Below are 56,897 nucleotides of genomic sequence, written 5' to 3' on the forward strand. Positions count from 1 at the left end.
CATCGCCGGGCGCGTGGCCTCGGGCACGAAGCTGCGCATCCTCGATAAGGAGGGCCACCCGGTTCCGCGCGGCGAGGTGGGAGAGATCTACCTGACCAACTCCACTGCGATGACCGGCTATACCAACCCGAACCTGCGGCTCAATAAGGTGGACGGGCTCATTTCCATCGGCGATTTGGGCTACATCGATGAGCACGACTTCCTGCACGTGGTCGGCCGCGCCGATGACATGATCATTGTCGGCGGCGAAAACGTCCACCCGCAGTCCATCACCGAGGTCCTCGAGGCCATGCCCGGCATCCACGAGGTCCATGCCGGTGGCGTGGAGGATAGCGAGACCTTCCAGCGCATCGCCGTGTGGGCGGTGCCTACTGCCGACGCCACCGGAAAGGCCCTCACGGCCGACGCCATCCGCGAGTGGGTCCGCACCAAGCTCGCCGATCACTCCGTGCCGCGCGATGTGCACTTCCTATCCCAGCTGCCGCGCAACGCCACCGGCAAGGTGGTCCCGCGCCTACTGCACAACCACGGCGAGGCTTAACGCTCTGCACCCACTGCCGTGCCCACAACGGCGAAAGGCCGCAGGCTAGATAACCTGCGGCCACTGTGGAGCCGCCTGCGAGAATCGAACTCGCGACCTTTTCATTACGAGTGAAATGCTCTACCGACTGAGCTAAGGCGGCACGCTGCTTGGCATATGCCAGTGCAGCAAGAGAAAGTTTAACCTAGGGGCGCCGCGGAATAGAAATCGGCCCCGACTACGCACCCGCTTATAGGCACGCGCGACGCAGTCGGCCCACCAACCCGTCGAAGGCAATCTGCGTGCCGACGTTTTGTGTGAGCTGCTCGCGGCACAACGTGATGGCGGCCTGGCAGTCCAGCAGACCTTCCTCACTCACGCGTTGCGCTAGCTCGCCAGAAAGACCGGCGAAGTCCGGGTGGGTCAGGTCCACCTGCGCGCCAACTTTCTGCATGAGCGCATCGCGGTACACACCGGAGAGATCGATAAGAACTAAGTCCAAGTTGTCGATAACTCGGCGTTTCGCTCGCTTCTTGTGTTGGTCCTGCAGATCCTTAATGGCGGATCGGGCATCGCGCTGCGCTTTAGCCGCGCCTTTGCCCTTCGCACCTACGCCGAGGGTCTGCTCCAGCTTCGCCAGTTCGGCTTCTTCTTGTTCCTTATGCGATTCCTTCGCTTCCGAATCGACCAATTTCAGCAGCGAGGTGACCGCCTGGAAGCCTTGGGAGCCGTGGAAGACCTCTTCTGCCAGGTTGATGGCCACCGCGCGGCGCTTTTGTACCGCCGGGTCGTTGACGAGGCGTCGCGCCCTGCCGACGTGGCGGAGGGAGGTGAGGGCGGCCAAGTGGGCGTCGTGATCCGAGGCGCCCTCGCTGACCAGCTGGGCGGTAATGCTCTCTACGGACGGGGAAGGAATGTAGAGGTGGCGGCAGCGCGAGCGGAGGGTCTGGGAGAAGTCCTCGGGGGCGTCGGAAGGAGCGCACATGATGATCACTGTGCGCGCCGGCGGTTCTTCCACGGTCTTGAGCAGGGCATTCGCACCGTTATTATTGAGGCGGTCGGCATTGTTGAAGATCACTACGCGCCAGGGCGCCACCGTGGGCAGGCTCGCGGCGCGGCCGATGACCTCGCGCACCGTATCCACCGGAATGATGACTTCCTGCGGGTCCACCAGCACCAAGTCAGTATGCTGCTTCGCATCCAGCACCGCCTGGCAGGCCTCGCACCGGCCGCAGCCCGGCTCTTCCGGGTCCGTGCACATGAGTGCGGCAGCAAAATCGAGGGCGGCCAGGGATCGGCCGGAGCCCGGCGGGCCGGTAAATAGCCAGGAATGGCTCATTGCCCGCGGGTCTGCCCCCGGCATCCCCCGAGCTGCCCGAGCGGCATCCAGGATGGTGCGGGCCACGCCTGGGGTATCTGCCAATCTTTGCGCAACGCTTCCGGTATTCACTCGCCCTAGCCTACTGGTCTTACTAAAGTATGAAGACATGAACAGACTATTGCGCGGCGCACGATGGCTCATGGGAACCCAATGGCCGGTCTACGCTGCCTTAGTCCTCGGTGCGAACCTCATCGGCGCCATCGCGATCATGACATTCGTTCTCTATTTCCTTCCCATGCCGGAAATCGAGGACTTTGCCGCCGAGCTGCCGAGCTTGATGGGTGTCGCCGCGGTGTACCTCATCTTCGCCGTGATTATCGGAATTGCCGTTACCCTGCTGCTCTTCCGCCCGGTGCTGGACTGGCAGCGCAACCCAGACGAACACGATCCGAATATGGTGCGCAACCTCGTGCTGCGCATCCCCGTCTACCAATCCGCAGTAGCGGCCGCGGTATGGCTCATCGGCATCATTTTGGCCGTGGTCATTTCCGCGCGGGAGTCCGGCAGATTGGGGCTTGTCGTAGGCGTATCCGCTACCCTGGCTGGCTTGGTGGTTATCATCCTGACCTACCTGCAGGCAGAGCGCCTCGTGCGCCCGGTTGCCGCCCAGGCGGTGGCACGGCGCTTTGAGGATTCCACGCTCGAGCCACCCATCAAATACCGCCTGATATCCACCTGGCTGATGACTTCCGGCGTGCCGCTCATCGGCATCCTCCTGGTATTGATTGCCCAGCTGACCGGGCTTTTCCCGGGATCCGCCGGCGCTCTTGTTCCCGCCATCACCGCCCTGGCGCTTACCGCCCTGGCTACCGGTTTTATCGGCACCAGTTTTGCGGTGATGAGCGTCGTGGACCCGATTGTGGAGCTACAAAACGCTATCAATCGGGTGCGCCGCGGTGAGACCAATGCCGAGGTCGATATCTATGACGGATCCGAGCTAGGCGTGCTGCAGGCCGGTTTTAATGAAATGATGCGTGGCCTGCGGGAGCGCAACCGCGTGCGCGATATTTTCGGCCGCTACGTCGGCAGCGAGGTGGCCCAACGTGCGCTGGAGGAGCGCCCAGAATTAGGCGGAGAGGACCGCAAAGTAGCGGTGCTTTTTATTGACGTCATCGGTTCCACCACGTTTGCCGTTAACCACTCCCCCGAAGAAGTTGTGGAGGAGCTCAATAAGTTCTTCGAGCACGTCGTCAAGGTGGTACACCGCAATAAAGGAATTATTAATAAATTCCAGGGCGATGCAGCCCTCGCAGTTTTTGGCGCTCCCCTCAACGTTTATGATTCCACCTCCATGGCTCTGCAGGCCGCCCGCGATCTGCGCAGTGAATTGCGCGGACTCGAGTTGCAAGCCGGCATCGGCGTGGCCGCGGGGCACGTTGTCGCCGGGCACATCGGCGGCGCCGATCGCTTTGAATATACCGTCATCGGTGATGCCGTCAACGAGGCCGCGCGCCTGACCGAGCTGGCCAAGGACACCCCGGGCCAAGTATTGACCAACGCCGCCACGCTCAAAACCGCTAACGAGGCCGAGCAGGCCCGCTGGACTATGATGAAATCCATTGAGCTGCGCGGCCGTCACCGCATGACCCAGCTGGCTCGCCCTATCCGCGCTACCCTGGCAGAACGTTCCGAGGTATAAAGAGGTTTTTAAGTGAGCTCAGCTCCCCGGCCCCGCATGATCGTGCCCGATGTGGCGCGCGGCATGGCCCTTCTAGGCATCGCCATGGCCAATATGACCACGGCGTGGATCATCACCACCGACCGGCCAGCAAGTTATTTCGGCGGCATCATCGATGGCAGCGTGTGGGATAAGGCGGCCGTCGTCTTCGCCGCCTTCTTTGTTCACAACCGCGGCCTGCCCATGTTTTCTACACTGCTGGGCTTTGGCGTGGGGCTCATCGCGCTGAGCCTGTGGCGGCGCGGGTTTCCGGTGCAGGGGGCGCGCAGGGTCATCGCCAAGCGCTATGCCTTCTTGGCAGTGATGGGAGCGGCGCACATGGTGCTGCTGTTTTGGGGCGACATCATGTTCTTCTATGGCGTGGCCGGAATCGTGATTGCATTCCTGCTGCGCAAGCGGGATTCCTCCCTCATGCGCGTGGCCTATATTCTATTCGCACTATGCGCGCTGGGCGGGATTGTGGCCTTCATTTCCGGCGCGCTGGATCCCCTCGGCGTGGTGGCCACGGAGGGCATCGGCACCATCGAGTCCTACCCCGATTTGCTGCTCAGCCAGCTTGTCACCCTAGGCAGCCAGGCCTTGGCCACGCCGATCATTTTATTGATGTACCTGCCCGTCATGCTGGTGGGCTTTGTGTGGGCGCGCCAAGGCGTGCTTGCCGACGTCCCCTCTCACCGCCCCACCCTCCTGCGCTGGGTGGCCGTCGCGGTGATCATTACCGTGGTTATCGGTACCTTGTGGTCTCTGAGCACGCTTGGGGTCATCGAGCAGCGCTGGGCGAATGCGGCCAATAATGCCAACTCTTTCCTCGGCGTCTTCACTGGCCCCGGTATCCTGGCCGGACTCGCGTTGGTGCTGCAGCCAGTACAGGAGCGACTTTCGGCCGGCGCACCGCTGCCCGCAGTATTATGGCCCTTTGCGGCGCTGGGCAAGCGCTCCATGAGCGGCTATGTGGGGCAGTCCATCCTCTTTTTCTGCCTCGTGCACCCGTTTATGCTGAACTTCGGTCACGAGCTGGGCGCCTTCGGCCAAGCGGCGATGGCCTTCGCGGTGTGGTTGGCCACTCTCATCTTCGCCTGCGTGCTGGAGGCCTGCGGCCGCCGCGGCCCCTTCGAGGCGGTGCACCGCCGCCTTTCCTATGGTCCGACGATGCAGCCGCAGTTACCGGGTGCGGTGAAGGCCGTCAATCAGCAGCAGATGGCCGATAACTAGGGCGCCGGCTTCGGCCGCGCGCACTAGCCGCGCCTTGTGTTTGCGCTGCTTCAGCGCCGCACGCAAGGCCGTTAGCGCTTCGGCTGCGACGAGCAGATTGGCGCCGTGGCCGATGCCCTTACCGGCATCGGTGCGCAGCGCTGGGTCGCCCGCCAGCGCCGAGGTGGCAAGCACGGCCGCGCCGCCCACTGCCACTGCGGCGGCCGTCGGCTGGCTACGGGTAGCGGCAACGCCCGCACCCCATACGGCCGCGCGCAGGCCCCAACCTAAGGCATCGTTGCGCGCGCCGCGGCGATACAGGCTCCAGGCATAGGCGGCGTGGTTCGCCGTTACAGCCGCCACGCCCAGCGCCGAAGGACGGGTCAGGGTGCGGGCCTTTTCCACTTGGGCAATAATCCCGGCTAGGATACCGGCGCCAACGGCGGGGTCTTCGCGGACCGAGGCGAGCAGTCGTGGCTGTGCGCTGATATCGGATACGGCGCGCCGCAGGGCCGCAGCGCCTTCCTGGGTGCGGGCAAGGAAATCGTTCATGCCCGCTACCTTACGCGGTTATTTCTTGCGCGAGCCGGCCTTTACCACGTTCTTCGTGCCGGGCGATGGTTTCTTGGTTGCCTTCTTGCCGGCCTTCTTCGTGGACTTTTTGGTGGCCTTCTTAGTCGCCTTCTTCTTGGTCGTCTTCTTAGAGGACTTCTTGGTGGACTTCTTCTTGGTTTCGCCGGATGCTTCCTTGGCGCGGCGCTCGGAGAGGAGCTCGTTCGCGCGGGCGTCGGTAAGCTGCTCCGGGTCATCACCGCGGCGCAGGGAGGCATTGGTAGTGCCGTCGGTGACATACGGGCCGAAGCGGCCATCCTTGACGGTCATGGGCTTGCCGGAGACGTCATTATCGCCTAGCTGCTTGATCGGCGGCTGAGCCGCGGCGCGGCCGCGACGCTTCGGCTCGGCATAGATGCGGCGGGCCTCGTCCAAGGTGATGGTGAAGATCTGCTCTTCCTTGGCCAAAGAGCGCGAATCGGTCCCCTTCTTCAAGTACGGGCCGTAGCGGCCATTTTGGGCGGTGATCATCACGCCGTCGTCCTCGCCCACCTCGCGTGGCAGGGACAGCAGCTGGAGGGCTTCTTCGAGGGTCACCGTAGAGGGTTCCATCGAGCTAAATAGCGAGGCCGTACCCGGCTTCAGCTTGTTCTCGATGTACTCCTTGACGCGCTTTTCCTTCTGCTTCGCGGCAGTTTTGGTTTCCCAGTTCTTAGCGCGCTTGCCTTCCTCGGCGCGTTGCTTGTCTTCCTCGGCACGCTCCTTGGCGACGACCTCTTCAGCCTCACCCTCGGCCTTTTCCCGCTCATCATCGCGGACCACCTCGGTGACATACGGGCCGAAGCGGCCCTCCTTAGCCACAATCATGCGTCCATTTGCCGGGTTTTCACCCAGTTCGCGGCCGCCCTGTGGGGTGGCAAAGAGTTTTTCCGCCAGCTCCTCGTTCAAGCCGTCCGGAGTGACGGTTTCAGAGAGGTTAGCGCGCTGGTACTCGATGCTGCCGTCGTCATTGGTGCCGACGGCGCGCTCGATATACGGGCCATAGCGGCCCACACGGACGAAGACATCGCGGCCCTCGGTATCGGTGTAAAGGCGCAGGGAGTTGACCTTGCGGGCATCGATGGCTTCTAGGTTGACGTCGATAAGCGATTTCAAGCCACCGTGGCGGGCAATGGAGGCCGCCTTTTGCTCGTTGGCCTCGGCGTTGCCGAAATAAAAGCCATTGAGCCAGGCGGTGCCGTCCTCGATACCGGTAGCAATCTGGTCCAGCTCATCCTCCATAGAAGAGGTGAAGTCATAGTCGACCAGCTCGGTGAAGTTCTCCTCCAACAGTCCCACGACGGCAAAGGCAACCCACGATGGCACCAGCGCATTGCCGCGCGAGACCACATAGCCGCGGTCCTGGATGGTCTTGATAATGGACGCATACGTGGACGGGCGGCCGATACCCAAGTCCTCCATTTTCTTGACCAAGCTGGCCTCGGTATAGCGCGCCGGCGGGTTGGTGGAGTGGCCCTCGGCGGAGACCTCCTTGGCGTTCAGGGCGCGACCCTCTTCCAAATGTGGCAGGTGGGTCTCGCCCTTCTTGTCACCCTTGGCGTCATCTGCGCCATAGGCCTTCAGGAAGCCCGGGAAGGTAATGGTGCGGCCGGTGGCGGAGAATTCCACGTCATAGCTGCCATTATCCGTGGTGGCGGTGCCGGCCACGGTGACCTTCATGGAGGTTCCCTTGACATCGGCCATCTGGGAGGCGACGGTGCGCTTCCAAATCAGGTCATAGAGCTTAAACTCCTCCGCGTCCAATTGACCGGAGAGCTGGCCCGGGGTGGCGAAGGACTCGCCGGCTGGGCGAATCGCCTCGTGAGCCTCCTGGGAGTTTTTCACCTTGCGGTCATAAACACGCGGGGAATCAGAAACGTACTCTGCGCCATAGATGCTGGTGGCGGAGTTGCGCGCAGCTGATAGGCCCTGCTTGGACAGCGAAGTGGAGTCAGTACGCATATAAGTAATGTGGCCGTTTTCGTACAGGCGCTGCGCAATGCGCATGGTGCGCTCGGAGGTAAAGTGCAGGCGGCGGCCGGCCTCCTGCTGCAGCGTAGAGGTCATAAACGGCGCATAAGGCTTGCGCGTATAAGGCTTGTGCTCGACACCAGCGACCTGCATGTCCGCGCCGCTCAGTGCGGTTTCTAGCGCCTTGGCCTGCGGCTCGGTGATGACGATGACGTCTTTGCTCTTCACGTTTCCGTGGTCATCAAAGTCGCGGCCCAGGGCCACGCGCTTGCTATTGACGGCTGTGAGGCGGGCGTCGAACGTAGCGGGATTATCCGCATCCGCAGCGCCGGTATCTAGCGTGGCGGCTAGATCCCAATAATCCGCGGGGATGAACGCCATGCGCTCGCGCTCGCGCTCGACGATGACGCGGGTAGCCACCGACTGCACGCGGCCTGCAGAAAGCCGCGGCATGACCTTCTTCCACAGCACTGGGGAGACCTCGTAGCCGTAGAGGCGGTCCAGGATGCGGCGGGTTTCCTGGGCGTCGATAAGGTTGTAATCCAGATCGCGCGTATTATCCGCAGCTTCCAGGATGGCCGATTTGGTGATCTCGTTGAACACCATGCGGCGCACCGGAACCTTGGGCTTTAAGACCTCAAGCAGGTGCCAGGCGATGGCCTCGCCCTCGCGGTCGGGGTCTGTCGCGAGGTAGAGCTGATCGCACTGCTTCAGCTTGGATTTTAGGTCCGCGACTTTCTTCTTCTTATCGGGGCTCACCACATATAGCGGGGCGAAGTCGTCCTCTGGGTTCACGCCAAGGCGCGCCCAGGATTCCTTCTTATACTTAGCCGGTACGTCCGCAGCGCCGCGGGGAAGATCGCGGATGTGGCCTACGGAGGCCTCCACGATGTACTTATCTCCGAGGTAAGGCTGAATCTTCTTCGCCTTCGTCGCCGACTCGACGATCACCAAGGTCTTTCCCGGCCCGGCTGCTTCTGCCACTTCGACTTCATCCCTTTCGATGATGCGAACAATAAGGTATGCACGCTTTCAGCAATCGCCCCTAGCGTACACAGTTGATCTGTGTTTCCTTTCTCGCACCATATACGCGGTTCTGCCAAAAGGCCGTTTTCAGGGGCACTATGTACCCCCACGGAACGGGTCTATACTGGCCTACTTAGAATGCCCAGTAACTGTGAAAGCATTGTGGGGCACGATAGCACACCTAAGCCGACACCCGGGGAGGATTCATGGTCGACACAATCACTATGTGGATCGAAACCGTCATGTCCACAGAGTGGATCTACCCGCTGGTCGCCGCGCTGATCTTTGGTGACTGCTTCTTCCCCGTCCTGCCGTCAGAAATCCCGCTCAATATGGCCGGCGCCTGGTCCGGCTCGCAGGGCTTCCCCCACCTGCCCACCATGTTTTTCGTGGCGCTCATCGCCGCCATGATGGGCGATAATCTCTGTTTCCTGCTAGGCACGCGGTTCATGCCCTTGCTTAAGCGCGTGCCAAAGGGATCTAAGGCCTACGAAGGGCTGAACTGGGTCAAGCGAAATATGCGCCGCGGCGGAGGGGCCGCCATTATTATCGCCCGCTTCATCCCTTCAGCCCGCTTGTTTATGACCATCCTGCTGGGGTCCATGAGGTTCCCGTGGATCGTCTTTGTTTTCTTCGACACCATCGGCGTCGCCCTCTGGGCTGGCGAGGCGCTGGCCATTGGTTATCTCGGCGGCATGGCCTTTTCTAATTCGCCAGTACTCGCCGTGGTGGTCAGCATCATCGCAGCCATCATCATCGGCGTGGGCCTGCAGAAGCTGCAGAATAAGTTCACCGAGTGGTGGGATACCCGCCGCGGCTACGCGGAGACGCCGTAGCGGGGAGAACAGGCCGCCTAGATGACGGACACGGACTGGGCCTGATCACCCTTCGGGCCGGAGCCAACCTCGAAGGTGACCTGCTGATTTTCCTCTAGGGTGCGGAAGCCGCTGCCCTGAATCTCGGAGTAGTGGACGAAGATATCGCCGGCGCCATCCGCGCGCTCGATAAAGCCGTAGCCCTTTTCAGAGTTAAACCACTTAACGGTTCCTTGTGCCATGGTGTGCAGTCCTTTTCTTGCTTATCGGTGCAGCGATTCCGCACCAAGGGGGTTCGGTAAATGCGTCCTTTAGCAGTACCTTAAAGTGTAAACACCGCACCAAGACATCATTGGCCTTATATCAGTGTGACACGTTCCACGCCAAAGCGATAGACCAAACCCACAAGGGGGTAAAAATTGTCTCACCCGGAAACAGATAATCCCCTGGGAACAGAGCTCCTCGAATTCATCCAGCGCCGCCTCGATGAGTCCACTCTCACCTTTCACACCACCCTGCCCCCTCAGCGCACCCAGTATGCGCAGTGGCCGGAGTGGGTACTGCCGCAGTTGCGGGAGAAGCTGGTAGAAGGGGGCGTCGGCAAGCTGTATCGGCACCAGGCTGAACTCGCACAGGCCGCCTGGAAAGGCGAGGATGCGGTGATTGCTACCGGCACTTCTTCAGGAAAATCCCTGGGCTACCAGCTGCCCATTTTGAGCCGGCTGGCGCAGGAGCCGACCGCTTGCGCGCTGTATCTCACCCCCACTAAGGCACTGGGTTCGGATCAGCTGCAGGCGGTGCTGGAGCTGTGCCGGGGGATTCCGGCGCTCAAGGGTGTGGTGCCCGCGCCCTATGACGGCGATACGCCGCAGGAATCCCGCGCGGGTGTGCGCGATCATTCGCGGTTCATTTTTTCCAACCCGGATATGGTGCATATGTCCCTGCTGGCCGCGCATGCCCGGTGGGCGCGGCTGCTGCGGCACCTGGAATTCATCGTCATCGATGAATGCCATTCCTACCGGGGCGTATTCGGCGCCAATGTGGCGCTCGTGTTGCGGCGGCTGCTGCGCTTGTGCGCGCACTATGGCTCGCGGCCGACGGTTATCTATGCCTCGGCCACCATGAAGGACCCGGGCCGGCATGCACAGCGCCTCACCGGCCGGCCGGCCCGCGCAATTACGGAGGACACCGCCCCCACCGGTGCGCGCACCGTAGCCCTGTGGGAGCCAGGCTTCATCGAGGGCGCCGAGGGTGAGCACGGGGCGCCGGTGCGCCGCGCCGCCACCACCGAAGCGGCCGAGATGATGGCCTCTTTCATCGCCGAGGGTGCGCGCACCATGACCTTCGTGCGTTCGCGCCGCTCGGCCGAGGTGGTGGCCATGCGTGCGGCCGAGGTGCTCTCCGGTAGTTTGGGCCGGCCCGATTTTGCCCAGCGCATCGCCGCCTACCGCGCGGGTTACCTGGCCGAGGACCGCCGTGCATTAGAGCGCGCGCTTGACGACGCCTCCTTGCTCGGCGTCGCCACCACCTCCGCGCTCGAGCTGGGCATCGACGTCGGTGGGCTCGATGCCGTGGTCACGGCCGGCTTCCCGGGGACCGTCGCCAGTTTTTGGCAGCAGGCCGGGCGCGCCGGCCGCCGCGGGCAGGGCTCGCTCGTAGTACTCATCGCCCGCGATGAGCCGATGGATACCTATCTGGTCCACCATCCCGAGGCGCTGCTGGGCAAGCCGGTGGAGGCCAGCGTATTCAACCCGGCCAATCCCTATATCCTCTTCGGCCATGTCTACTGCGCTGCGGTAGAAAAACCACTGGATGATGCCACGATTGCTGCCTGGGGAGCCCAGGACGTGGTCCATCAGCTGGCCGAGTCTGGCCTGCTGCGCCACCGCGAGCGCGGGTGGTTCGCCGTACCCATTCCTGCCCACTCGCCGGAGGAACTCTCCCCGGAGACGGCGCATACCGCCGTTTCCTTGCGCGGCGGGTCAGGCGAGGAAGTGATGATCGTGGATTCTTCCGACGGCCGCCTGCTCGGCACCATCGATGCCGCTCGCGCCACCAGCCAGGTGCACCCCGGCGCGGTGTACCTGCACCAAGGCGAAAGTTTTGTCATCGAGGAACTCATCCTCAGCGATTACCTGGCGCTCGCCCGCCCCGAGGCCCCGGATTATTCGACGACCCCGCGCTCCACCACGGATATCCGCATCCTGCGCGAGGCCGATAACCTGGTCAATTATTCCCCGGGCCTGTGGGTAGCCGACGTGGAGGTAGAGGTCACCGATCTCGTCACCGGTTACCAAGTGCGGCTTGCCGATGGCACCATTGGTGACGACATCCCCCTCGATCTCCCCGAACAGCGCCTGGTTACCCGAGCCGTGGCCTATACCATCGATCCGCTGGCACTTTCCGCCATGGGCGTGACGGCCTCCGATACGCCCGGCACCCTACACGCGGCCGAGCACGCCGCCATCGGCTTACTGCCGCTTATCGCCACCTGCGACCGCTGGGATATCGGCGGCGTATCCACCGCACTGCACCCCGATACCCAGCTGCCCACCGTTTTTGTCTATGACGGCCATCCGGGCGGTGCCGGCTTTGCTGAAGAAGGCTTCCGCCGCTTCCCCGAATGGATAGAGGCCACCTTCGAGGCGGTGCGCTCGTGTCCTTGCGAATCCGGTTGCCCGTCGTGCGTGCAATCACCGAAGTGCGGCAACGGAAATAATCCGCTCAGCAAAGATGGTGCTATCAAGCTACTCGGCGCGCTGGTCACCATGACGCAGGGCTAGCCGCGCTGCCTCCTTCCGCTGGCTCACACCGGCCCGGCCTTGGCCTGGGTAGAGCGGCCGCGCACTGCCGCGGTGACGATGACGTCGCGACCGGATTCGGTGCAGGTTTCTAGGGTGGCGCCATTCAGGGCGGCGGTATCGCCCGCGGCGGTGCAGGCATCCTCGCCAGTAGCAAGTGCCCAGGCGCCAGCGACCGCAGCGAGGTCGGCGGCCACTTGCGCCTCGTGGCGTGCGGCTACGCGCGAGCCCACCGCCGCCACGATAAGCAGCAGGCTCACGATGGCGACAATGATGCCGGCCGCAGCGATGGTGGCATAGCCTTCCTCGCCCCAGCGTTGCGGCTTACTCATTTCCGCCCACCTCGGCGGGAAAGACTGCCTCGGAGCGCATGGTGCCGATGGGGGCTTCCACGCTTACCGACGCCTTCACCAGCCCACCGCTTTCCTCCACGCTGACTTGGGCATCTTCGCGCGCGGGGTGGTATTCGACGCCGATGGCATGCGCACGCGCGGCCGCACCCGCCATGTCCACAGCGGCGATATAGGATGCCAGCGTGGCAATAGCACCCACGATTCCCGCCGCGACCAAGACTAGGGAGCTTAAAGCTAAGGCGGCCTCGATGGTCACGGAGCCATCGTCATCAAATACCTTGTGCATTATTCCTCCTTTCTGCCGGCGGGAATGGTCCCGCCGGCTGGGGTTACGTAGAGCTGCTAGCTGGGGGTATTAGAGAGGGCGTCGGTTATGATGCCTTCGATGGCATCCACCACGCCGCCGCCGTTGATGACCATGTAGAGCACCCCGGCAAGCGCCGCTGCTGCTAGAGAGCCCATGGCATATTCGATGGTGCTCATCCCCTCGTCATTGCGGATGAGCTGGGGATACTTAGTAAGTGCGTGCATGATTAGTGTCCTTTCAAGTGAGGTTTAGAGAAGTTGCGCGCCCAGGCTGATTACTACGGGCGCAAGGCCTAGAACGATGAATGCCGGCAGGAAGCACACCGCCAGCGGGAGGGCAATGAATACTCCTGCGCGCTCCGCCTGTGCTGTGGCGTGGGCGGATGCTTCCGCGCGAAAAGAAGTACAGATTCGATGACATCCGGCCGCAATGGTGGCGCCGGATTGGCCCGACATGATGACAAGCTGTGCTAAGTCCTCCAGCCCCACCTGGCCCTTCATATGGCCCCACGCGGACTGCGTGGAAACTCCAACGCCTAGCAGCGCGGAGACGGTCTCCCACAGGTCCTGCGTCTGAGCGTCCGCGGTGCGAGCGACCGCGGTGGCGGCTCCGTGCACGGACAGCCCTGCGGCCAGGCACGCTGCGAAGAGTTCGACGTCGCCAGCTACTATCAGCGGGTCCAGCGGTGCTGCGGGCTTGAGCTTGCTTATCAGTCCCCCACGCGCTTTCGGGCCATCGCGCGGGGTCTTGGCGGTGGTCTCAGTCGCACTGGTAACTGCCAGCCGGCCAGTGTGCGGTGGGAGGCCAACGAGGGCGGCCAAGGCCACAAAGATGAGCGGGGTCATGCAGCCGCCTTCCGAATAATGACGCGCGACCAAGCGAAGCCGCCGCAGGCCAGCGCCACGCCTACCACGAGAAGGACACCGCCCAGCCCGCCGCCGAAAAGAAAGCCGAGCGAGTTAGCGCCCATGGCCCCGCCCATGGCGATGCCGGCTATTGGCAAGCACGCGAGCACCGTGGCGGTCGCTTGGGGGCCTTGCAGACTAGCGGAGGTGGATTGCTGGTGGCGTCGAGAAGCATCGAGGCGGCTTTGGGCTTGGTCGAGCAAGCTGGCCACCGCAATACCGTGGTAAGTGGAAAGCTCCAGCAGGTGGCCTAAGCGGGAAAGCTCCGGCAGGGCCTTTGTATCCTCCGCATCCGTGAGCGCCATGTGGGGCGGCGCGCCACGCGCAGCGAGGGCGGCCGTTGCTTCCAGTGCGGCGGATACCTCCCGCGGGGTAGTTCCCGGCAGGGCCTCCACCCCGCGGGCAAGTGCCCCAGCCAGGGTCGCCCCTGCCCGCAGGTCCGCGGTGACCACTCCCAAATAGGCGGCCAGCCCTTCGCGGCCGCGCCGCTGCGTACGCGCGGCCACGAGGTCTTTGGTGTACCAGGACACGCACCAGGCGATTATGGCGGCGGCGATAGCGACGCTGATGCGACCCACTGAGTAAAAGACCAGGCTGCCGCAAAATACCGCCCCCAGGATGACCACGGAGCTAGCTCGTGTCTGGCGCGTTGCGGAAGCTAGGCGGCCGGCGATAGAGGGCGCGGGCAGGAGCAGCGCGGCGGCGAGCAGGAGGAAACTAAGCATGGCTGGCCTTCCCGGCGCGCTCGCCCAGAAGTTGTGCGGAAAATTCCGCAAAGCCATCCGCCGGCCCGTCTTCGGCACTCCAGATGATGCGCGGGGTAACCGGGTTTCCCTCGAGCACGCCAATATGGGCAAGGCGGCGGCCCTGCGGGGTGCGTTCCATGGTCAGCACCATGTGTACGGCCGCTGCCAGTTGTGAGTGCAGTGCCACGCGGTCCAGGCCGCCAAGGGCGGCGAGGGCCTCCATGCGGGCGGGGACTTCAAAGAGCGAATTGGCATGGAGCGTACCGGCGCCGCCGTCGTGTCCGGTGTTGAGGGCGGCGAGGAGATCGACCACCTCGCGGCCGCGGATCTCGCCTACCACGATGCGGTCTGGGCGCATGCGCAGCGCTTGTCGGAGCAATTGTGACATCGTGACCTCGCCGCTTCCCTCCGCGTTGGCCCGGCGCGAGACCACGCTAACGCAGTGTGGGTGGTGCGGGGAGAGCTCGGCGGTGTCTTCGATGACGAGGATGCGTTCGCGCTCGGAGACGGTTCCCAAAAGTGCGGATAGCAAGGTGGTTTTGCCGGAGCCGGTTCCACCTATAACCAGGAATGAGACTCGCTTGTCCACCACAGCGCGCAGCAGCGTAGCGATATCTTCTGGCACCGTGCCGTTGTCTACTAGTTGGGGCAGGGTGGTCTGGGCTTGGCGCAGTACGCGCAGGCTCAGGCAGGTTCCGGCCACCGCAGGCGGGCTCAGCAAGGCATGGACGCGCAGGACGACGCCATCAGGGCGGCTAACGCGGCCATCGGCATAAGGTTGAGCATCATCGAGGCGCGTGCCGGAGGCTGCCGCCAGTCGGCTGGCCAGTTGGCGGACTTCGCCATCATCGCGGAAGGTGATGTCAGTGCGTTCGAGACCCTCGCCGCGGTCCATGAATACCGCATGCGGCCCGTTAACAACGACATCGGTAACCCCCTCTCGCCCCAGCAATGCATCAAGCGGGCCCATTCCGGTGGCGTCCTGGCGCAGGCGGCGTAGTAGGTCGAGTACCGCGACGTCACTAATCACGCCGGCTTCTGCGCGGATGCGCCGAGCCAGGGCTGCCGCATCATGCACCAAGTCGGGCTCGGCGGCGATGATACGCTGCATCTTTTCCAGCGTTTCCTGTGCTACTTTCTGCTCACTCACGCGCCTACCTCCTCGAGGACCGCGTGTGCAGCCTTGCGCAAGGGTGCCGGGAGGCGCTGCGGGAGGCCGCCGATTTCCACCGCGCGCGTAAGGCCCCGGGCGGTTGGCAGTTCTGCCAATACCGTGCTGTGGATGATGCTTTCTACTTCCGCCGCGCTTAACGATGCCCACTGGCGTTGCCGCAGCACCACCACACAGCTGCGCCGCGCAGCCCCGAAGCGCGCAATAAGTTGCGCGGCCGATGCAGCCGAGCGCACTTCTGCGGCCACCACTATAACCACGTGGGTACACGCATCCGGAACGGTCTCCGGGGTGCAATCCACCACGCATAGCCCTTCGCCCGCGTGGGCCGCGCCCACTACTCGCGCGAGCAGGTCCTTTTCCAGGCGGAAGGGATCCGCGACGGTACTGCGCGCGGTCGAGAGCACCGCTACCCCATCCGGCGTAGTGGGCAGCGCGCGGTAGAGATCGGCGGCATCGATACTGCCATCGCCCACGGTAAGCTCCGGCCAGCGCGCCCCCGCTTCCGCCTCTACGCCAAGCAGGAGGTCGAGGCCACCGGAGTATGCGTGGGCGTCGATAAGCAGGGCGCGTCCATCCGCAGCGCACTGGGTGCGGGCCAAGGCGGCCGCGAAGGTAGAAGCCCCCACCCCGCCGCTCGCCCCAACCACGGCGATGGTGGCGCTACCCGGTCGCGTGTCCTGCGGGGTGCCCGCGGCCGCAATGCCCGCGAGCAGCTCCTTAACCTGGGCGGGAATGATAAAGGCGCTCTCCGCGTGACAGGCTAATGCCGCTTCATAGTCAATCGGTCCAGGGTCCGCGGCAAGGAATAGTACTGGCACAGGCGCGGTGTAGGGGCGTTGCGCTGCCGCCACCACGCGGGCCATGAGGGAATCAACCAGGACCGCAAAGGCGCCTGGCAGACTGCGCGGGACGTCGCGGGGATCGGTTACGGTAAGCACATCGTGGCTGGTAGCAGCCGCGGCATGGATAGCCTCGGCGCGCAGTGCTTCGTCACCGACGGCAACGACGATGGCAGCGGAATCAGGATGTAATGCGTTCATGCCTCATAGCCTGAAGCATCCGTGCAACCGCAGCGAGGGCTCTCCGGTGGCACTGTGGATAACCCGCGATAAGTCACCGTGTGGTCCTGATTTGGTTGCCACTTCAACTAAAAACCTGTGGATAACCTCGTATCACATGGCGCTAGATATAGGTGACGGCCCGTGCATCGGGGGGTGTGCGCACGGGCCGTCAGTAACCCGGCCTCGGGGGGTGAGCCGGGGCAGGCCGCACAGTATATCGGGGCCTTGCACGCATTATTATGACATGTTCGCCACCCAACCACAACAGCTAACAGCAGTTTTTCAACGGCCATGGCGCTGACCTGCACCGAATGCGTGTTCACTACTTTATCCCCCGCATGGGCTGCCAATCCCACTTTATTGACACGCCAACCACCATTAACTGCAGCCACTTCAACACCACTAAGCGCGAAGGGCGGCTACACTCGGCAGCACACCATGACGAATTCCCGCGAATCCTTTCCTCCCCGCCCCGCTAGCACGAGTCGCGCCGGCGGCGAACACGCACGCACCGCGGCGTTTTTCGATCTCGATAAAACCATCATCGCCACCTCCTCGGCCTATGCCTTTGGCCGCGAGTTTTTGCACAACGGGCTCATCTCCCCGGCCGAAGCACTGCAGCTCTCCCTGGCGAAAGCCAGCTATATGTTTTCCGGCCTCTCCAGCGAAGGCATGGACGCTAGCCGCGATCAGCTCACCACGATGGTCACGGGGTGGTCCGTGGAGGAAGTGCGCTCCATCGCCCGAGACACCATGCACCACGTGGTCACTCCCTCCATCTATGCCGAGGCCCGGGAACTTATCCGTGCCCACCGCGCCGCAGGCGACCACGTGGTCATTGTCTCTGCCTCCGCTGCCGTGCTGGTAGACATCATCGCGGAGGAGCTCGGCGTCGAGCACGTCATCGCCACCGAATTGGCAGAAAAAGACGGACGCTTTACCGGCGAGGTGCTCTTCTATTGCAAGGGCCCGCATAAGGCGGAAGCACTAGAGCGCACTGCCGCTGCAGCAAACATTGATCTTAATGCCAGCTATGCCTATTCGGATTCCGCTACGGATATCCCGATGCTGGAGAAGGTTGGCCACCCCGTCGCGGTCAACCCGGACAAGCAATTAAAGCGCCACGCCATCAGCCATGAGTGGGATATTCGATCCTTTAAGGACCCAGTGCCGCTCCTGCCTGCGCCATCCGCTAAAGAAATCGGAATCGGCGCCTCCGTGCTGGCGGGGACCGTGGCGGCTATCGGCGCCGGGCTGTGGCTTGCCCAGCACCCTGACCGCCCCAGCTTCCCCAAGCGCGGGCCACGGCATACCTCTTAAGCGGCTCGCGCAATCGCGTCGGCCTCTGCACCACCGGTTGCCCAGGCAGCGAGGTGGGTAAGGAGGGCGTCGGCAAGCGCGGTGCGGTAATTATCCACCGCATCGGCATACTCAGCGCGGTGGCGGGTGTAGTAAACCTCGGGCACGGCGAAACCGCGCGGGTCAAAACCCGTATGCACAGCGGCAAGGCGGGAAGCAACGCGAGCGACGAGGCCGCTGCGAGGGCCGAAAAACTGCCCTGCGGCGATCTCGGCATGGACCACGCTCGGTAGAAGGCGATCAAAGGCGGGACCATTACCCTGCGCGATAAGCCGGCCCAGCCCTTGCAGTCGTGCGCTTTCACCGGCTGGGATACCGGTGCCACCGGCCGCGACGTCAATGCGCGCTAAAACCTGCAACGGCGCGCGGGCAAAGGAGCGCACCGTGGTGTCCAAGAGCTCCGGCGCGGCCACAGAGTAGGCGCTTACGGCGCTGGCCAACGGCCCTTCTTCCACATTCTCTGGGCCCGGATGTGGGGGGATGGCGTAACCATCAAGCGCCACGCTAGAACGGGCGCCGCGAATAAGGGACTCGGCGGAAATGACCTCAAACTTTCGCAATCCTGCAGGTCGGCGGTGTGCACGGGCAATGGCAGCGGCGGCTTTTTCTGCACTTTCTTTCACCCCCGGCAGGCGAAACAGCGGGGATAACGCGTCAATTTCTGACATATACATTAGGATAGCCGTGGAAGTCCCTACGTATGCGTGGCACCATGGGAGAAATAGTGATTCCATTATTATTAGGGACATTACAAGGTTTAGATAAACGCGAGGAGAATTAATCGTGAGCAACGATGGACTGTATACCGACGGTACTGATCAATTTGCACCGAAGGTGAACTCGATCCCATTGAGTGACGTGGATACGTCCTCGTCCGAGACCTCGGTAGGCCAGCTGGTCTCCAACGCCACCGAGCAGATGTCCCAGCTCGTACGCTCCGAGGTGGAGCTGGCTAAGACCGAACTGGCAGAGTCCGCAAAGAAGGGTGGAATTGGTGCTGGTCTCTTCGGCGGCGCTGGCACCATCGCGCTGTATAGCTCTTTCTTCTTTTTCTTCTTCTTGGCAGAGCTCCTCGCCATCTGGCTGGACCGTTGGGCAGCGTTCCTGATCGTCTTCTTGATCATGATCGTCCTCGCCGGCATCTTGGCCTTTGTTGGTCTGAAGAACGTCAAGCAGGTGAAGGCGCCGCAAAAGACCATTGACTCCACCAAGGAGCTCAAGAACCTGGTTCCGGGCAAGGCACAAAAGTCTCTGGACCGAAAGACCACCCACGGCCTCTACACCTAAACCGGCAGGCGCCACGCACACGCAGCACGCCACGCAGTCGTGCTCCCCTCTATCCGCCCTAGCTAGCCTGGGGCGGATTTTGTGTACTTTCCCCTATCCTCTACCGTTTCTGCCCCAACTATAGAAAGGCGGCACCATGGCCTTTGCACCCCTGCCTCCCTCAACGGTGGAGCTGGAGGGACCTTATGCGCATGACTTCGTCCATACCCGCGGCATCCGCCTGCACGTGGCCACGGCGGGAGAGAGCACGCAGCCACTAGTGGTACTCATCCACAGCGCCTTTGGTGGGTGGTTCGACTACCAAGACGTCATTGCGCCGCTTGCGCAGCGCGGTTTCCACGTCGCGGCGGTAGATATGCGCGGCTTTGGCATGTCCGATAAGCCACCTATTGATGCGGGGCAAGATATTCGTACCTTGGTGGGCGATATCAGCGGGCTCATCCAAGCCTTGGGCCACGACGATGCCTTTGTGGTCGGTGCCGATACCGGCGGCGCGGTGGCTTGGTGCTTAGCCGCTGAGCGCCCCGAGCGGGTGCGCGGCTTGGCTTCCATCTCCGCCGCCCACCCGGTGGATCTGCGCCGAGCGATTGCCGCCCGGCCGTGGGATTTTGGGTGGATTAACCTGCGCTCGCTGCTGTGCCGCCTACCCCGCGTTACCCGCGCCCAGAACCTGCTACTTAGCCCGCGCGCCTACCGCAAGGAGTTGGAGCTGGATACGGGGCCTTCGCTTAACGGAGCCACCTTTGACCGCATCCTCGATCTACGCCTACGCGCCTCCCGGATCGGCAGCGTTCGGCGCGGAATCTTGTGGAACCACCGTATGCGCACCGCCGTTGTCCCCCTGAACTGGGTGGAACTGACAGTGGAACGACCCGTCCTTTTCATCCACGCCCAACAACGGCTGTGGAACCCCGTGGTCCGTCGCGCCGCCTTGCGCGCCCGCCACGGTTTTACCGCCACGACCGTGCCCGGTGCGAAGAACCTACCGCACGTGGAAGCACCAGCGGAGTTCGTCTCTACGCTGGTGGCGTGGCTCCAAGAAAATAGCTAATGGGCCACGCACTCACCGGTATCGACCGGGTGGGTAAGCTGCGCGACGTCCCCGATCTGACTGTTGACTTCATCAGCGGTGAGCGCATAGCCCGTCTCAGAGTCATCCACCGAGGCGCCAAAGACCACGCCTAGGACCTCGCCAGCCGTATTGACCAGTGGGCCGCCGGAATTTCCTTGCTGGATATTGCCGCGAACGGTGTAGGAATCGCGCTCCACATGCCCGTGGGAGTAAATATCCGGACCGGAAATGGTGATGCGATCGCGCACACGTGCCATCTCGGCGTCGAAAGGCCCGGAATGCGGGAAGCCCATGACCATCGCATCATCGCCCGTCTGGGCCGGGGTCTGGGCCCACGGCAGCGGATCGATGCCGAGGTCGCGCGAATGCAACACCGCCACGTCCACGTCCGGGTTGTAATAGACCACGGTCGCATCCTTAAGCCCCAGCTTGGTATCAAGGCGCACGGTCTGCGTGCCGGCCACCACGTGGGCATTGGTGATCACGTAGTCATCGGCTACCACGAAGCCGGAACCCATGAGGCGGCGGGAGCACTCTTCGGCGTCGCCAAGCACGTGAATGATGGAGGGCCGCATGCGGCGCACCAGCTCCGGATCCTGCACGTCTGGGTCCGGCTCTTTTACTTCCTCATTGCTAATGGAGTTTTGCCAGGGCGAAACCAACGGCGGCAGGCCGGACTCATTAAGCATTGCCGCCACGCCATTGGGCAGCGCCGCTACCCGCGCCGGCGCGGCCGAGTTGAGGTTGCCCAAGATACGCGAATCGCGCAGGCCCTGACCGGCCGCACCACCCAAGTTGGTGGCCACAGGGATAGAAATCAGCCAAATAACCACCAAGGCGGCAAAGGCTTGGAATACCGCACCCACCGCAGAATCGAGGCGCTGTGTCTTGCGCGCCTTCATGCGGTCGCGCACGCTGCCGCCCAGAGAGGAGCCGATGAGCTGCCCGATGCCCACGAATAGCACCAAAATTCCTACCAAGAGCAGCAAGCGCAACGAGGGCTGATCCACCAGGCGCAATGCGGCAGGTGCCACGGCAATGCCCAGCACTACCCCAGCACCCACTCCGATGGAGGCCAAAACTGCCGCGAGGGCACCATTGCGCCACCCACTAAGTAGCGCCAACAGGACGGCGACCACAATCAGGCCGTCAACGATAAGCGCAGGAGTCATGGCTATGGATTCTTTCTATTGGGGGTTAAGACGTACACATACCGCGGCACAAGCGGTTAGGACATCTTCTCATTATTGCGGGAGTTTTTGAGGGAGTCACGCAGGTCCATGACTGAATTATTATCCCAAGGAACGCTCCACCCAGAGTGCTGCAAGAGAGCCGAAAGCACGCCGGCGGTAAACCCCCAGATGACATAGCCATTGGCATGAAATGCTGGTCCTTGCCATTTTCTAAAGCCCACCACGAAGCGATTGCGTGGATCGACCAATTCCCGGATGGGAACGAGAAAGACATCATCGGTTTCATCAGGGCTGGCGGGATAGACCTCCCCCGGCTGGTTCCAATGCGCCAGGATCGGGCTCACGGGATTGCCGGTGGCACGGATATGCAGTTGGCTCCACTGCTCTAATGGGGTCACGGAATTACGCTGCAGGTCCGTTTCTTCCCAGGCTTCCCGCAGCGCAGTATCCACTAGCGAGGTATCACCGGGATCTCGGCGGCCGCCCGGGAAAGCAATTTGTCCGGAGTGAGAACGCATGGACGGCGAGCGGTGTGTGAGCAAAATGCTGCCCTCCTCCGCGCTTTCGCCGCTAAGTAGCATAAGCACAGCCGCCTCCCGTTTGACCGGCACCTGCGCAGTAGTGCCATTGAGGGACGAAGCCTGCCGGTTGCCTATGAGCTCTTGCACCTGGCTCGGATCTACCCCCAACGCTGGCTTGAGCCATTCTGGTGTGCACTCGGGACGAAGTTGGCTCATGCCGCAATCGCCTCTTTCACGGCCCGTTCAATCTCCGCTGCGGAGCTAAAGGGCTGCGCAAATTGCTTGCGCACTTCGCCGTCCTTGAGCACCACTGTCACCGGAACTACGCCTGGCAGGCTCAACTGACCGGCAAATTTATTATCCGCATCCTGGAAGCTCGGCAGATCCACTCCCACGTCATTCAAGAAAGCTGCACCGTTTCCCGCGTTCTTATCCGCGTGCACACCCACGACCTGCCAGTCTGGGTGCGTCTCCGCCACCTTTTGCAGATAGGGAAGCTCCGCGCGGCACGGCTCACACCACCACGCCCACACGTTGACCACGCTCACACCTTCATCGGCACGCTTTCCGGTGGCCTTACCGCCCAAGCAATCCAGCTCTACCCCAGCTACGGTGCCGGCTGGACAGTCTGGACGCTGCGGAACTTCTTGCGGAGCAGCCTCGGTTGGCAACGCCTCCTCGGCTTCGTCCCCACCCCGCAATTGCGAGACCCCCACTACGGCGATAACGGCAATGAGGATCGCGGCAATCACCGTGCCAAGGACGTAGTTCTTCATGCCTTAAGCCTAGCGCCCACTAGCCGCTGGACACATATCCCGCAGCACGCATGCACCGCACTCCGGCGTGCGCGCATGGCATACCTGGCGCCCATGAAAGATGACGCGGTGAGAAAACATTGTCCACTCTTCTTCTGGCAGGAGCTTGGCGATGTCCCGCTCAATCTTTAGCGGCGTCGTCTCCCCTGTGAGCCCGAGCCGCTGCATGAGGCGGCCGAAGTGCGTATCCACCGTCAGCCCCGGAATCCCAAAGGCATTCCCAAGCACCACCAGCGCGGTCTTACGCCCCACGCCGGGCAGGCTGGTGAGCTCTTTAACCGTGCGGGGAACCTCGCCTGCATAATCTGCCACCAGCTTCTCCCCTATGCCTAAAAGGTGTCCCGCCTTAGCTCGTTGAAAACCCAACGGGCGCAGGATGCGCTCCAGTTCCGACCGCTGCGCTGCTGCATAATCTGCGGCCTCGGGGTAGCGGTAAAAGAGTTCAGGGGTCACCGAGTTCACGCGCTCATCCGTGCACTGGGCAGAAAGCACCGTGGCTATCAAAAGCTGCAGCGGGGAGTCATAATCCAAGGCACAACGCGCATCTGGATACTCCTGTGCCAAACGCCTATTTATCTCCGGTGCCCGTAGCTCCGGCGCGCTGGCCGCTGACAATGCTGAAGTCATGGCATAAAGCTTAGTAGACTAGGAAAACATGATTTCACTTGTGATTCTGGTACCGCTTGCGATCGCCCTTTTCGCCCTCCTGATGGAAAAGCTCGAGGCAGTTGTTTTCGCTGACTAAGCCGCAAACTCGCTGGCCGGGGTTGTGCCTCTAGCACGATCAGAGTTTCTATAGTGTGACAAAAATTCACTGAAGTACCAAAAGTGACCAATTACACTGTAAGATGAAACTCGTTACACAGTGACCCCGCTTGTTCCGCATTGTCGAGTGCATGAAAGACCGCACCCAGATGTGGCGCAGGCGCATCTATGGACTTTCGTAGTCGACATCCAAGGAGTAAAACGTGGAAGGCGTACAGGACATCCTCTCCCGCGCCGGAATCTTCCAAGGCGTTGATCCCGTTGCAGTGCAGCACCTCATCGAGCAGATGGAGACCGTGCGCTATCCGCGCGGAACCACCATCTTCGACGAGGGCGAACCTGGTGACCGCTTGTACATCATCACCTCGGGCAAGATTAAGCTCGCTCGCCACGCCCCGGACGGCCGCGAAAACCTCCTGACCGTCATGGGCCCATCCGATATGTTCGGCGAGCTGTCCATCTTCGACCCGGGCCCGCGCACCTCTTCCGCAGTATGCGTGACCGAAGTTCAGGCGGCCACCATGAACTCCGAGCTGCTCAAGAAGTGGGTTGGTGACCACCCCGAAATCGCACAGCAGCTGCTACGCGTCTTGGCACGCCGCCTGCGTCGCACCAACGCCAACTTGGCCGACCTCATCTTCACGGATGTTCCCGGCCGCGTGGCAAAGACTTTGCTGCAGCTGGCCAATCGCTTCGGCGTCCAGGAAGGCAGCGCCCTGCGCGTAAACCACGATCTCACCCAGGAAGAGATTGCCCAACTGGTCGGCGCCTCTCGTGAGACCGTCAACAAGGCGCTCGCCACCTTTGCCCACCGCGGTTGGATCCGCCTCGAGGGCAAGTCCGTACTCATTGTCGATACCGAGCACCTCGCCCGCCGCGCTCGCTAAGTAAGCGCGAGCTCGCCACACCCCCGCTTAAAGCGGGGGTTTCGCTGGTTTTCGCCCCCTTGCCCAGCATTACGTGGAGGCCAGCCCCACTTCCCTGGTGCACCAGCGCAGGGGCTAAAACAATTAAGCCCCTTTTCCTACTAGGAGGAAAAAGGGGCACATATGGAGATACGGCTTATTTAGTCTTGCCGTCCAAATACTTCAGCGCGGTGCGAGTGGACTGCTCCGCAGCGTGGCGCAGTACCGGATCCACATCATCGTACATCTCGTTGACCAGGGTATTCAGATCTACATCCTCACCCAAGCGGGCGCGGATCTCCTTAATCTGATCAAGGCGGTAGTGGCGGCGGTCGATATACTTGCGGGCTACCTGGGACGTGTCATCCAAATCTGGGCCGTGCCCTGGGAACAACGCGATATCCTTACCGCGCTCCTCTAGGGTATCCAAGGTGTGCAGATAGTCGGCCAAGTTTCCGTCCGTCTCCGAAAGCAAAACGGTGTGACGGCCTGCGATGGTGTCACCGGAAATAATGCCTTCGAGGCGGGAGTTTCCTACTTCACCGCTCCACACAAAAAAGCAGGTGGAGTCCGCGGTATGGCCAGGAGTGTGAACAACCTCGAGGCGAGGGGTGATGCCATCGAGGGAGATATGCTCACCATCCTGCAGCGCCTCAGCACCGTTGCAGTAACTCGGATCGAATGCGCGAATGGGGGCGCCGGTCATCTGCCGCAGGCGCTGCGCGCCAGATGCGTGATCATCGTGGCGGTGAGTAATCAAAATCAATGCCACCTCACCTGCGTTGCGGTGCACAACGTTGAGATGGCCTTCATCCTCTGGACCCGGGTCTACGACGATCGCCCGGGAGTCTTCAGCGGCGCGAATAATCCACGTATTCGTACCCTCAAGGGCGGTGTAGCTGGGGTTATCACAAAGGACTACGCCAACGGATTGGCTGACGGGACGCAATTGACTATATGCAGGGTGCTCCATAGTTACTAGCCTATCCGATCAAGCAGCAATTTCTACGATTAGTTCGATCTCTACCGGCGCGTTTTTAGGCAACGCAGCCACACCAACGGCGGAGCGAGCATGCGTTCCGGCATCCCCAAAGACTTCACCAATGAAATCCGAGGCGCCATTGATGACTGCTGGCTGATCTGCATAGCCCGGATCGGAAGCCACGAACCCCACAATCTTTAGCACGCGGGAGATACTATCTAGACCCACCTCAGCATCGATGGCGGCGAGCGCATTGAGCGCCGCGATGCGGGCCTGTTCTTGGGCTTGTTCCGTAGTGATTTCGGCACCAACCTTGCCGGTCAGCGGCAAGGTTCCCTCCACGAGGGGAAGCTGACCGGAGGTCCAGACCTGATTCCCTACGCGTACGGCCGGCACATAGGAAGCTAGCGGCTTGGCGACGCCCGGTAGCTCGTACCCCAGCTCCTGCAAGCGAGCATGAAAGCCCATTTACTCTGCCACCTCGCGCTTGAAGTAGGCCACGACGTTTTCTGGGTTCGGGCCAGGGGTGACGGTAACCAGTTCCCAGCCGTCTTCACCCCAAGAATCGAGGATCTGCTTCGTAGCGTGGGTAAGAACAGGTGCGGTTGCGTATTCCCATTTAGTCATGGGTCCCATTCTAACTATTAAATACGCCCCACGCCGTCAAAATTCTTAAATCCCGACGAGCTCGCCGCCCTCAGCCAAGTAGTGCGCCCAATCCGTGATGTGAGGGTTCTTGCGCAGCAATGCACGGCGCTGACGCTCGGTCAGCCCGCCCCAAACACCAAACTCGACGCGGTTATCCAAAGCATCGGCACGGCATTCGGTCAACACCGGGCAGTGGCGGCAGATGACCGCCGCCTTGCGCTGTTCTGCACCGCGCACAAAGAGGGCATCCGGGTCACCCTTACGGCATTTAGCCTGGGTAACCCACTCGCCACGCTCGGAATTTCGGGCTGTATTAGACATTCCAGCAGTCTTCACACGAACGGTCATGGGTGAGTGTGCTCCTTCCCAGACGGAATACTATGTAACGCGCCTAAGTCTATTCACCCAGGTAGAAGATTGTCTAACACGTCACACTTTAGGGGGTGCGAGTGATCTTCCACCCACCGAGGGCGACCACGTAGTGTATGGGGCGTGACTGTCATCAAATCTTTGGCCAAGATAGCCCTGTCTACGGTCTTGGTAGGCGCGCTGATCGCCCTGGCCCTTGCCCCCTTCGCGGGCATTTCCGGGGTAGCGATTGCCCGTACTAACGAAACCATGCAATCTGACCTGCAAGATCTGACGGCCGGAAATATCCCTGGCGTCACCACCATTAAAGATGCCAAGGGCAAGGACATGGCCTATGTCTTCAGCCAGCGCCGCCACCCAGTGGAGGGCAAGAAGATTTCTAAAGCCATGAAAAACGCCATCGTTTCCATTGAGGACGAGCGCTTTTATGATCACGAAGGCGTAGACTTCCAGGGCAATTTCCGCGCACTGTGGACCAACCTGACCTCGGGTGGTGTCTCCCAGGGTGCTTCTACCATCGATCAGCAGTACGTAAAGAACTACTTGCTGTTGGTTTCTGCTACCACCGATGAAGAGCGTGCCGCGGCCACCGAGCAATCCATAACCCGCAAGCTGCGCGAGATGCGCATGGCTACCAAGATGGATGAGGAGTTAGATAAGGATGACATCCTCACCAACTATCTCAACCTGGTGTCTTTTGGTAACCATGCCTATGGCGTCGAGGCCGCAGCCCGCACCTATTTTGGCACCCACGCCTCTGAGCTCACGGTGCCACAAGCAGCAATGCTGGCGGGCATGGTCCAATCCTCTGAGCGCCTCAACCCCTATACCAACGCCGGCGAAGTAACCGAAAGGCGCAATCTCGTCCTGCAATCCATGGCGGATAACGGCTATATCAAGCAGCAGGAAGCGGATAAGTATAAGGGGGAAAAGCTGGGCGTCGGCAAGAAGCCCCAAACGCTAGCCAATGGCTGCATCGGCGCGGGTGACCGCGGTTTCTACTGTGATTATGTGCTGAAGTACCTGGATAAGAAGGGCATTAGCGAAGAACAGCTGGCGCGCGGTGGCTACACCATCAAAACCACACTGGATCCAACGGTGCAGGATAAGGCCCTTCAGGCCGTGCAAAGCCATACCAACCCGGACGCCCCAGGCGTGGCGGAAGTCATGGACGTCATCAAACCCGGTAAATCGGATCGCAAGGTGCTGGCCATGGTCTCCTCCCGTGACTATGGCTTGGACTTGGACAAGAATGAAACCATCCTGCCGCAGCCCTATTCCCTGGTAGGCAACGGCGCCGGCTCCGTGTTTAAGGTCTTTACCGCCGCGGCCGCGCTTGAGGCAGGCTATGGCATTAAAAACACCGTGGATGTGCCCACCCGCTACGAGGCGGAAGGCCTTGGTCACGGCGGCGCCGCCGGCTGCCCGGCGGACCGCTACTGCGTGGAAAACGCTGGCACCTATAAGGCCACCATGACGCTGCAGGAAGCACTGGCGCACTCGCCCAATACGCCATTTATCAAGCTCACCGAGCAGGTAGGCGTAGCCCCCATCGTTGATATGGCCGTGCGCTTGGGCCTGCGCTCCTACGATGACAAGGGCAGCTTTGATAAGGACACCTCGATTGCCCAGCACACCAAGGAAGCCAATTCGGGTTCCTTTACCCTGGGCCCAGACCAGGTCAACCCGCTGGAGCTAGCCAATGTGGGTGCCACGCTGGCCTCGGATGGCAAATGGTGTGAACCCAACCCCATCGCCCAGATCACCGATAAGGAAGGCAACGAGGTCTACCTTAAAGAAACCCCTTGTGAGCAGGCGGTGGATAAGGACGTGGCCCGCGCCATGAGCAATGCTTTGTCCGAAGATGCCAAGCAGGGCACGGCCAAAGATGCCGCCCAGGCGGCCGGCTATTCCAGCCCTATCGCGGCAAAGACCGGCACCACCGAGTCCAACCAGTCCTCTGCTTTCTTGGGATTCAATGAGGGCATTTCCGCCGCTCCTTATATTTATAACGACGGCACCTCCACCGTCCCGCTGTGTACTGGCCCGGTGCGCCAGTGTGCGGGTTGGGGCAACCTCTACGGCGGCCTGGAGCCGGCGCAGACCTTCTTCAGCATGGCCTCCCAGCTGCCGATAGCAACCAAGGCTGGTCTGCCGAATTACAATAAGAAATACGATAACGGCACCACGGCCGATAAGACCCTAGATGGCCTGCGTGGCAAGTCCGAGGCCGAGGCGCGCCAGGCCTTGGAAGCTAAGGGCTATGTGGTCAAGACTTCCCGCGTCATCGGCGGCGATGTGCCTTATGGCCGCGTAGTTCGCGCCATTACCGGCAAGGACGGAAAGAAGAAGGGGGCAGAAATTACGCTGCAGCTCTCCGACGGCGCCGGGGCCTCCCAATCCCCCTCCTCCGGCGTGGCCGATGCTAACTCCACCGGCACGCAAAATAGCACCGGCGGCGCTAATACCGACGGTGCTACTAGTCCGGGCCGCTCGACTGGCGGCACAGGCGGTGACGGTGGAGGGGGCGGATTCTCGCCGGAAGACTTTGGCATCCGCCAAGAGGACATCGATAACTTTGCCAACGATATCCGCAGCCTGCTTGGCCGCTAGGCTCCGCCGCCCAGTGTGGTCTCGCCCGCTCTAGCTCAGCTGGGCTTTGACCTCAGCGGACAGGCGCTTGCCGTCCGCTTGGCCGGCGGCCTTGGCATTGGCCACCTTCATTACGGCACCCATCTGCTTCATGGTGGGTGCTTCGCCGTTTTCGGCTTCGACCTCGGCGATGGATTCCTTCACCAAGGCCTGCAGCTCGGACTCGTCTAGCTGGCGGGGCTGGTAGGCCTCGAAGAAGGGGACATCAGCAAGCTCGGCTTCAGCCAACTCCGGACGCCCATTTTCCTCATAGACCTCGGCGGACTCGCGGCGCTTTTTGATTTCGCGCGCAATTACCTTAAGGATATCGGCGTCCTCCAGCTCGTGCCGGGAGCCGTTAGTCTCCTCGGCCTGGATGGCGGCCAGCAAGGCACGGATGGCGCTGGTGCGCTGCTTCTCCTTCGCCTTCATTGCGGTTTTCAGATCTGCACGGATGGTTTGTTTTAGCTCGCTCATGCCTATCAATGTACGCCAGGTAGGGTGGTAGCCGTGAAACTTTTACGTATTCTTGGCGGCCTCACCGCTGCGGGCCTGGGCGCCGCAGCATGGGGCTATAGCGAACTGACCAAATTCGAGCTCAAGGAATATACGCTCCCTCTCCTGCCCAAGGGCACTCTGCGTGGCAAGCCGGAATTTCGGTTGCTCCACCTTTCTGATCTGCACATGATCCCGGACCAAGAGACCAAGATTGCCTGGGTCTCCGCCCTCGACGCCCTGGAGCCGGACCTCGTAGTCAACACCGGCGATAATCTCTCCGATCAGCAGGCCGTACCCGATACGCTGCGCGCTCTCGGTCCGCTGCTGGCCCGCCCCGGCCTCTTTGTCTTTGGCACCAATGACTACTGGGCCCCGCGTCCGGTCAATCCCTTCAAGTATCTGCTGGGCAAAAAGCGGGAGCCTTCCTATGTGGATCTGCCCTGGCGCGGTATGCGCGCCGCCTTTATGGAGCACGGATGGCGCGATGCCAACCAGGCTCGGCATGAGTTTAAGGTGGGCAACGTCCGTCTTGCCGCCGCCGGCGTGGACGATCCACACCACGATCTGGATGATTACTCCGAAATCGCGGGTCCTCCCAACGAGGATGCTGATTTGTCCCTGGCCCTCCTCCACGCTCCCGAACCCCGCGTGCTGGAGAAGTTCGCGGCCGACGGCTACCAACTCTCGCTCTCTGGTCACACCCACGGCGGCCAAATTTGCCTGCCGGGATCCCGTGCACTGGTAACCAATTGCGGCATCGACCGCGACCGCGTGCAGGGGCTCCACGATTTCGGCCCGATGAAAATGCATGTCTCCAATGGCTTGGGCACCTCCAAATTTGCCCCCGTACGCATCTTCTGCCGGCCCTCCGCCACGCTGCTAAAAATCACTGAGGTGGACTAAACGCAACCACCTGCCGTTTTGTTGATTGCGCTTAGCTTGCGTTAAAGTATCGAGGTACCGCTTTTCAAGGCGGAACGCCGGGATATGGCGCAGGTTGGTAGCGCGCTTCGTTCGGGACGAAGAGGTCGCAGGTTCAAATCCTGTTATCCCGACCATGAGCCCGGACGGTTTTGCGAATCTAGCTTAAATCATTTGCGAAACTGCTCCGCATAGCTAAACCCACCGCTTGATCGCGGTGGGTTTAGTCGTTTTCGCTGCAATCCAGGCGGTAACCAATAAGGAACACAGCATGGTTCGTCCCCTCTAAAACGACTAATAGCCCGGAACCCTTTATCGGTTTTCCGAGCTAGATACGAGAAATGTATTCAGTTGGTATTAGGCAACATGTTGCGCAGGCGGCGCGTTCGGGCTTGCCTTCTCGCGCGCCGGATCGCGCGGCGGCTGCGGATCTCGCGTGCCAGGTGGCGGAGTCTTTTCATCCCGATCCACCCGGCCAAGAAAACGCCGAATCATAGATACATTGGCCGCAACCACACCAAGAGCTGTATAGAAGAAGGCCGCAGCAAAACCGCGTACAGGTCTTCTCGTATGGTCACCAATAGCAGCACCGCCGCGATTGTTCTTTACATAGTCGTTGCGCGTTTCAATCACGTTGCGCCACGTGCCATACACCTTCTTCCATTCCGGTGTCTTAAAAGCAGGGCCAGTTTGGCGGTAGCGCATTCCTTCCTTATTGGGAATGGTTACCGAGTCCCTATTGGTACAGCACTTTCCTTTTCCGTTGCGCGCAGTAGATAGATTTGGCCCGGAGATGGAGGGTAGTCCTCTGTCTCTCGCGTCCTGGCGCTGACTCTTTTCCACCAAGGGACATGCCAGTGTCTTTCCTTTACCTCGTCCCGGACACATAAACCTCTGACTCTCACCGGAGAGATCCTTGCCTTTTCGCCGCATGGCAAAGGCGCGGCGCTCGTTGATCCGCTGGTTGTAGGTGGCCTCATCAATACGTCCGGCATAGAAGTCTTCGGTGGCTTCCACCAGAGGTTTCGGCATGGCAGGACAATACCAGTGGCCTTCAACCAAGCTCATGGTTTCAAAGCTGCCGCGCTGGCCCAGCTGGTTGGATTTGTAATCGCCAACCAGCGTGTACCCCTTTTTACGTAGTGGCTCGTGGAAGTCTTTGGTCTTGGCCACAGCGAAGTACGCGCGGTCGCCAACCACCACGCCTTTAGGCGTGGTGGGGTCGTCGGTGAGGTGTCGCATGGCTTGCAGCCCGCGGATGGCAGGGTTGTGGCTGGGCCGGTCGAAGGCCATGCCCATAATCAGGTGTGGCTGTTCGTATGGGCCTTGGTCGCGGATGACTCCGGCCACGAGTGTGGCCTCCCAGCCCCAGACGTGTTTGGCGTTCCTTGTGCGCTTGTTTTCTCCGTGTGTTTCCTGTTGCCCATCGCGGGAGTACCAGCCTGCCTCCGGCTCGGAGGACATGAGATCGTCCGGTCGGTTCGTCCATCGGTTGTTGCCGCGGCGCACGCCTGGAATAAGTGTTCCGTCTAGGGTGAGGTCTCCCTGCCAGTTGGCTCGGTATTCTTCGGGCATGTCCTCGGTACTTGCCATAACCAGCTCATTGAACACGTAGGTGGCGCGCTGCCATTTTTCCTCGTGGCGCTCAGGGTCTTGTTCATCCATCAGCCGGTTGAATTCAGCACGGGTAAGCCTGGCGCGATGCGGGATGTTGTCGAATGGGTCAACGACATCAAGGAAGCTGTGCAGCGCGCGCCACAGGCGGTGGTACCAGTTGTTGTGCTGGGTTGCGTAAGAGTCACCTACCCGTCGTGCCCTATCGCGGCTGGGCAGGTTAAGGAGTTCTAAAGCCATGTCTGTCGTATCAGGCGAGGCCAGGAGCGTCGTCATGGTGGTCAAGTGCATGGGTTGACCAGAGCGCGCCAGAATCAGGTAGAGCGCGAGGATGGTGCGGTCGTTAACGGATTTGGGCCTGCCTCCTTTGGTGGGGTCGTAGCCGTCTACGCGCCGCCAGGTGTCAAGATGGTGGCATATGTCGGTGCGGTCGATGATGGTCAATGCCCAAGAGACGCTAGCTCCGTCCAGGCGAAGCAGCGGGGTGGGTGTGGTGTTGAAGTGGGCCACCTAGACTTCGCCTCCTGCTCTCGGTTCGACGACTCGAAGCGGCGGGTAGTCTGGTTCGTCCCTGTTGCCCTTGGCCCACACCCAGTACTCGGCCTCAGTCAGTGCCCCAGCCTCAACGATCATCTGATGGAAGGCGTGGTGGAATGGCTGTATGACGCCGGTGGCATAGACCAGCTGGTTAAAGTCCACATACTCGGCGGCATGGTCGGCAATCCAGGTATAGCGCAGCCTGTTAATGATGGGTGCAATCCCGGTACTCGATGGGTTCTGGCTCGTCTTGTGGATGAAGTCAGGAATCAGGTGTGGGCCGGTGGCATCATCGCGGCGGCGTACTGAGTTAGGTTTCACCAGTGGTTCGTCCCTGCGGTCTGCGCCCACACCGCGCAGGACTTGGCGCATGACATCGCCATAAGGTTCCGTCAGCGGAATGGTACGCGGCTTGAGGCCTCGACCACCACGGGCATGTACTGCCAGCACGGTGCCGTAGTCAGTGAAGTCGCCGTAACAGCAGTGATAGATCTCTTCTGTGGTCATGCCAGCACCAAGCCCTAAGGCCACAAGGATGTAGGCCACGCGCCGCGAGTCGCGGCGAGGTCTAGAGCGCAGCCAATCCGTAATACGGATTAGTTCGCGGGAGTTGTAGGCGCGGCGCGGAGACCTTGCAGCAGGATAGATAACTTCGGGTAGCTCTTCTACCCAGTCCAGCCCACCGTGATGTTCAATGACGTGGCTTGCGCAGCGGTTAAGGAGTCGGCGGGCGGCATTGAGGCTGGACTTAGATAAATCCGCGTTACGGGCTTGCAGGTAGGTGCGGATCGAGCCGCCGTCTTGCAGCAGCGTGATGCAGTTGTCCACGGTGGCATCCACGTGCCAGCGGTCACGCATGTAGCTAAAGTACGCAGCGAGTTGAGTCTTGCGGTTTGTCGCTGCCGCAGGCGTGGTGGCAGGCAGTAATCCGCGTGTCGTCAGTGTGTCGATCACAGCGTAGACCTCACTGTATTTAGACTGAGGTGGTTCGTCTTTTTCATCTGGTTCAAAGGAAGTGGTCTCGTGGCTTCCGACCTTCCCGCCGAAGCTCCGGTCAGGCGTTACGCCAACTGGCCTAATGCCCATATCGAGGCCCACGATCCGGTCATGCGGAAATTGCAGGACTTTGCCCGCAACGTCCAGCAGCTCACCCTGAACGGGAGCTACCCCAGTGCCAAGCACTTGGCTGATGCCTGCGGTATCCCCGCCTCCACCATCACCCGAATCATCCGCGGCGAGATGATCCCGACGGGACGTGTCATTGCCAATATCGAGGTCACTACAGGCAAGGCCTTGTGGCCTTACCATCGCAGCAACCGATACGGCAGTCAGTGACCCGAGTGTTGGAAACTGCATGTTTCCAACACTGGTGAGTCGGGTATTAGTTACAGGCGTGTCGTTCATGGCTAGAGAGGTGAGCACACCTACACCACGAAATAGGTGGCGGTGCCTTCTTACCTCAGGCCACGATTAAACCCGCAGGTCACAATGTGGTTCGTCCCTGGTGCGTTCTGTGCGCCATGAGACGAGTTTTGCGTATCCGCAATTCAACTTTGCAGATATGCAATCGCTAGGGATAGCTCAGGGAGCCTCCGTGAGACGAGCTACAGCACGTATAGGCCTCCACCTGGGGTGCCATGGGTCGAGCCTCCGGCCAAAAGAATCCGGTAGGCATGGCGGCGGTTAGCTCCGGCCTCGACCACGTAGTCCTCGAACTGGTGCAAAGACTTTAGCCCTGCCGCAGCACACAGCACATCAGTGGGAACACCTGCCGCAATGCGGCCAATGATCCAGGTATTGCGCAACCTGCGGGTATCCGGCACCATGTCCGGCGATGTACTAGGTGTTACCCGGCGCAGGTAGGCAGAGAGCTGGCTAACGTTCTCGTTGTCCCGGCCCGGCCTAAACAGGTAGTCCTCCGGGCCGGTAGCCATAATGACCGGCTGTATTAGCTCGGTATGAGACTTCAAAAGTGGCACCTCGCGCGGGCCAGCCCCGCGGTAGCCGTGCGGAAACAGCAGCACCCCATCGCCGTCAACGCGCACGTCTTTGCCGCGCAGCGTGCAGATTTCTCCCGCGCGCAGCCCAGCACCCAGGGTAAGAGCTAATACCGTGGTGAAGTTGCGGCGACGGGCAGCTGTGGGTTGCGACTCGGCCCAGTCCCACAGCCGGTCACAGGCATAACTGTCATAGGGTTCAAGGGTTGGCTCGTAAGCGATCGGGTGCTGGTAGTCAGGGTTCCAGTCGTCGTTGATCGCTTCTGCCACCCGGCACAGCAGCGAGCGCTGGGTTCCAGCGGTGGACGGACTGAGCTTTGCGCCATCTCCGGCAAGGAAGTAGTTGCCGGTGATGTCGGGGTGGAAGACGGTCTCAACAGTCACCACGCCGTAGCTCACCCAGACCCAGGCGGCGAGCTTGGACACGCAGTTGAGCGTGTTGCGCAGTGCGTCGCGGCTGGTGTTATCCGGGGTGATGTTAAGTGCGCGCACGCACTCGCGGGTGAAGTCGGCAACGTGGCTCCACGGCTCAGAGCGCACGGCGTGTGGTGTGTAGTTGGCGATGATCGCCTCATAGTCGGCGGTGGTGTAGTTACTGGACATGGGCCTTTCCTTCGTCGGCACGATCGCAGTGGAATGGGGCGGTGTAGTGGATGCTACGTAGCTAGGCCACGCAGTGCACTCCGCTACACATAGTCTTGTTTGCCGATCTGCAATCTGGCAAGCAGGTGGCCTCACACCGCCAACTTCGCAGGAATTTCTTATATGGCCTGCATGTTTGCGGTTCCGCAAACATCTACCAGACGAACCACCACATCATGTTGTGGAGATCAAAAAGGGACATGCCATATTTAGTACCCCCGCGCGAGCCTCGGACGCGGCCTTAACCCTACCCACCAAGTCCTTCAAGACCCCGCTTTGTGGCCCACAGCTACGTCCACCACAACATGTAGATCCGCTGCCCCCGGTTGTGACTAACCGATGCGTGCGCGACCTGCGCGGAGCCTCAACCACACCCCGCACCGACTAGCGTGACCACCGTCGAGCGCGATTGCGTATCCGCAATTTTGTCTTAACTCACGCGGCTTATTGCCATACCTCGCACATCGGCAACCCACCGCGCGGACAGTTTGCGTATCCGCAAATTTCTACCTGTTACCGTGCCCGACACTTGACATTTCCACTGCTCACACCCTCAAAGGAAAGGGACGAACCATGTCCACACTCGACATGAGCACACCACTGTACTGCCAGTACTTCACCGCTGAGCTTGAGGTAGACGACCTCGCCCAAGTCACCGAAACCCTGAAACAGGGAAAACAGGTGGCCGACACCATCTTGTCCATGTCCACCGCCGCGCTCTACAACCACGTCATTAGCTTCACAGGCCCGCAGGGGCTTATCACCGAGCGCGAAATCAACGTCCTCACCGCGTTTAACTCCATGTCGGTGGCCACGGCCCCGGTGCGCGTCACGTTTGTCACCCTGGCCGACACTTACGGAAACCGTGCGGGACTCACCCGCATCCAAGGCGGTGAGTCCGCCCGCGGCCTAATCCCGCTTACCCGGTCTGTAAACGAGGCCACGGTTGCAGACATGTCTGCCACCACACCAGGACTCACCATCAATCTGCCCAATAGTGTCCACGACGACCTGATCATTCGCTGCACGACTTTTGACCCGGACGGGTGCGTTCCCGAAGCAAAGGACGAGTTTCCCGGCGTGGACTACTGCCCTAGCCTGTACCACCTTTTGCGGGACGAACCATCTCCAGGCATCGACATCACCCACGACATTATCCGCGCACTACTTCCCTACCGCGGGATCCACATGGAGGTAGAGCCGAGGATTCTCGATGGCGATGTAGACATCGAGCGGTTGTAGCTGAGGTTAGGAGAAGGACGCAGGCCCAGCCGCGGTGCAATGCTGCGGCTGGGTTTCTTTGTTTGCCGGGCAGGTGGCGGGGGACGTGATGGGGCACCGGCCACGTCCTGAGTCGGGCTGTGGGCTACCCTTAAACCTATTGATTCATCGACTTAACTGCCTGATTAAAGGACGATTAAATGTCACGCCTTTCCGACCTTTTAGACCAGCTGAAAAGGGAAAACCCGCGGCTCGAAGCCGACCTTAAAGCGGAGCTGTCCAGCCATAATCAACGCACGTTTGGACTCGTTTTTGAGCGTCACCTTCCAGAAAACGTGGAGCTTCCAGGTCGTCCTGTACGACGTGGCGATAGCGTGCATGTCCTCCCGCCACGTGGCTCCAAAGACACCCCGGACACTCGCCTGTGGCGCGTAGATTGGCTACGTAGAGACAATGAACTAGGCCGTGTAGCCCGGCTAGTAGAACTCCAGCCTAAGCAGGACACCGAGCCGGAGATGCGCGATAGTGTGCCTGTTGATGATCTGGTGGTTGTAGCTCAGCACAACGACACTATCTACCCCGGCCTGGTGCAAACCGGCGAGGTTATCGGCAGCGAAGACCCCGACGCGCCATTTCACAGCGTGATTAACGCGGAGAACTACCACGCGCTGAAAATGCTTACCTACACGCACTACCACTCCATCGACTGCATTTACATCGACCCGCCATACAACACTGGCGCGAAGGACTGGAAGTACAACAACGACTACGTGGACAGTGACGACGGCTATCGCCACTCCAAGTGGCTGTCGTTCATGGAACGTCGTCTTTTGATTGCGAAGCAACTGCTCAACCCCGACGACTCCGTACTCATTGTGACCATCGACGAGAAGGAATACCTGCGCCTTGGCCTGCTGCTAGAGCAAACATTCCCGGAAAGCCGCGTCACGATGGTGACGAGTTCTATCAACGCAGCAGGCGTGACCCGAAAAGGTACTTTCGGCAGGTCGTCCGAATATATCTATTTTGTGCAGATTGGTGACTCTAAACCGCGACCTCTTCCGCTTTCAGAAGAATGGAACGATGTAAAAACAAAGAACAAGACTAAGATTCGCTGGAATTTGCTCATTAGGTCAGGAACAAACGCCCGCAGGTCTGATAGTAAGAACCAATTTTATCCAGTGTTCATCAAGAAAACTGTGGACGGTCCAGTTTTCGACTCTGTCGGCGAACCCTTTTACGGGGACGACTACAACACGGTCACGCCCCCTCCCGGAACTAGCGCAGTTTGGCCTATCAGGCGTGATGGAACCGAAGGAAACTGGCAGATCAGCCGGGTAAACTTGGAGAAAGCAATCGAAAAAGGATACGCGAAAATTGGAAGATGGCGCGGGCCCGAAACTACCCTTTACTATCTTAAAAAAGGTGAACAAACCAAGGTAGAGAATGGTACCTTCCCTATTAGCGGCCGAGGTGCGGACGGGTCGGTCATTGTGGACACCGACGGGTATCGCATGTCATTTGTTCCGACCGACATGTGGCGTATCCCATCGCATGACGCAGGCAATTCCGGTTCACGACTTGTTGCCCAATTACTCCCCGAGCAAACATTCCCATTCCCAAAGTCCCTCTATGCAGTGGAAGACACCATCAGGTTCTTCGTCAAGGACAAACCAGACGCGACCATCTTGGACTTTTTCTCCGGCTCCGGCACCACCGCCCATGCCGTTATGCGGTTGAACAAGCAGGACGGTGGGCGTAGGCGGTCCATCTCGGTGACGAACAACGAGGTAAGCGCTGACGAGCAAGTAAACCTGCGCAAGCAGGGGCTACAGCCAGGCGATAAAGAGTGGGAGAAACGGGGTATCTGCGACTACGTGACCAAGCCGCGCGTGGAAGCCGCGATTACGGGACGAACCCCCGAAGGTGACCCGATTATGGGTGAGTACAAGTTCACCGACGAGTTCCCCATGAAGGACGGCTTCGAGGCCAATGCCCGGTTCTTCACGCTGACCTATCAGCCACCAACGCGCGTACGGCACGGCTACGCCTTTTCCGACATATCACCGATGTTGTGGATGCGTGCAGGGCAGACTGGACGAATTATCGAAACTATCCCCGAGCGCGGGTGGGATATTGCCGAATCCTACGCCATCATTGAAAACGTTGCTGCTTCTGCCACCTTCGCCGAGGAATTAAGCAATCACACTGGCGTGAACGTTGTCTACATTGTCACCAACGACGACCTAGTGTTTGAGTCCATGGCTCGCGAGCTGAGCAACCACGATGCTGAGCTGGTACGCCTGTACTCGACGTACCTTAACAACTTCGCATTTCAGCAAAACAGGGAGACCGTCTAATGAAGTACACGCTTAGGCCATATCAGGAAATTGCTGCATATCGCATCATGGAGGGCTTATCTCGCGCCCAAAAATCGACTGATCAGACCATCTTCGCACTCTCCGCTCCTACGGGTGCGGGAAAGACCGTTATCGCAACCAGCGTCTTTGAGCGGCTGCTGTTGCCAAGTGACGACCACACTCCAGACGCTAAGGCTGTCGTTCTGTGGCTGTCCGATAACCCAGATCTTAATCAGCAATCCCGCTTCCGTATTGAGGGAGCCTCCAGCGACTTAGCTTCGCGCACAGTGGAAATCGACAACACGTTCAACCTCCCTACTTTTGAACCGGGGTGTATCTATTTCCTCAACACTCAGAAAATTGGCAAAGGAACAAAGCTCACCGGAGGCACCGCTGATACCGACGCTGCCTTAATGTCGCGCTCCGATACATTACAAGTCACGATCTGGGACACGATCCGCAATACCATCGAATCCGACAACCTCAACCTGTATCTCGTCGTTGATGAAGCCCACCGCGGAGCAAAGAAGCAAAACAAGGATAAAGTCACTATCCTTCGCCGGATGATCGAGGGCCATACACCTGAGGGACATGCCACTCCAGTTCCTCCCATGCCCACGGTCTTGGGCATTTCGGCAACTCCTGGCGCGTTCAAAGACATGATTAACGATATGTCCGGCTCGCGGCTTGTCCTTGAAGATGTGGAAGTCCCTGTTTCCGACGTGCAAGAGTCTGGTCTTATCAAAGACACCATTGAGCTGCGCATTCCCAACGAAGAGGGAGCTAGTTTCGATGGTGTCCTAGTGCGTGAAGCAGCACGAGTCTTAAAGGAAACTACTCTCCGCTGGGAGGACTACCACCAAAACCAGGATTCCGATGGGGAAAAAGTAGTTCCTCTCATGGTGGTTCAGATGCGGGATAAGGCCACTCCGCAGGATTTGTCGCAGGCCATTGACGCTATCTACGAGGGGTGGCCAGAAATTCACCCAGATTCCTTTGCTCAGGTCTTCGGTGAGCACAGCAACATCCAGGCAGGCACCACCATGGTTCCCTATGTGGAACCACAAACAGTCCAAGATCGCACGCACATTCGCGTGTTGTTTGCCAAAACCGCAGTGTCTACTGGGTGGGACTGCCCCCGTGCTGAAGTGATGGTGTCGTATCGTACCGCGAAAGACAAGGCACATATCACTCAGGTCATTGGACGTATGGTGCGCTCCCCGCTGGCTCGTCGAATCGAGGGAAACGCAGAGCTGAACTCCGTGCTGTGTATCCTTCCTAAGTTCGACCGTGACGCAGCTGACGACATTGTAAAAAGTATCAATTCCAGCACCAACGAGGGGAAGGATGATGATGGTGGTGATGATGATCGAGATCCGATAGCTTTCATTGAACCGGAAAAACTGGTTCCTTATACCCCGCCGCAGTCTCGGGTTACGCCCCTGCCGGAGAAGGAGTCCGAACAAAACGACACGTCCCCGCAGACGAAAACTCCCACTGAGACACCACCCCACACCACGGCGAACACAGTACCTGCCTTAGCTGAGGACACCGAGGCTCACAAAGACACCGGCAGCAAGTTAGCACCGCAACCCACTGCCCAACAGATGATACTGAGGGATAGTGACGCTGTATGGAAGGTGTTTACCTCGCTTCCTCGCCTGGTGGCTCCCAAACGGTCTGATAAACCGATTTCGATGCTGCTCAACCTGGGAATTGAACTGGAGCGCGATGGTCTTCGTGCCGGAGGAAAAAAGGAGGCTGAAAAGGAACTGGTCTCCATTGTCAACGGCTACATGGTGAGGTACAAGGAGCAGGTTAGTACGCACCGCAAAGACATTCAGCGAGTGGAGACAGTAAAACTCGTTTACGCCTACTCTGACCGTCAAGTGGTGGATACTGACGACATTGACCTGTATGCCGACCAGCGTGTGATCGAAGAGGCATACCAGAAATCCATTCCGGTCTTTACCCGTGCACTGGCTGACTTGTGGATTACTTCATTTGTTGATGAACATGCTGGTGAGGACGCAGACGAGGACGAACTTATTGATGAGGCGCGTCTTTCCCTCGCATCTTTAAGCAACGTTGACGGTGTGAAGGATGAAATCTGCTATGACGCAAACAAGGTGGCGACCGATTGGCTCGACACATCTCGCGCAAACATCGCGGCGCTTCCTGACGGTCGAAAGGCCGCATATACTGCACTGCGTGAGATGGCCGTGAGTCCGGTAAGTGAGCTACTGACTCGTCCGACGAACCGATTGGTACCTCCTGGACGCAAGACCAAGGGAGGTGAATTTGAAGAGTACCCGCGCTATGCAGGCCATATCCTTGCAGGAAGTGACGGCTGTGCTCCGATGAAGCTCAATGACTGGGAAAAGAAGGTAGTAGAGACCGAGCAGGGACGTGACGACTCGTTCGGTTGGTACCGCAATCCATCACGGGCAAGTGCAGATGCAGTAACCGCGGTCTATCAAGACTCAACCGGCGCATGGAAGAACATGCAACCTGACTTCATTTTCTTCCGTGTTGTGGACGACACGATAAAGCCGTCCATCGTTGACCCGCACGGCGAGCACTTAAGCGATGCCCTAGACAAGCTGCGCGCCTTGGCCGATTACGCAGACAAGTTCGGCGATCAGTTCCTGGAAATCCTATCGCTGTCGGGCAAAGACGCAGATAACCTCAAGTTGCTGGATCTAAAAGACCCAGACACAAGGAAGGCAATTGCGCAAGCGGCTACAGCCACACAGGTGTATGCAGAGAAGGGACGAACGTACAAATAAGTGACGGGGCTGTCCCGGTTACCTGCGAAGACCCCATGAGGTCGGCCCCTCCCGTACTCGCCGGCGGTGCAGGCCTGCCCGCAGTCCGACCGGCCACCCCGGGTGAGCAGCCAGCGTCTCCGCCAGACCCGGCAGAACTTGCACACCGCTGACTGTAAGCATATACTTACACCCGACATCGTTCGATTACGATACGGAGGGATGATGGACGCAGCACGGCTCGCTCAGATGCTCAGTGCTCTCGGAAGTGAGCCTCGGTTGCGAATTATCGCCTCCCTAGAGACGGATTCGACCCATGTCAGTGAGCTGGCCCGCCGACTCGGGATGTCTCGGCCACTGCTCTACCAGCACCTCAACCGCTTGGAAGCTGCTGGACTCATCGAGAGTGGCCTGGAACAGCTCGGAGAGAGCCGAGTGAGGAAGCACTACTGGGTCGCTCCGTTTCAGCTTGAAGTAACTCCAGACCACATTAGGCACCTGATTAATCAAGAACAGAAAAGGGAATCTTCGTGACACTTACCGCTACCGTATTTCTTGTCATCCTCGCCGCCGCACTACCACTCGCGATCTTCGTTGCTCTTACCGTCTGGGTGGTACGCACCGTCACCAGCGCACGACGCGAAACGGCGACGGCGATCGATGGTTCAAACCAACTCATCGTGGAGCACCTACGCAACATCACCGAGCGGTTGGATCGGATTGAGGCCCAACTCAGCGAGATCCCCGAGTAATCAGGCTCTTCCTTAAACAAGGGGCGCGGTGGTTTTGGCTCCGTGCTATGGGCTGTCACAGCGTATGCGCTAAGCGCGTCGCGTAGACCTCCAGCAACATAAACTTGCTTGTGACTTTGGCGGCGGGGTGTGTCTCCGGTCGGGGTGCTGGCCTGCCTCCCTCGCGGATACAGGCTAGGGCTGGGGACGAACCTCCTGATGTGACACCACCCGCTACCTCTTCAGCCCCACTAGCCGACGGAACCGGGAACGGAAACCGACGGAAACCACCACTGTGGTTAGTGCCGTTGCAGGTGGATGGGTAGTTTCGCAAAAGACTCGCCCGCAGCTGTGCTGCGGGCCTTTCCTTTACTAGGCCAACATTCCCATAAACAGCGCCGCGGCCACCAAGATGGCGGAAAATAGCCACGCAATGGGGAAAGCCAGCTTGAGATATTTACCCATCTGGCCTTCCGCTAGCCCCAACGCCAACCATAATGCGGGTGAGAACGGCGAGACGAAGGTGCCCACCACGTTACCAATGATGAGCGCGCAAGCCGCACCCATACCGCTTACCCCAAAGCTTTCCACGGTTCCCTGAACAATAGGAAGAACTGAGAAGTAATAGGCATCCGTCGAGGTCAACAAGTCAAGCGGTACACCAAAGAAGCCCACAATAACGTGGAGATGCGGCGCGACACCCTCCGGCAAGACGTTAACTAGCGTCAGGGCGATTTCTTCAAGCATCTTCGTTTCATTGAGAACGCCCAAGAACATGGCCGCGGCAAGAATGACGCCCGCCATGGCCAATGCATTAGGCGCATGGCGCCGTAGGGCCTCGCCTTGTTCCATGGAACCGCTGAAATTAATGGCTAGCGTGATAGTAGTGGCCACGAGGAAGGCTGGGGCGGGCGGAACTACGCCCGATAGCAGAGCCACTAAGACCGCAAGGGCTACGACAACGTTGACCACGGTAACCCAGCGTCCCGTGCGGAAGTGGTAGCCCAATTTATGTTGTTCACGTACCTGTGCAGCAGCGAATTCATCGGCCAATTCATTCACGTCTACTGCCGTGCCGCCTGCTAATTCGCCGCTTTCGCGCAAACCCGCTATGCGGCGCTTTTCCCGCCACCCCAAAAGCGCAGCCAAAAGGAAGACCAGCACAATCGCTACGCCCTGAATGGGCAAAAGTTGCACCCAGATGGCATTGGGCTCTTGATCGACTACGGCGCCGGCCCGGCCTAGCGGGCCGCCCCAAGGAACCATATTCATTATGGAGGCGGCCATCGCCACAATGGTGATAAGCACGTAGCGCGACATATTCAGCGCACGATAGAGCGGGAGTAGCGCGGGGATGGTGATAAGGAAGGTGGTAGAACCAGATCCATCGAGGTGCGCTACTACGCCGATCGCCGCAGTGCCCAACGTTACGGCCATGATTTTTCCGCGGGTAGCCTTGATGAGCGCGCGGATAACCGGAGTAAATAGGCCAACATCTTGCAATATGCCAAAGAAGATGATGGCAAAGATAAACATCACCACAACGTTGATGACGGAACTTAAGCCTTCACTGAAAAAGTCAGATATTTCGCCTAGACCAAATCCACATACTAGGGCACCAACTACAGGCACCAATGTCATGGGAATGATGGGGTTTACCCGGCCGCGAATTAAAATTCCCACCGTCACGAAAATGACCAAAAGGCCTACGGTCGTAAGGCCGAGCGGGGTCTGCATAGTGCTCCTTTACAAGTTGACGTCCCGCCGTGCCGCACGTGACACAGATAGACGGGGTGTGACTCAGATTAAACCCTGGCCACCGGCAGCACTACCACTACCTCAAAAAAATTCACACCACTTTGAATTGAATTGTCTATAGATAAGTGTCGTCAAAAAGGTATGCAAAGCGTGAAAACTACCCCACCCCGATAAAACGGCGGCCGTTGTGTACGGATTCTTGCGCAGAAAATGCAGATAAATACCCCATATATGGGAAACGACGCGGTGCCCCTACAGCGCCGCGTCGTCCCTATTCCCTATCACTCACAACGGATTGGAGAAACCGTTTGCCTACCCCCTAAGTAGGCTTTGTGAGCAAGACCAACTGTAGCATTCACACAATGCAAACGGTAGCGGACACCAAGATTCCCAGTTTCCACCAATATTTTTTATTCTTAGGTCTGCATTTTCAGACCTAATTGACCGAATCTTTAGTTTTTACTGTGGACAAGGCCCACCATTTTGCACTTAACCCAACGAGAGTGACAGCCAACAATACCGCAATCCCAGCCCAGAGGACGGCTTGTTCGCCTTCGTTGCCCGCCACCGTGACAGCCGCGGTAGTCCAATTCAGCGGCAAAAGATTAGAAATAACTTGCCATACCTTAGAAACCCCGGCAATTGCGGCGGATTTCCACAACCAGCCCACCAGCGCGGTCTGGCCGATGCCAAAGAGTGCCGCAAGAATACTGCCGGCAGTAATACCGCACAGGCCTAGCAGGCCACGCGTAATGGCCGTCATAGACAGCGCGCCCAGGAGAAGCGCCACCCCAGCCCAGGCCGCCGCCACGGGAGTAATACCAGTGGCAAGCACGAAGAGGAGGATTTCCCCGATGGCCACCGCAGCCAGCGTTCCGCCAGCCACCATTAGCCAAGGGCGGAACCCTACGTGCCAGGCCACGCCAGCTGCCGCACCTGCGAGCAAGACCAAGGCGGAGATCAGCAGCGCCACAATAGGACTCAGCAAATGCGTCGGGCCTTGGGATGCAGTATGCACCGGCGGCAGGGCACGCTGAATATCGCCCACGTTCGTCTGATTTTGGGCCGCCATGCCGGAGAGCTTGCCGGCGCCGTCGTCAAGCTTGTCCACGCCTTCCTGCGCCTCACCGACGCGCTTGCTAAGCTCCGCTATACCCTCATTGAGCTCTTGCGCGCCCGATACCGCCTGATTCACGCCATCGTGATAGGCGTAGCCATTGACTGCCAACTGATTGGACAGATCGCGCGAGCCGTCCTTGAGCTTCTTGAGCTGGCCAGTTACCGAATTATCCAGGCGGAAATTATTCACCTGCGCGCGGAGATCACCCAGCTGCGCGCGAATATCCTTCGCTTCTTTGGATTTATTGCCTTCTAGATCGTGCATCGTGCCATCGATGGCCTGCAGGATCTGCCCCTGGACGGCCCCGAGGCCGACCACCTGGTCCACAGCGCCACCTACGCCATTGGCCAGCTCCGTGGCGCCGCCACCGAGCGTATTGGTTCCAGACTGCAGCTGATTGAGGCCGGATACCAGTTCTTGGGAGCCCGTCGCCAGCTTGTCGACGCCCCCTCCAAGCTCATCCGCCCCCTTGTTGAGCTCCCCCGTGCCGTCGTCAAGCTGCTTGGCGCCCGATTTAAGCATGCTTGCCTGTGCCTGGGCGCGGCTGGCTGCTTCGGCGGCTTCTTTCACCTCTGGAGAGGAAGAATTTTCCCGTGGCGCGCCAAACGGCTGCGCGGCGCTAGACCAAGCATGGGCAGGTTCCCACTGCGCGAGGCCCGCCACCGTAGCTCCGATAACCAACGGCAGGGCAAGCAAGAAGATCAAGAGGACGCTGCGCCACCGGGAGGGAGACGCAGCGTCTGGGGAAGCAAGGCGTGAGGTCATGGTAATGAACCTATCCTTGCAGGTCACTCCCCTGCTGCAGGCGCGCCGAGCACCCCACATTGCCGATTACTCTAGAATATATGGCATGCCCCACATTTATTCCCTAGCTCCTTCCCGTTACCTTGCCACCGCGGCCTTCGTACCGCTGTGCTTTGGCCTTGTTGCCTGCTCCAACGACGCCGATACGTCCGCAGAACCCGAGTTTTCCGATGCCGCTGCTCTTAGCTCCTCCGCCGAGGAGACCTCCTCCGAAGAAGCCACGAGTGAGGCCACCACGTCGGCAGCCGCAGAGACCACCGCCGAGGCTGAACCTACTTCCGTAGAAGCAGCTCCCTCCTCATCCCCCGCAGAAGCCGGCGATAAAGAGAGCGAAGACCAAGCCGCCGCGCCCGCCGATACAGGCCAGGGCGATTGCTCCCCAGAAGCGCTACAACCCACGGCCCCCAGCATGACAAATATCCGAGTCAGTGACTGCGATGGCCAATGGGCGCACTTCGGCAAGGACAGCACGGACTGGACGACTTGGGCACGCTACGACAATGGCCAGTGGGTAGCCATTGAGCCCATTGGCGAAGCCACCTCCGGCATGACCGCCCCGTGCTACGACGTAGACAAATGGGCCGCCGAGGGTGCGCCCGCTTTCCTTACCGAAAATATGCGCCGCTGCGACTAGTCGCACAGCATGACTTCGCCCCCGTACCGCGCTTTATAGCTGCGCGATACGGGGGCGGCGTTTTTAGTGCGGAGGGACTGCCGCGGAAGGATTACTTCTTCTCGGCGTAGACCTCACGCACGCGCTGGCCAAGGGCTGGGTGTACCTTAGTCCAGTAGTCATAAATGCGCTCCTCGGTTTCCTCAGATACACCTGCCATAGCATTGGTGATATTGGTAACCAAGCGCTCCTTGGCGGCGTCATCATAGACGTTTTCGTACAAGTCGCGCGCCTGCACGAAATCATCATCTTCGGAGTGGCGAACGTACGGTGCCCGCACCAGATCGCCGCCGTAGGACTCCGGATTGATATAAAGCTCCGCCGCGGTGGTGGTCTCGAGCTGGGAGCGGTCATTCACAGCGGCGTCGTCAAGCACGCCAGTGCCCTTTTCATAGCGGTTCGGCGAGTACACCGGATCCTCCGGGGCATTGAAAAGGAACTGCATGCTGCCCTCGTGCTCGTAGGTATTGACCTCATCCACGTTCTGCGGCTGGTTTACCGGCAGCTGCTTATAGTTAGCACCGATGCGGTAGCGCTGCTGGTCAGCGTAGGCGAAAACGCGTGCCTGCAGCATCTTATCTGGGGAGAGACCAACACCCGGCACGATATTGGATGGATCGAGCGCCACCTGCTCAATCTGCGCAAAGAAATTGCGTGGGTTGCGGTTGAGCACGAAGTAGCCCACATCGTGCAGCGGGTAATCCTTCTTGGACCAGACCTTGGTTAGGTCGAAAGGATTAAAGCGATAGTTCTCCGCCTCATCCAGCGGCATGATCTGTACCTTGACGTCCCAGACTGGGTAATTGCCCTCCTCGATGGCGTTGTAGAGGTCCTCGCGGTGGCAATCCGGGTTCTGGCCGGCGGTGGTGGTGGCCTCCTCGTCGGTGAAGTTCTCTACGCCCTGGCGGGTCTTAAAGTGGTACTTCACCCAGAAAGCCTCGCCTTCTTCATTTACCCACTGGAAGGTGTGGGAGCCGTAACCATTTTGGTGGCGGGTCGACTTCGGCGTGCCGCGGTCACCCATGAGGTAGGTGACCTGGTGGGCAGACTCCGGGTTGCGGGTCCAGAAATCCCACTGCATATCCGCATCGCGCAAACCATTGGTGCCCAGACGCTTCTGGGAGTGGATGAAGTCAGGGAACTTCTGGCCATCGCGAACGAAGAAGACTGGGGTGTTATTGCCCACGATGTCCAGGTTGCCTTCCTCGGTATAAAAACGCAGCGCAAAGCCGTGTACATCGCGCCAGGTATCCGGGGATCCCTGCTCACCGGCGACGGTGGAAAAGCGGCCCATCATCGGGGTGACGGTGCCCTTCTGGAAGACCTTGGCCTTGGTATAGGCGGATACATCTTCCGTAATGTGCAGCTCACCGAAGGCGCCGTGGCCCTTAGCGTGCGGGGTGCGCTCCGGCACGCGCTCGCGGTTGAAGTGGGCAAGCTTTTCAATGAGGTGGATGTCATTGAGCACCACTGGTCCCTGCTGGCCAGCAGTCACCGAGGTGTTCTCGGAAGGAACTGGTTGGCCAGACGGGCGGGTGGTATTGCCCTTGCCAGCGGGGCGCTGGCCCTTGTTCAGGATGTCATCAGCGGTGAAATCAGTCATTTTGCCTCCTGGCAATCAGTGGATATGTACCACCAGTGTGGCAAAAGAATCACCGGTTGTCAGGGGTCTAAAAGGAGTGTAGGGGCTACTGGTAGATTCATTCAGGTGACTCACCACTCCGCAGCAGATGACGCCCGCGTCACCGACCTTGCCCTTCAGGCCGGTCGCGGTGACCGTGCGGCGCTGACGGAGTTTATTAGGGCTACCCAGGATGATGTGTGGCGTTTGCTAGCGCATTTAGGCGGGCCGGAAGGCGCCGACGATCTCACCCAAGAGACCTATCTGCGCGTGATCAGCGCCCTGCCACGCTTTGCGGCCCGGTCCTCGGCACGCACGTGGTTGCTGTCTTTAGCCCGGCGGGTGTGGGTGGATAATATTCGCCACGATATGGCCCGGCCGCGCAAATCTGCCACCGAATACGAAGACGCCATGGGTGCGGCACCAGAAGAGTCCACGGCATGGAGTGAATGGATAGATGCCCGCGCGCTTATCGACGCCCTCCCGGCCGACCGCCGCGAAGCCCTCATTCTCACCCAGGTGCTGGGCTACACGTACGAGGAGGCGGCCAAGATTGCTGGCGTGCGGGTAGGTACTATCCGCTCCCGCGTCGCGCGCGCCCGCAAGGATCTGATCGCAGGGACAGGTTAATACCCCCATACCGGCCCCTTGAGGCGGCGAGATAATTTCACCTGCAAATTGTTACGCTCTGGTTACCTTGCACCCCAAGAGCCCCAATTTTTGGCATTTAGCTGCAGGTTGTACACCGGATACTGGGTGAAGGAGGCCACAATTAGGGCGATTCTTGCCCGAAAGATTTGTCCAATGTGTGGTTTATTAGATGTGTACACACGTGATAAATCGACCGTCGATCCGGGCCCGTGCGATCCCAATGCCGGGCCCGGCGCGTGTGAGTAAGAGAGTTTCTCCCTTTCATGTTAAAACGCGCAATCGGAATTTCCATGGCGTTTATCGGCGTCGTCGTGGGCGCAGGCTTTGCCTCCGGCCAGGAGGCCATGCAGTTCTTCGTAGCCTTTGGCGAGTGGGGTCTGTGGGGCATCGCCTTGGCCGCTGGCCTGATGATGATCACCGGCGTGTCCATCCTGCAGCTCGGCTCGTATTTCCAGGCAGAGGAGCATACCGCTGTCTACGACAAGGTCGCATCGCCGTTTACCGCCAAGATTTTGGACTGGTCAACACTAGTTACTCTGTTTTCCATCGGCTTCGTCATGTTTGCTGGCGGCGGCTCTAATATCAATCAGCAGTTCCCCTCCGTTCCGGTATGGGTGGGCGCCACCGCGATGCTGATTCTGGTACTGCTCGTCGGCCTGATGGATGTTGACCGCGTGACCGCGGTCATCGGTACCATCACCCCGTTCATCATTATCTTCGTGGTGATTGCCACCGGCTACACCATTCTCAACGCAGATGTTGATTTTTCTTCCCTCAATGACTGGGCAGTAGCTAACGTCGATACCTCGCTACCTAACTGGTGGCTGTCTGCGTTGAACTACACCGGCCTGAACGTTATGACGGCTGTGTCCATGTCCATCGTCATTGGCGGTAACTTCCTGGATAACCGCGCAGTCGGCATCGGCGGCCTCATTGGTGGCCTGCTCTACCTGATCCTTTTAGCCCTGCTGGTCTTCGCCCTCTTCTTCGAGGCCGAGACCGTCAACGGCGAGGATATGCCGGTGCTGGCCCTCATCACGAGCATCCACCCGGTATTCGGCGTGTTCATGACCTTCATCATCTACGGCATGGTCTTCAATACGGCTATCGGTATGTTCTACGCCTTGGGCAAGCGCTTGACCCGCAATAATCCCAAGCGCTTCTACCCTGTCTACGCTGTTTGCTGCATCATCGGCTTCGTCCTGTCCTTCGTGGGCTTCCAGACGCTGGTCAGCAATGTTTACCCAATTCTGGGTTACCTGGGTCTGTTGATGATCGTGGTGATGGTCTTCAACCGCATCAAGAACGGCAGCAAGCTCTCGGATGAGTCCGACCGCCGCATGCGCGCACACGAGCTGGTTTCCCGCCGCTTGGATCCACGCAAGCGCTTCACCAAGAAAAATGAGCGCGAGCTGCGCAAGCTGGCTGCGGCTTCCAATATGGAAACCACCGAGTTCGTCACCAATATCGCAGAAGAGATCCACGAAGAGCTCGAAAACGATGACGACCTTGACTACGACCGTGAAGATCCGGAGCCATCCGTGACCTACGTGCAGCACACCAAGCCGGAGGTTCCGTCCTCCGATAGCGACCTTGACTTTGGCAAGAAGGATGCTGCCGCTGATAGCGGCAAGGCTACGGGCACCGCCAAGCCAGTCTCTGAGGACTAGCCTTCTCGCCCACGTCAATCAAGATAAAAGCTCGGCGCCCTCCTTATCCCGTAACGAGGAAGGAGGGCGCCGAGCTTTTTGTGTAACCTGCGACGAAGCGGAACCTGCTTAAACGAGTAGCTCCGCGATCTGGATGGTGTTGAGCGCGGCCCCCTTGCGCAGATTATCGCCGGCGACAACGAGCACGAGGCCCTTGTTATCGTCCACCGTCTGGTCCTGACGGATGCGGCCTACCAAGGATTCGTCGATGCCGGTGGCAGCGAGCGGGGTGGGGACGTCGGCAAGCTTAACGCCCGGGGCACCGCTCAAAAGCTCGGTGGCCTGCTCGGAGGTGATTGCCTTGTCGAACTCGGCGTGGATGGTCAGGGTGTGGCCGGTAAAGACCGGGATGCGCACGCAGGTACCTGCAACCTTCAGCTCCGGAATGTCTAGGATCTTGCGGGATTCGTTGCGCAGCTTTTGCTCCTCATCGGTCTCTAGGGAGCCATCATCCACGAGGTTGCCGGCCATCGGCAGCGCGTTATAGGCAATGGGCGCCACATAAGGGCCAAAGTCCTCGTCATTGAGTGCAGAGCCATCGTGGACCAAACCCACATTGTGCTCGCCAACCGAATAGACCTGCGCGGCCAGCGCCTGCACGCCGGCCAGGCCGGAGCCGGAGACCGCCTGGTAAGAGGACACATGCAACTTGTTCAGGCCCGCGGCATCGTGCAAGACCTTCAGCACCGGCATAGCGGCCATGGTGGTGCAGTTTGGGTTCGCGATGATGCCCTTAGGGGTGTTCTTGGCTGCCTCGGGGTTGACCTCGGAGACGATGAGGGGAACCTCTGGATCCTTGCGGTAGGCCGAAGAGTTATCCACCACGGTCGCACCGGCCGCGGCAAACACTGGAGCCCATTGCTTGGAGGTAGAACCACCGGCAGAGAACAAGGCGATATCAACGTCGGCGACGGATTGCTCGGTAACCTCGGCGAGGTCCTCGACGGTAATCTGCTCGCCGCGGAATTCCAGCTCGGTGCCGGCGGAGCGGGAAGAGGCGAAAAAGCGCACCTTATCGGCCGGGAAATTGCGTTCTTCCAAGATGGAGCGCATAACGCGGCCGACCTGGCCGGTAGCGCCTACTACTGCAACAGTGGTCATGACTATAAATCCTCTGTAGTTGCTGTGGGTGTTTAACGTCCGGTTCCAGCATAAACCGTGGCTTCTTCTTCGCCACCAAGCTGGAATTTCTCGTGCAGTGCACGGGCGGCCTTTTCCAGGTCAGCCTCGCGGGTGAGCACGGAGATGCGGATTTCAGAAGTGGAGATGAGCTCCATATTGACGTTGACGTCGCGCAGGGCCTCGGTGAACTCTGCGGTAACGCCCGGGTGGGATTTCATGCCGGCGCCGACGAGGGAGACTTTCCCCACTTGGTCGTCATACAGCACATTGGCCCAGCCTCCTTCAGATTTCAGCTTGCTCAGCAGCTCCATGGCACGCGGGCCGTCGGCACGCGGGCAGGTGAAGGTGATATCGGTGGTGCCGTCCTCCAGGGAGGAGACATTTTGCAAGACCATATCGATATTGATCTCTGCATCGGCAATGACGCGAAAGACCTTCGCAGCCTCCCCCGGGCGATCCGGGATGCCCAGGACGGTGACCTTTGCCTCGGACTTATCGGTTGCTACACCAGTTAGTACTGCTTCTTCCACGGGGATATCCTCCATCGATCCGGTAACTAGGGTGCCGGGGTCATTTGAATAAGACGAGCGAACTCGCAAGGGTACATTGAATGCGCGGGCGTACTCCACGCTGCGCAGGACCAAAATCTTGGAACCTACCGCGGCCATCTCCAACATCTCCTCAAAGGAGAGCTTGTCTAGCTTCTGCGCGTCTGGGACGATGCGCGGGTCTGCGGTGTAGACGCCATCAACATCGGAGTAAATCTCACACACGTCCGCGTTTAGCGCGGCAGCAAGTGCCACCGCGGTGGTGTCGGAGCCACCGCGACCCAAGGTGGTGACATCGCGCGATTCCTTATTAACGCCCTGGAAGCCGGCGACGATACAAATCTTGCCTTCGTCCAAAGCCTCGGTCAGGCGGCCCGGGGTGACGTCCACGATGCGGGCATTGCCGTGGCGCTCGGTGGTGAGCACTCCGGCTTGGGAGCCGGTAAAGGACTGGGCGTGGGCACCAAGCGATTCCACTGCCATGGCCACCAGAGCATTAGAGATTCGCTCGCCGGCGGTGAGCAACATATCCATCTCTCGCTGCGGCGGGACAGGATTGACCTGGGCGGCAAGGTCGAGCAGCTCATCGGTGGTATCGCCCATGGCGGAACACACCACGACAACGTCGTTGCCCTGCTTCTTGGTGGCCACGATGCGCTCCGCAACGGCGCGGATGCGGTCTGCGGATTCGAGGGATGAGCCGCCATACTTTTGCACGATCAGGGCCACGGTAAGGATGCCGCCTTTCGTCGTTCAAGGCATCCCTGGCGTGTGTGTACACGCCCGGAAATACCTGTCGTTCATTAGTCAAAGACCCATGCTACCCCGCAGGGTCTTTGCCCTCATCATAATTCCTAGACAATGCTTAATTTTTATTCACACGCCCCCAATGTTAAGCGCACCACACGCTCGCTTCCTCAGCGCAGAAAAACGCGCGCCATGCAGGGAAGAATATGCATATAGCAGGATTTTTTACTACCGTTGAGCGGGTGTTAAGCAACCTCCTCGCCATCTTTTTCGCGCTCGCATCCGCGCTGACGGTTGCTTGGGGCACGGTCATCCGCCACCGCATTGCCCTCGACGCCGATGATTCGGTCATGCGCGCCGCCATGTCCAACCCCTTGTGGTGGGTGGGCACCGCGGCCGCCATTGGCGCCTATGGCCTGCAGGTCATCGCCCTCGGTTTTGGTACCTTGCTGGTGGTCCAGCCCATCTTGGTGCTGTCCTTAATGTTTACCCTGCCGCTTTCGGCGTGGTATTCCGGCCGCAAAATGCCTTTCCACGAGGTCTTTTGGTCTATTGCATTGACCATCGCGGTGGGCATCATGGTCGTCTACGGCCGTCCGGTCGCAGGAAACCCCCGCCCGGAATGGAGCGATTGGTGGCCGGCGCTCCTTGTAGGGTTGGTCACCCTCGCCCTACTTGCTGCGGTAGCCACGAAGCTACCGGATAACCGTCCCTTAGCGTTGGGCACGGCCTGCGGCGTCATCTACGGCTTCGTCGCCCTGCTATCAAAGGCCGTGGTGGACATTTTCACCCACGAAGGCCTTGCCACGCTACTGGCAAGCTGGCAGTTCTACGGCCTCATCGGTCTCGCGCTCACCGGCACCGTAGTGCAGCAATATTCCTTTAATGCCGGCCCCCTAGCCCATTCCCTGCCGGCCATGACCATCTTTGAACCCATCGTGGCCTTCGGCTTGGGCTACATGGTGCTGGGAGAGAAATTCCTCATCGATACGGCCGTCGGTTGGGCAATTATGCTCATCGCCCTTACCGTCATGGTGCTCTCCACCATCGTGCTCTCCCGCAGCCCGGTAAGCCAGCGCGGCTAAATGGCCCACTCAAATACGCCGAGCATATAGGCCGAAAACCACGCCCCGAACAGGGCCCAGGCGCCAACCGCCACGCTTGCCGACGTCCCCTTTTTCACCCACGGCAACAACACAATCACCGCCGGCAGGAGCAGCCGGGGCCGCGAGTGCATAATGCCATCAGAAAGCAGCACGTTCGCCATCAGCACCGCAGAGAATAACCAGGCCGCTAGCGGCAGGCGGCGCCATGCCAACACAAGGAAAACCGGGGCAGCGATCATCACGCCGGCGCTCAGCAGATATCCACCGTTAGTAGCCCCGCTAAGCGTCTCCCAAAGCCAAATAACCGTGGCTTTGCCGCCATCAAAGCTGGAGTTCCAATGTTCTTTCTGGATCCCAAAATAACCGCCAACTTCTTTGAGATGGCTGCTCGACCACCACAAATACCCCACCAGCGGCACGACCGAAAACACCACCGCGGCCCAGGCCCGCCAGTTCTTTCGCGCCCGCAGCAGCACCATGAATGCAAAGACCGCAACGAGATCCACCGCGGTAAGACGCACGAGTCCGGCTACAAAAATTAGTGCCGCGGCAGCCCACCATCGCTCATCTACGAGCGCCACCACCGCCCATATGGCCAGGGCCCCAAAAAGTGCCTCGGTATACGGCATGGAAAACACGATGGACATCGGCGCACAGGTCACCATCACAGCACTGAGCACCTGGGCCCACTTCCCCATGCCCATGCGCGCAGCCAAGGCCATCACACCGGCAGCCAGCGCGATGCTAAAGAGCACATTGAGCGCAATGGCCGTGCCCGCTTCGTCGGTACCAAAGATGCTGCTTAACCCACGCACGAGGAAGGGGAATCCCGGGAAGAAGGCCATGGTCGTCTCATGGACCGGCCCATCCGTAGAAATATCCGCACCAAAGTACCCGCCGCGGGCGATTTCTACGTAGTGCTTAGCGTCCCACTTATTGAGCAGCCCCCACAGCTTATCGTCCTGCGCGGCGGCCACCGCTGCGAGTACGCCTACGCGCAATGCGGCTCCAATGAGTGCAACGAGTGCGGCAGGCGCCCACAAGGAACGCAATATGGATGATGTTTGGGGCTTGGCATGGCGGGGATTAGACACGAAAGGCATGGTACCCCACCACCACCGCGTCTCATTGAATGAAATCTCTTGCCGCACAGTGAGAAAGCCTGTAGTGTGACCGATATGACACAGCGGAATGACCTACTCCTTATCTGCCGCGGCGGGATTTCGGCCTAAGCACTGGCCAGCGCCCCGTCGCGGAGTCCGGCTACCCAAGCCCAGCTGGCCGTCTTTCCCCATAGACACCAGAAAAGGAAACCGCACCCCATGTCCCCCACCGACTCTTTTATCAGCGCCCCGCGCGACATCACCACCCCCACCGGCCCACGCCGCGAAGGACAACCCGCGTGGAATAAGCAGCGCGGCTCCGCCATGCCCCACGAGCGCTATCAACCCTTCGCCGTCGAGGTAGAAAACATCGACCTGCCGGACCGCACATGGCCTAGTCAGAAAATCACCCACGCTCCCCAGTGGTGCGCGGTGGATCTGCGCGATGGTAACCAAGCGCTGATTGATCCCATGAGCCCAGAGCGCAAGCACCGCATGTTCGACCTGCTGGTCAAGATGGGCTACAAAGAAATCGAGGTGGGCTTCCCCTCTGCCTCCCAAACCGATTTCAACTTTGTCCGCGAAATCATCGAGGGCAATAAAATTCCCGATGACGTCACCATTCAGGTCCTGGTACAGGCCCGCGATCACCTGATCCGCCGCACCTTTGAAGCTTGCGAGGGCGCCAAGAACGTCATCGTGCACTTTTATAACTCCACCTCGAAGCTGCAGCGCCGCGTAGTCTTCCGCAAAGACAAACCTGCCATTAAGAAGCTGGCCACCGATGCTGCCACACTCATTAAGTCCATCGCCGCCGACTACCCAGATACCACTTGGCGCTGGGAATACTCCCCCGAATCCTTCACCGGTACCGAGCTGGACTTCGCCCGCGAGGTCTGCGATGAGGTGGTAGACATCATGGATCCGTCCCCAGAGAATCCAATGATCATCAACCTGCCATCCACCGTGGAGATGATTTCGCCCAATATCTACGCCGATTCCATCGAATGGATGCACCGCAATCTTGCCCGCCGCGAGGACGTCGTGCTCTCACTGCACCCGCATAATGACCGCGGCGAGGGAATCGCCGCCGCCGAACTTGGCTTTATGGCGGGCGCGGACCGCATCGAAGGCTGCCTTTTTGGCAACGGCGAGCGCACCGGCAACGTAGATCTCGTCACTTTGGGCCTGAATATGCTCACCCAGGGTGTGGACCCGCAGATTGATTTTTCCGATCTGCCGCAGATTCGCGAAACCGTTGAATACTGCAACCAGCTGCGCGTGCCGGAGCGCCACCCCTATGGCGGCGAATTGGTCTTTACTGCGTTCTCCGGTTCCCACCAGGACGCAATTAATAAGGGCTTGGACGCGCTGGCAGCCACCATCCGCCCCGGCGCGAATAATACCGAGGTCTCGTGGGAAGAAATGCGCGAGGCCATCTGGGAGGTTCCTTACCTGCCCATCGATCCAAAGGACGTGGGCCGCGACTACCAGGCGGTCATCCGCGTCAACTCCCAGTCTGGCAAGGGCGGCGTTGCCTACATCATGAAGACCGATCACGGCATCAATATGCCTCGCG

Annotated in this window: 52 protein-coding genes and 2 tRNA genes (2 of these 54 running past the window's edge); 23 read left to right on the forward strand and 31 right to left on the reverse strand. The window is 59.9% G+C overall.

The features are described 5' to 3' along the window. Positions 1–541 carry the 3' end of an AMP-binding protein gene (locus WMQ00_RS04245; RefSeq protein WP_396130027.1) on the forward strand. It extends 1,127 nt beyond the left edge of the window, so only the last 541 of its 1,668 coding nucleotides appear in the window; its start codon lies beyond the left edge, outside the window; the stop codon is at positions 539–541. Between the two features lie 66 nt (positions 542–607). Here WMQ00_RS04245 and WMQ00_RS04250 read toward each other — a convergent pair. Together WMQ00_RS04250 and WMQ00_RS04255 are read right to left on the reverse strand one after the other, a co-directional pair. Continuing rightward, positions 608–683: transfer RNA gene (locus WMQ00_RS04250), tRNA-Thr, on the reverse strand. An 87-nt stretch (positions 684–770) separates the two neighbouring features. Next, positions 771–1,970, reverse strand: coding sequence for a DNA polymerase III subunit delta' (locus tag WMQ00_RS04255; RefSeq protein ID WP_396130028.1), 1,200 nt, complete (start codon positions 1,968–1,970; stop codon positions 771–773). A 37-nt stretch (positions 1,971–2,007) separates the two neighbouring features. Between WMQ00_RS04255 and WMQ00_RS04260 the strand changes: the two genes are divergently transcribed. Next, positions 2,008–3,540, forward strand: coding sequence for an adenylate/guanylate cyclase domain-containing protein (locus WMQ00_RS04260; protein WP_340440695.1), 1,533 nt, complete (start codon positions 2,008–2,010; stop codon positions 3,538–3,540). A 12-nt stretch (positions 3,541–3,552) separates the two neighbouring features. Continuing rightward, positions 3,553–4,791 carry a DUF418 domain-containing protein gene (locus WMQ00_RS04265; RefSeq protein ID WP_316360211.1) on the forward strand — a complete coding sequence of 413 codons (1,239 nt, stop codon included), beginning with the start codon at positions 3,553–3,555 and terminating at the stop codon, positions 4,789–4,791. On the opposite strand, the gene WMQ00_RS04270 is transcribed toward WMQ00_RS04265, so the two are convergent. Together WMQ00_RS04270 and topA are read right to left on the reverse strand one after the other, a co-directional pair. Further along, positions 4,741–5,322: a hypothetical protein gene (locus WMQ00_RS04270; RefSeq protein ID WP_316360212.1), complete on the reverse strand. Its 582-nt coding sequence runs from the start codon at positions 5,320–5,322 to the stop codon at positions 4,741–4,743. The two genes, WMQ00_RS04265 and WMQ00_RS04270, sit on opposite strands and share 51 nt — an antisense overlap. A gap of 18 nt (positions 5,323–5,340) precedes the next feature. Next, positions 5,341–8,316 carry a type I DNA topoisomerase gene (topA, locus tag WMQ00_RS04275; RefSeq protein WP_340440470.1) on the reverse strand — a complete coding sequence of 992 codons (2,976 nt, stop codon included), beginning with the start codon at positions 8,314–8,316 and terminating at the stop codon, positions 5,341–5,343. Positions 8,317–8,564: 248 nt separating this feature from the next. Here topA and WMQ00_RS04280 point away from each other — a divergent pair, with 248 nt between their 5' ends. Continuing rightward, positions 8,565–9,194, forward strand: coding sequence for a DedA family protein (locus WMQ00_RS04280; RefSeq protein WP_023020430.1), 630 nt, complete (start codon positions 8,565–8,567; stop codon positions 9,192–9,194). A 17-nt stretch (positions 9,195–9,211) separates the two neighbouring features. Here the strand turns inward: WMQ00_RS04280 and WMQ00_RS04285 are convergent, their stop codons facing one another. Beyond that, on the reverse strand, positions 9,212–9,415 hold the full coding sequence (locus WMQ00_RS04285; RefSeq protein WP_023020429.1) for a cold-shock protein: 204 nt from the start codon (positions 9,413–9,415) through the stop codon (positions 9,212–9,214). 177 nt (positions 9,416–9,592) lie between these two features. Between WMQ00_RS04285 and WMQ00_RS04290 the strand changes: the two genes are divergently transcribed. Next, the gene (locus WMQ00_RS04290) at positions 9,593–11,956 is read left to right on the forward strand and encodes a Zn-binding domain-containing protein (protein ID WP_200288346.1); all 2,364 of its coding nucleotides are present in this window, start codon (positions 9,593–9,595) and stop codon (positions 11,954–11,956) included. Positions 11,957–11,979: 23 nt separating this feature from the next. Here WMQ00_RS04290 and WMQ00_RS04295 read toward each other — a convergent pair whose 3' ends face one another. The 7 genes from WMQ00_RS04295 to ssd are packed head-to-tail and all read right to left on the reverse strand — an operon-like array spanning position 11,980 to position 16,499. After that, positions 11,980–12,306 (reverse strand): Rv3654c family TadE-like protein, encoded by a 327-nt coding sequence (locus tag WMQ00_RS04295; RefSeq protein WP_023020427.1) that lies wholly within the window; start codon positions 12,304–12,306, stop codon positions 11,980–11,982. Beyond that, entirely contained in the window at positions 12,299–12,613 is a 315-nt protein-coding gene (locus WMQ00_RS04300; RefSeq protein WP_023020426.1) for a hypothetical protein, read from the reverse strand. The genes WMQ00_RS04295 and WMQ00_RS04300 overlap by 8 nt, the downstream gene beginning before the upstream one ends. Before the next feature lie 56 nt (positions 12,614–12,669). Then, positions 12,670–12,858, reverse strand: a complete 189-nt coding sequence (locus WMQ00_RS04305; RefSeq protein WP_023020425.1) for a DUF4244 domain-containing protein — start codon at positions 12,856–12,858, stop codon at positions 12,670–12,672. Positions 12,859–12,882: 24 nt separating this feature from the next. Further along, on the reverse strand, positions 12,883–13,479 hold the full coding sequence (locus WMQ00_RS04310; RefSeq protein ID WP_248099238.1) for a type II secretion system F family protein: 597 nt from the start codon (positions 13,477–13,479) through the stop codon (positions 12,883–12,885). Further along, complete coding sequence (locus tag WMQ00_RS04315) at positions 13,476–14,264, reverse strand: type II secretion system F family protein (protein ID WP_200288348.1); 789 nt, start codon at positions 14,262–14,264, stop codon at positions 13,476–13,478. Before WMQ00_RS04315 ends, WMQ00_RS04310 begins: the two co-directional genes overlap by 4 nt. Continuing rightward, on the reverse strand, positions 14,257–15,435 hold the full coding sequence (locus tag WMQ00_RS04320; RefSeq protein WP_248099240.1) for a TadA family conjugal transfer-associated ATPase: 1,179 nt from the start codon (positions 15,433–15,435) through the stop codon (positions 14,257–14,259). Before WMQ00_RS04320 ends, WMQ00_RS04315 begins: the two co-directional genes overlap by 8 nt. After that, positions 15,432–16,499, reverse strand: a complete 1,068-nt coding sequence (gene ssd, locus WMQ00_RS04325; RefSeq protein ID WP_239207849.1) for a septum site-determining protein Ssd — start codon at positions 16,497–16,499, stop codon at positions 15,432–15,434. Before ssd ends, WMQ00_RS04320 begins: the two co-directional genes overlap by 4 nt. 459 nt (positions 16,500–16,958) lie before the next feature. Here ssd and WMQ00_RS04330 point away from each other — a divergent pair, with 459 nt between their 5' ends. Beyond that, the gene (locus WMQ00_RS04330) at positions 16,959–17,840 is read left to right on the forward strand and encodes an HAD family hydrolase (protein WP_248099242.1); all 882 of its coding nucleotides are present in this window, start codon (positions 16,959–16,961) and stop codon (positions 17,838–17,840) included. On the opposite strand, the gene WMQ00_RS04335 is transcribed toward WMQ00_RS04330, so the two are convergent. After that, a complete protein-coding gene (locus WMQ00_RS04335; protein WP_340440696.1) occupies positions 17,837–18,553 on the reverse strand; it encodes an oxidoreductase in 717 nt (238 codons plus the stop codon). The genes WMQ00_RS04330 and WMQ00_RS04335 overlap by 4 nt on opposite strands. A 109-nt stretch (positions 18,554–18,662) precedes the next feature. On the opposite strand from WMQ00_RS04335, the gene WMQ00_RS04340 reads away from it, so the two are divergent. After that, positions 18,663–19,166 carry a phage holin family protein gene (locus WMQ00_RS04340; protein WP_023020417.1) on the forward strand — a complete coding sequence of 168 codons (504 nt, stop codon included), beginning with the start codon at positions 18,663–18,665 and terminating at the stop codon, positions 19,164–19,166. Positions 19,167–19,302: 136 nt separating this feature from the next. Continuing rightward, entirely contained in the window at positions 19,303–20,217 is a 915-nt protein-coding gene (locus tag WMQ00_RS04345; RefSeq protein ID WP_340440697.1) for an alpha/beta fold hydrolase, read from the forward strand. On the opposite strand, the gene WMQ00_RS04350 is transcribed toward WMQ00_RS04345, so the two are convergent. The 4 genes from WMQ00_RS04350 to nth are packed head-to-tail and all read right to left on the reverse strand — an operon-like array spanning position 20,214 to position 23,394. Continuing rightward, positions 20,214–21,410 (reverse strand): MarP family serine protease, encoded by a 1,197-nt coding sequence (locus tag WMQ00_RS04350; RefSeq protein WP_284835636.1) that lies wholly within the window; start codon positions 21,408–21,410, stop codon positions 20,214–20,216. The two genes, WMQ00_RS04345 and WMQ00_RS04350, sit on opposite strands and share 4 nt — an antisense overlap. Positions 21,411–21,466: 56 nt before the next feature. Further along, positions 21,467–22,168 carry an NUDIX hydrolase gene (locus WMQ00_RS04355; RefSeq protein ID WP_023020414.1) on the reverse strand — a complete coding sequence of 234 codons (702 nt, stop codon included), beginning with the start codon at positions 22,166–22,168 and terminating at the stop codon, positions 21,467–21,469. Next, complete coding sequence (locus WMQ00_RS04360) at positions 22,165–22,728, reverse strand: TlpA family protein disulfide reductase (protein ID WP_340440698.1); 564 nt, start codon at positions 22,726–22,728, stop codon at positions 22,165–22,167. The genes WMQ00_RS04355 and WMQ00_RS04360 overlap by 4 nt, the downstream gene beginning before the upstream one ends. A 9-nt stretch (positions 22,729–22,737) precedes the next feature. Continuing rightward, complete coding sequence (gene nth / locus WMQ00_RS04365) at positions 22,738–23,394, reverse strand: endonuclease III (protein ID WP_340440699.1); 657 nt, start codon at positions 23,392–23,394, stop codon at positions 22,738–22,740. Positions 23,395–23,735: 341 nt separating this feature from the next. Between nth and glxR the strand changes: the two genes are divergently transcribed. Next, positions 23,736–24,419 carry a CRP-like cAMP-activated global transcriptional regulator GlxR gene (gene glxR, locus WMQ00_RS04370; protein ID WP_005323128.1) on the forward strand — a complete coding sequence of 228 codons (684 nt, stop codon included), beginning with the start codon at positions 23,736–23,738 and terminating at the stop codon, positions 24,417–24,419. Between the two features lie 175 nt (positions 24,420–24,594). Here glxR and WMQ00_RS04375 read toward each other — a convergent pair whose 3' ends face one another. Genes WMQ00_RS04375 through WMQ00_RS04390 form a run of 4 tightly spaced genes read right to left on the reverse strand, consistent with a single transcriptional unit; the run spans position 24,595 to position 26,415 of the window. Beyond that, on the reverse strand, positions 24,595–25,410 hold the full coding sequence (locus tag WMQ00_RS04375; RefSeq protein WP_023020410.1) for an MBL fold metallo-hydrolase: 816 nt from the start codon (positions 25,408–25,410) through the stop codon (positions 24,595–24,597). An 18-nt stretch (positions 25,411–25,428) separates the two neighbouring features. Beyond that, positions 25,429–25,887 carry a RidA family protein gene (locus WMQ00_RS04380; RefSeq protein WP_301715845.1) on the reverse strand — a complete coding sequence of 153 codons (459 nt, stop codon included), beginning with the start codon at positions 25,885–25,887 and terminating at the stop codon, positions 25,429–25,431. Beyond that, complete coding sequence (locus WMQ00_RS04385) at positions 25,888–26,046, reverse strand: DUF4177 domain-containing protein (RefSeq protein WP_005323131.1); 159 nt, start codon at positions 26,044–26,046, stop codon at positions 25,888–25,890. A 45-nt stretch (positions 26,047–26,091) separates the two neighbouring features. Next, the gene (locus WMQ00_RS04390; protein WP_340440700.1) at positions 26,092–26,415 is read right to left on the reverse strand and encodes a WhiB family transcriptional regulator; all 324 of its coding nucleotides are present in this window, start codon (positions 26,413–26,415) and stop codon (positions 26,092–26,094) included. 144 nt (positions 26,416–26,559) lie between these two features. Here WMQ00_RS04390 and WMQ00_RS04395 point away from each other — a divergent pair, with 144 nt between their 5' ends. Continuing rightward, positions 26,560–29,049: a transglycosylase domain-containing protein gene (locus tag WMQ00_RS04395; RefSeq protein WP_340440701.1), complete on the forward strand. Its 2,490-nt coding sequence runs from the start codon at positions 26,560–26,562 to the stop codon at positions 29,047–29,049. Between the two features lie 30 nt (positions 29,050–29,079). Here the strand turns inward: WMQ00_RS04395 and WMQ00_RS04400 are convergent, their stop codons facing one another. After that, entirely contained in the window at positions 29,080–29,544 is a 465-nt protein-coding gene (locus WMQ00_RS04400) for a GatB/YqeY domain-containing protein (protein ID WP_023020406.1), read from the reverse strand. Between the two features lie 33 nt (positions 29,545–29,577). Between WMQ00_RS04400 and WMQ00_RS04405 the strand changes: the two genes are divergently transcribed. Both WMQ00_RS04405 and WMQ00_RS04410 read left to right on the forward strand, forming a co-directional pair. After that, positions 29,578–30,468, forward strand: a complete 891-nt coding sequence (locus WMQ00_RS04405; protein ID WP_200288358.1) for a metallophosphoesterase — start codon at positions 29,578–29,580, stop codon at positions 30,466–30,468. A gap of 78 nt (positions 30,469–30,546) precedes the next feature. Continuing rightward, positions 30,547–30,623: transfer RNA gene (locus WMQ00_RS04410), tRNA-Pro, on the forward strand. 220 nt (positions 30,624–30,843) lie between these two features. Here the strand turns inward: WMQ00_RS04410 and WMQ00_RS04415 are convergent. Together WMQ00_RS04415 and WMQ00_RS04420 are read right to left on the reverse strand one after the other, a co-directional pair. Further along, a complete protein-coding gene (locus tag WMQ00_RS04415; RefSeq protein ID WP_340440702.1) occupies positions 30,844–32,610 on the reverse strand; it encodes a hypothetical protein in 1,767 nt (588 codons plus the stop codon). Continuing rightward, the gene (locus WMQ00_RS04420; RefSeq protein WP_340440703.1) at positions 32,611–33,495 is read right to left on the reverse strand and encodes a hypothetical protein; all 885 of its coding nucleotides are present in this window, start codon (positions 33,493–33,495) and stop codon (positions 32,611–32,613) included. 165 nt (positions 33,496–33,660) lie between these two features. Between WMQ00_RS04420 and WMQ00_RS04425 the strand changes: the two genes are divergently transcribed. Further along, positions 33,661–33,972: a helix-turn-helix domain-containing protein gene (locus tag WMQ00_RS04425; RefSeq protein WP_167315508.1), complete on the forward strand. Its 312-nt coding sequence runs from the start codon at positions 33,661–33,663 to the stop codon at positions 33,970–33,972. 269 nt (positions 33,973–34,241) lie between these two features. Here the strand turns inward: WMQ00_RS04425 and WMQ00_RS04430 are convergent, their stop codons facing one another. Next, positions 34,242–35,237 carry a tyrosine-type recombinase/integrase gene (locus WMQ00_RS04430; RefSeq protein WP_340440704.1) on the reverse strand — a complete coding sequence of 332 codons (996 nt, stop codon included), beginning with the start codon at positions 35,235–35,237 and terminating at the stop codon, positions 34,242–34,244. A 612-nt stretch (positions 35,238–35,849) separates the two neighbouring features. Here WMQ00_RS04430 and WMQ00_RS04435 point away from each other — a divergent pair. The 5 genes from WMQ00_RS04435 to WMQ00_RS04455 all read left to right on the forward strand — a co-directional run bounded on the left by WMQ00_RS04435 (position 35,850) and on the right by WMQ00_RS04455 (position 42,377). Continuing rightward, positions 35,850–36,518 (forward strand): hypothetical protein, encoded by a 669-nt coding sequence (locus WMQ00_RS04435; protein WP_005323141.1) that lies wholly within the window; start codon positions 35,850–35,852, stop codon positions 36,516–36,518. A gap of 179 nt (positions 36,519–36,697) precedes the next feature. After that, positions 36,698–38,857, forward strand: coding sequence for a site-specific DNA-methyltransferase (locus tag WMQ00_RS04440; RefSeq protein ID WP_340440705.1), 2,160 nt, complete (start codon positions 36,698–36,700; stop codon positions 38,855–38,857). Then, entirely contained in the window at positions 38,857–41,646 is a 2,790-nt protein-coding gene (locus tag WMQ00_RS04445; protein ID WP_340440706.1) for a DEAD/DEAH box helicase, read from the forward strand. Before WMQ00_RS04440 ends, WMQ00_RS04445 begins: the two co-directional genes overlap by 1 nt. Before the next feature lie 228 nt (positions 41,647–41,874). Further along, entirely contained in the window at positions 41,875–42,159 is a 285-nt protein-coding gene (locus tag WMQ00_RS04450; protein ID WP_230310978.1) for an ArsR/SmtB family transcription factor, read from the forward strand. Beyond that, on the forward strand, positions 42,156–42,377 hold the full coding sequence (locus tag WMQ00_RS04455) for a hypothetical protein (protein ID WP_005323143.1): 222 nt from the start codon (positions 42,156–42,158) through the stop codon (positions 42,375–42,377). The genes WMQ00_RS04450 and WMQ00_RS04455 overlap by 4 nt, the downstream gene beginning before the upstream one ends. Positions 42,378–42,728: 351 nt before the next feature. On the opposite strand, the gene WMQ00_RS04460 is transcribed toward WMQ00_RS04455, so the two are convergent. Continuing rightward, entirely contained in the window at positions 42,729–44,093 is a 1,365-nt protein-coding gene (locus WMQ00_RS04460) for a CitMHS family transporter (RefSeq protein ID WP_200288359.1), read from the reverse strand. Between the two features lie 457 nt (positions 44,094–44,550). Then, the gene (locus WMQ00_RS04465) at positions 44,551–45,999 is read right to left on the reverse strand and encodes a hypothetical protein (RefSeq protein ID WP_340440707.1); all 1,449 of its coding nucleotides are present in this window, start codon (positions 45,997–45,999) and stop codon (positions 44,551–44,553) included. A gap of 85 nt (positions 46,000–46,084) precedes the next feature. On the opposite strand from WMQ00_RS04465, the gene WMQ00_RS04470 reads away from it, so the two are divergent. After that, positions 46,085–46,672 (forward strand): hypothetical protein, encoded by a 588-nt coding sequence (locus tag WMQ00_RS04470; RefSeq protein WP_340440708.1) that lies wholly within the window; start codon positions 46,085–46,087, stop codon positions 46,670–46,672. Positions 46,673–46,763: 91 nt separating this feature from the next. Here WMQ00_RS04470 and WMQ00_RS04475 read toward each other — a convergent pair whose 3' ends face one another. Beyond that, on the reverse strand, positions 46,764–48,314 hold the full coding sequence (locus WMQ00_RS04475; protein ID WP_316331003.1) for a catalase: 1,551 nt from the start codon (positions 48,312–48,314) through the stop codon (positions 46,764–46,766). Between the two features lie 105 nt (positions 48,315–48,419). Between WMQ00_RS04475 and WMQ00_RS04480 the strand changes: the two genes are divergently transcribed. Beyond that, on the forward strand, positions 48,420–48,962 hold the full coding sequence (locus tag WMQ00_RS04480; protein ID WP_340440709.1) for an RNA polymerase sigma factor: 543 nt from the start codon (positions 48,420–48,422) through the stop codon (positions 48,960–48,962). Between the two features lie 284 nt (positions 48,963–49,246). Further along, positions 49,247–50,653: a YkvI family membrane protein gene (locus WMQ00_RS04485; protein ID WP_200288364.1), complete on the forward strand. Its 1,407-nt coding sequence runs from the start codon at positions 49,247–49,249 to the stop codon at positions 50,651–50,653. A 108-nt stretch (positions 50,654–50,761) separates the two neighbouring features. Here WMQ00_RS04485 and WMQ00_RS04490 read toward each other — a convergent pair whose 3' ends face one another. Continuing rightward, positions 50,762–51,793 (reverse strand): aspartate-semialdehyde dehydrogenase, encoded by a 1,032-nt coding sequence (locus WMQ00_RS04490; RefSeq protein WP_200288365.1) that lies wholly within the window; start codon positions 51,791–51,793, stop codon positions 50,762–50,764. A 32-nt stretch (positions 51,794–51,825) separates the two neighbouring features. Next, positions 51,826–53,091: an aspartate kinase gene (locus tag WMQ00_RS04495; RefSeq protein ID WP_200288366.1), complete on the reverse strand. Its 1,266-nt coding sequence runs from the start codon at positions 53,089–53,091 to the stop codon at positions 51,826–51,828. Between the two features lie 224 nt (positions 53,092–53,315). Here WMQ00_RS04495 and WMQ00_RS04500 point away from each other — a divergent pair, with 224 nt between their 5' ends. Next, entirely contained in the window at positions 53,316–54,194 is an 879-nt protein-coding gene (locus tag WMQ00_RS04500; protein WP_200288367.1) for a DMT family transporter, read from the forward strand. Here the strand turns inward: WMQ00_RS04500 and WMQ00_RS04505 are convergent. Then, positions 54,191–55,318: a mannosyltransferase family protein gene (locus WMQ00_RS04505; protein ID WP_239204849.1), complete on the reverse strand. Its 1,128-nt coding sequence runs from the start codon at positions 55,316–55,318 to the stop codon at positions 54,191–54,193. The genes WMQ00_RS04500 and WMQ00_RS04505 overlap by 4 nt on opposite strands. Positions 55,319–55,537: 219 nt before the next feature. Between WMQ00_RS04505 and leuA the strand changes: the two genes are divergently transcribed. Next, on the forward strand, positions 55,538–56,897 hold the 5' portion of the coding sequence (leuA, locus tag WMQ00_RS04510) for a 2-isopropylmalate synthase (RefSeq protein WP_248099251.1). It continues 458 nt past the right edge of the window; 1,360 of the gene's 1,818 nt are visible here — the first part of the coding sequence; it begins with the start codon at positions 55,538–55,540; its stop codon lies off the right edge, out of view.

This window comes from Corynebacterium sp. KPL2825, assembly GCF_037908445.1.
Taxonomy (GTDB): domain Bacteria; phylum Actinomycetota; class Actinomycetes; order Mycobacteriales; family Mycobacteriaceae; genus Corynebacterium; species Corynebacterium kefirresidentii.

What these genes read in the sequence shown, in the direction of transcription:
- WMQ00_RS04260 (WP_340440695.1), top strand. Translation starts at nt 2,008, where the DNA reads ATGAACAGACTATTGCGCGGCGCACGATGGCTCATGGGAACCCAATGG.
- WMQ00_RS04270 (WP_316360212.1), bottom strand. Translation starts at nt 5,322, where the DNA reads ATGAACGATTTCCTTGCCCGCACCCAGGAAGGCGCTGCGGCCCTGCGG.
- WMQ00_RS04280 (WP_023020430.1), top strand. Translation starts at nt 8,565, where the DNA reads ATGGTCGACACAATCACTATGTGGATCGAAACCGTCATGTCCACAGAG.
- WMQ00_RS04285 (WP_023020429.1), bottom strand. Translation starts at nt 9,415, where the DNA reads ATGGCACAAGGAACCGTTAAGTGGTTTAACTCTGAAAAGGGCTACGGC.
- WMQ00_RS04295 (WP_023020427.1), bottom strand. Translation starts at nt 12,306, where the DNA reads ATGAGTAAGCCGCAACGCTGGGGCGAGGAAGGCTATGCCACCATCGCT.
- WMQ00_RS04300 (WP_023020426.1), bottom strand. Translation starts at nt 12,613, where the DNA reads ATGCACAAGGTATTTGATGACGATGGCTCCGTGACCATCGAGGCCGCC.
- WMQ00_RS04305 (WP_023020425.1), bottom strand. Translation starts at nt 12,858, where the DNA reads ATGCACGCACTTACTAAGTATCCCCAGCTCATCCGCAATGACGAGGGG.
- WMQ00_RS04310 (WP_248099238.1), bottom strand. Translation starts at nt 13,479, where the DNA reads ATGACCCCGCTCATCTTTGTGGCCTTGGCCGCCCTCGTTGGCCTCCCA.
- WMQ00_RS04315 (WP_200288348.1), bottom strand. Translation starts at nt 14,264, where the DNA reads ATGCTTAGTTTCCTCCTGCTCGCCGCCGCGCTGCTCCTGCCCGCGCCC.
- ssd (WP_239207849.1), bottom strand. Translation starts at nt 16,499, where the DNA reads ATGAACGCATTACATCCTGATTCCGCTGCCATCGTCGTTGCCGTCGGT.
- WMQ00_RS04330 (WP_248099242.1), top strand. Translation starts at nt 16,959, where the DNA reads ATGACGAATTCCCGCGAATCCTTTCCTCCCCGCCCCGCTAGCACGAGT.
- WMQ00_RS04335 (WP_340440696.1), bottom strand. Translation starts at nt 18,553, where the DNA reads ATGTATATGTCAGAAATTGACGCGTTATCCCCGCTGTTTCGCCTGCCG.
- WMQ00_RS04345 (WP_340440697.1), top strand. Translation starts at nt 19,303, where the DNA reads ATGGCCTTTGCACCCCTGCCTCCCTCAACGGTGGAGCTGGAGGGACCT.
- WMQ00_RS04350 (WP_284835636.1), bottom strand. Translation starts at nt 21,410, where the DNA reads ATGACTCCTGCGCTTATCGTTGACGGCCTGATTGTGGTCGCCGTCCTG.
- WMQ00_RS04355 (WP_023020414.1), bottom strand. Translation starts at nt 22,168, where the DNA reads ATGAGCCAACTTCGTCCCGAGTGCACACCAGAATGGCTCAAGCCAGCG.
- WMQ00_RS04360 (WP_340440698.1), bottom strand. Translation starts at nt 22,728, where the DNA reads ATGAAGAACTACGTCCTTGGCACGGTGATTGCCGCGATCCTCATTGCC.
- nth (WP_340440699.1), bottom strand. Translation starts at nt 23,394, where the DNA reads ATGACTTCAGCATTGTCAGCGGCCAGCGCGCCGGAGCTACGGGCACCG.
- WMQ00_RS04375 (WP_023020410.1), bottom strand. Translation starts at nt 25,410, where the DNA reads ATGGAGCACCCTGCATATAGTCAATTGCGTCCCGTCAGCCAATCCGTT.
- WMQ00_RS04380 (WP_301715845.1), bottom strand. Translation starts at nt 25,887, where the DNA reads ATGGGCTTTCATGCTCGCTTGCAGGAGCTGGGGTACGAGCTACCGGGC.
- WMQ00_RS04385 (WP_005323131.1), bottom strand. Translation starts at nt 26,046, where the DNA reads ATGACTAAATGGGAATACGCAACCGCACCTGTTCTTACCCACGCTACG.
- WMQ00_RS04390 (WP_340440700.1), bottom strand. Translation starts at nt 26,415, where the DNA reads ATGACCGTTCGTGTGAAGACTGCTGGAATGTCTAATACAGCCCGAAAT.
- WMQ00_RS04400 (WP_023020406.1), bottom strand. Translation starts at nt 29,544, where the DNA reads ATGAGCGAGCTAAAACAAACCATCCGTGCAGATCTGAAAACCGCAATG.
- WMQ00_RS04420 (WP_340440703.1), bottom strand. Translation starts at nt 33,495, where the DNA reads ATGCGTGACCGCTGGCACGTGGATGCCACCGTGGACAACTGCATCACG.
- WMQ00_RS04430 (WP_340440704.1), bottom strand. Translation starts at nt 35,237, where the DNA reads ATGTCCAGTAACTACACCACCGCCGACTATGAGGCGATCATCGCCAAC.
- WMQ00_RS04435 (WP_005323141.1), top strand. Translation starts at nt 35,850, where the DNA reads ATGTCCACACTCGACATGAGCACACCACTGTACTGCCAGTACTTCACC.
- WMQ00_RS04440 (WP_340440705.1), top strand. Translation starts at nt 36,698, where the DNA reads ATGTCACGCCTTTCCGACCTTTTAGACCAGCTGAAAAGGGAAAACCCG.
- WMQ00_RS04445 (WP_340440706.1), top strand. Translation starts at nt 38,857, where the DNA reads ATGAAGTACACGCTTAGGCCATATCAGGAAATTGCTGCATATCGCATC.
- WMQ00_RS04450 (WP_230310978.1), top strand. Translation starts at nt 41,875, where the DNA reads ATGCTCAGTGCTCTCGGAAGTGAGCCTCGGTTGCGAATTATCGCCTCC.
- WMQ00_RS04460 (WP_200288359.1), bottom strand. Translation starts at nt 44,093, where the DNA reads ATGCAGACCCCGCTCGGCCTTACGACCGTAGGCCTTTTGGTCATTTTC.
- WMQ00_RS04465 (WP_340440707.1), bottom strand. Translation starts at nt 45,999, where the DNA reads ATGACCTCACGCCTTGCTTCCCCAGACGCTGCGTCTCCCTCCCGGTGG.
- WMQ00_RS04470 (WP_340440708.1), top strand. Translation starts at nt 46,085, where the DNA reads ATGCCCCACATTTATTCCCTAGCTCCTTCCCGTTACCTTGCCACCGCG.
- WMQ00_RS04475 (WP_316331003.1), bottom strand. Translation starts at nt 48,314, where the DNA reads ATGACTGATTTCACCGCTGATGACATCCTGAACAAGGGCCAGCGCCCC.
- WMQ00_RS04485 (WP_200288364.1), top strand. Translation starts at nt 49,247, where the DNA reads ATGTTAAAACGCGCAATCGGAATTTCCATGGCGTTTATCGGCGTCGTC.
- WMQ00_RS04490 (WP_200288365.1), bottom strand. Translation starts at nt 51,793, where the DNA reads ATGACCACTGTTGCAGTAGTAGGCGCTACCGGCCAGGTCGGCCGCGTT.
- WMQ00_RS04500 (WP_200288367.1), top strand. Translation starts at nt 53,316, where the DNA reads ATGCATATAGCAGGATTTTTTACTACCGTTGAGCGGGTGTTAAGCAAC.
- WMQ00_RS04505 (WP_239204849.1), bottom strand. Translation starts at nt 55,318, where the DNA reads ATGCCTTTCGTGTCTAATCCCCGCCATGCCAAGCCCCAAACATCATCC.